Annotated in this window: 43 protein-coding genes; 27 read left to right on the plus strand and 16 right to left on the minus strand. The window is 66.4% G+C overall.

The genetic code is table 11. The annotated features are described in order from the left end of the window. Window positions 1-108: 108 nt before the first annotated feature. From ACTRWG_RS13635 to ACTRWG_RS13660, 6 genes are all read left to right on the plus strand, one after another. On the plus strand, window positions 109-816 hold the full coding sequence (locus tag ACTRWG_RS13635; protein ID WP_027236717.1) for a DUF484 family protein: 708 nt from the start codon (window positions 109-111) through the stop codon (window positions 814-816). After that, window positions 813-1,733: a tyrosine recombinase XerC gene (locus tag ACTRWG_RS13640; protein WP_027236716.1), complete on the plus strand. Its 921-nt coding sequence runs from the start codon at window positions 813-815 to the stop codon at window positions 1,731-1,733. The genes ACTRWG_RS13635 and ACTRWG_RS13640 overlap by 4 nt, the downstream gene beginning before the upstream one ends. A 62-nt stretch (window positions 1,734-1,795) precedes the next feature. Then, on the plus strand, window positions 1,796-2,011 hold the full coding sequence (locus tag ACTRWG_RS13645) for a GDCCVxC domain-containing (seleno)protein (protein ID WP_084299646.1): 216 nt from the start codon (window positions 1,796-1,798) through the stop codon (window positions 2,009-2,011). 150 nt (window positions 2,012-2,161) lie between these two features. Further along, window positions 2,162-2,374, plus strand: coding sequence for a hypothetical protein (locus ACTRWG_RS13650; protein ID WP_027236715.1), 213 nt, complete (start codon window positions 2,162-2,164; stop codon window positions 2,372-2,374). A gap of 39 nt (window positions 2,375-2,413) precedes the next feature. Further along, a complete protein-coding gene (locus ACTRWG_RS13655) occupies window positions 2,414-3,124 on the plus strand; it encodes a CDP-alcohol phosphatidyltransferase family protein (protein ID WP_027236714.1) in 711 nt (236 codons plus the stop codon). A 193-nt stretch (window positions 3,125-3,317) separates the two neighbouring features. Next, window positions 3,318-3,686 carry a hypothetical protein gene (locus ACTRWG_RS13660; RefSeq protein ID WP_027236713.1) on the plus strand — a complete coding sequence of 123 codons (369 nt, stop codon included), beginning with the start codon at window positions 3,318-3,320 and terminating at the stop codon, window positions 3,684-3,686. Between the two features lie 133 nt (window positions 3,687-3,819). On the opposite strand, the gene ACTRWG_RS13665 is transcribed toward ACTRWG_RS13660, so the two are convergent. Continuing rightward, window positions 3,820-4,272, minus strand: coding sequence for a methylated-DNA--[protein]-cysteine S-methyltransferase (locus tag ACTRWG_RS13665; RefSeq protein ID WP_462829450.1), 453 nt, complete (start codon window positions 4,270-4,272; stop codon window positions 3,820-3,822). A gap of 182 nt (window positions 4,273-4,454) precedes the next feature. On the opposite strand from ACTRWG_RS13665, the gene ACTRWG_RS13670 reads away from it, so the two are divergent. Continuing rightward, window positions 4,455-4,850: a hypothetical protein gene (locus ACTRWG_RS13670; RefSeq protein WP_027236711.1), complete on the plus strand. Its 396-nt coding sequence runs from the start codon at window positions 4,455-4,457 to the stop codon at window positions 4,848-4,850. A 115-nt stretch (window positions 4,851-4,965) separates the two neighbouring features. Continuing rightward, window positions 4,966-5,322, plus strand: coding sequence for a hypothetical protein (locus ACTRWG_RS13675; protein ID WP_154667790.1), 357 nt, complete (start codon window positions 4,966-4,968; stop codon window positions 5,320-5,322). A 12-nt stretch (window positions 5,323-5,334) separates the two neighbouring features. Here the strand turns inward: ACTRWG_RS13675 and ACTRWG_RS13680 are convergent, their stop codons facing one another. The 6 genes from ACTRWG_RS13680 to ACTRWG_RS13705 form a co-directional block, all read right to left on the minus strand. Continuing rightward, window positions 5,335-6,357, minus strand: a complete 1,023-nt coding sequence (locus ACTRWG_RS13680) for a transporter substrate-binding domain-containing protein (protein WP_027236709.1) — start codon at window positions 6,355-6,357, stop codon at window positions 5,335-5,337. 13 nt (window positions 6,358-6,370) lie between these two features. After that, entirely contained in the window at window positions 6,371-7,450 is a 1,080-nt protein-coding gene (locus tag ACTRWG_RS13685; protein ID WP_027236708.1) for a LysM peptidoglycan-binding domain-containing protein, read from the minus strand. A gap of 149 nt (window positions 7,451-7,599) precedes the next feature. Further along, on the minus strand, window positions 7,600-8,415 hold the full coding sequence (locus ACTRWG_RS13690) for a hypothetical protein (RefSeq protein ID WP_027236707.1): 816 nt from the start codon (window positions 8,413-8,415) through the stop codon (window positions 7,600-7,602). Between the two features lie 236 nt (window positions 8,416-8,651). Further along, window positions 8,652-11,654 carry an isoleucine--tRNA ligase gene (gene ileS / locus ACTRWG_RS13695; RefSeq protein ID WP_027236706.1) on the minus strand — a complete coding sequence of 1,001 codons (3,003 nt, stop codon included), beginning with the start codon at window positions 11,652-11,654 and terminating at the stop codon, window positions 8,652-8,654. A gap of 295 nt (window positions 11,655-11,949) precedes the next feature. Then, window positions 11,950-12,438, minus strand: coding sequence for a DUF2269 family protein (locus ACTRWG_RS13700; RefSeq protein ID WP_027236705.1), 489 nt, complete (start codon window positions 12,436-12,438; stop codon window positions 11,950-11,952). 1 nt (window position 12,439) lies between these two features. Next, entirely contained in the window at window positions 12,440-13,747 is a 1,308-nt protein-coding gene (locus ACTRWG_RS13705; protein WP_462829451.1) for an SDR family oxidoreductase, read from the minus strand. Between the two features lie 156 nt (window positions 13,748-13,903). Here ACTRWG_RS13705 and ACTRWG_RS13710 point away from each other — a divergent pair, with 156 nt between their 5' ends. Beyond that, complete coding sequence (locus tag ACTRWG_RS13710; protein ID WP_027236703.1) at window positions 13,904-14,326, plus strand: group III truncated hemoglobin; 423 nt, start codon at window positions 13,904-13,906, stop codon at window positions 14,324-14,326. Window positions 14,327-14,432: 106 nt separating this feature from the next. Here ACTRWG_RS13710 and ACTRWG_RS13715 read toward each other — a convergent pair whose 3' ends face one another. The 3 genes from ACTRWG_RS13715 to ACTRWG_RS13725 are packed head-to-tail and all read right to left on the minus strand — an operon-like array spanning window position 14,433 to window position 17,289. Further along, window positions 14,433-15,425: a YcjF family protein gene (locus tag ACTRWG_RS13715; RefSeq protein WP_027236702.1), complete on the minus strand. Its 993-nt coding sequence runs from the start codon at window positions 15,423-15,425 to the stop codon at window positions 14,433-14,435. Beyond that, window positions 15,422-15,877 (minus strand): GNAT family N-acetyltransferase, encoded by a 456-nt coding sequence (locus tag ACTRWG_RS13720; protein WP_027236701.1) that lies wholly within the window; start codon window positions 15,875-15,877, stop codon window positions 15,422-15,424. The genes ACTRWG_RS13715 and ACTRWG_RS13720 overlap by 4 nt, the downstream gene beginning before the upstream one ends. Beyond that, window positions 15,874-17,289, minus strand: a complete 1,416-nt coding sequence (locus ACTRWG_RS13725; RefSeq protein ID WP_260028079.1) for a YcjX family GTP-binding protein — start codon at window positions 17,287-17,289, stop codon at window positions 15,874-15,876. Before ACTRWG_RS13725 ends, ACTRWG_RS13720 begins: the two co-directional genes overlap by 4 nt. 112 nt (window positions 17,290-17,401) lie before the next feature. On the opposite strand from ACTRWG_RS13725, the gene truA reads away from it, so the two are divergent. The 3 genes from truA (at window position 17,402) to ACTRWG_RS13740 (ending at window position 20,176) form a co-directional block, all read left to right on the plus strand. Next, window positions 17,402-18,169, plus strand: coding sequence for a tRNA pseudouridine(38-40) synthase TruA (gene truA, locus ACTRWG_RS13730; RefSeq protein ID WP_027236699.1), 768 nt, complete (start codon window positions 17,402-17,404; stop codon window positions 18,167-18,169). A 231-nt stretch (window positions 18,170-18,400) separates the two neighbouring features. Further along, window positions 18,401-19,138 carry an NYN domain-containing protein gene (locus ACTRWG_RS13735; protein ID WP_027236698.1) on the plus strand — a complete coding sequence of 246 codons (738 nt, stop codon included), beginning with the start codon at window positions 18,401-18,403 and terminating at the stop codon, window positions 19,136-19,138. Between the two features lie 102 nt (window positions 19,139-19,240). Next, window positions 19,241-20,176: a 2-hydroxyacid dehydrogenase gene (locus ACTRWG_RS13740; protein ID WP_462829453.1), complete on the plus strand. Its 936-nt coding sequence runs from the start codon at window positions 19,241-19,243 to the stop codon at window positions 20,174-20,176. Window positions 20,177-20,185: 9 nt separating this feature from the next. Here ACTRWG_RS13740 and ACTRWG_RS13745 read toward each other — a convergent pair whose 3' ends face one another. The 3 genes from ACTRWG_RS13745 to ACTRWG_RS13755 form a co-directional block, all read right to left on the minus strand. Next, window positions 20,186-20,902 carry a flavodoxin family protein gene (locus ACTRWG_RS13745; RefSeq protein WP_259970700.1) on the minus strand — a complete coding sequence of 239 codons (717 nt, stop codon included), beginning with the start codon at window positions 20,900-20,902 and terminating at the stop codon, window positions 20,186-20,188. A gap of 138 nt (window positions 20,903-21,040) precedes the next feature. Further along, on the minus strand, window positions 21,041-21,400 hold the full coding sequence (gene gcvH / locus ACTRWG_RS13750; RefSeq protein WP_027236694.1) for a glycine cleavage system protein GcvH: 360 nt from the start codon (window positions 21,398-21,400) through the stop codon (window positions 21,041-21,043). Window positions 21,401-21,597: 197 nt separating this feature from the next. Further along, complete coding sequence (locus ACTRWG_RS13755) at window positions 21,598-23,046, minus strand: glutamine synthetase family protein (RefSeq protein ID WP_462829454.1); 1,449 nt, start codon at window positions 23,044-23,046, stop codon at window positions 21,598-21,600. Between the two features lie 215 nt (window positions 23,047-23,261). On the opposite strand from ACTRWG_RS13755, the gene ACTRWG_RS13760 reads away from it, so the two are divergent. The 3 genes from ACTRWG_RS13760 (at window position 23,262) to ACTRWG_RS13770 (ending at window position 25,525) form a co-directional block, all read left to right on the plus strand. Further along, entirely contained in the window at window positions 23,262-24,038 is a 777-nt protein-coding gene (locus tag ACTRWG_RS13760; RefSeq protein WP_027236692.1) for an IclR family transcriptional regulator domain-containing protein, read from the plus strand. A gap of 70 nt (window positions 24,039-24,108) precedes the next feature. Then, window positions 24,109-24,420, plus strand: coding sequence for a hypothetical protein (locus tag ACTRWG_RS13765; RefSeq protein ID WP_435661241.1), 312 nt, complete (start codon window positions 24,109-24,111; stop codon window positions 24,418-24,420). A 121-nt stretch (window positions 24,421-24,541) separates the two neighbouring features. Further along, window positions 24,542-25,525 carry a type I glyceraldehyde-3-phosphate dehydrogenase gene (locus tag ACTRWG_RS13770; protein WP_462829455.1) on the plus strand — a complete coding sequence of 328 codons (984 nt, stop codon included), beginning with the start codon at window positions 24,542-24,544 and terminating at the stop codon, window positions 25,523-25,525. Between the two features lie 27 nt (window positions 25,526-25,552). Here ACTRWG_RS13770 and ACTRWG_RS13775 read toward each other — a convergent pair whose 3' ends face one another. Both ACTRWG_RS13775 and ACTRWG_RS13780 read right to left on the minus strand, forming a co-directional pair. Further along, a complete protein-coding gene (locus ACTRWG_RS13775) occupies window positions 25,553-26,161 on the minus strand; it encodes a hypothetical protein (protein ID WP_027236689.1) in 609 nt (202 codons plus the stop codon). Window positions 26,162-26,225: 64 nt separating this feature from the next. Further along, window positions 26,226-26,492 carry a hypothetical protein gene (locus ACTRWG_RS13780; protein WP_245597383.1) on the minus strand — a complete coding sequence of 89 codons (267 nt, stop codon included), beginning with the start codon at window positions 26,490-26,492 and terminating at the stop codon, window positions 26,226-26,228. A 553-nt stretch (window positions 26,493-27,045) separates the two neighbouring features. Here ACTRWG_RS13780 and ACTRWG_RS13785 point away from each other — a divergent pair. The 4 genes from ACTRWG_RS13785 to ACTRWG_RS13800 all read left to right on the plus strand — a co-directional run bounded on the left by ACTRWG_RS13785 (window position 27,046) and on the right by ACTRWG_RS13800 (window position 34,683). Continuing rightward, complete coding sequence (locus ACTRWG_RS13785) at window positions 27,046-28,848, plus strand: autotransporter assembly complex protein TamA (protein ID WP_462829456.1); 1,803 nt, start codon at window positions 27,046-27,048, stop codon at window positions 28,846-28,848. Beyond that, window positions 28,845-32,474, plus strand: coding sequence for a translocation/assembly module TamB domain-containing protein (locus ACTRWG_RS13790; RefSeq protein WP_027236686.1), 3,630 nt, complete (start codon window positions 28,845-28,847; stop codon window positions 32,472-32,474). The genes ACTRWG_RS13785 and ACTRWG_RS13790 overlap by 4 nt, the downstream gene beginning before the upstream one ends. 212 nt (window positions 32,475-32,686) lie before the next feature. After that, window positions 32,687-33,736, plus strand: a complete 1,050-nt coding sequence (locus ACTRWG_RS13795) for a glycosyltransferase family 2 protein (protein ID WP_462829457.1) — start codon at window positions 32,687-32,689, stop codon at window positions 33,734-33,736. Beyond that, a complete protein-coding gene (locus ACTRWG_RS13800; RefSeq protein ID WP_462829458.1) occupies window positions 33,733-34,683 on the plus strand; it encodes a glycosyltransferase family 2 protein in 951 nt (316 codons plus the stop codon). The genes ACTRWG_RS13795 and ACTRWG_RS13800 overlap by 4 nt, the downstream gene beginning before the upstream one ends. 162 nt (window positions 34,684-34,845) lie before the next feature. On the opposite strand, the gene ACTRWG_RS13805 is transcribed toward ACTRWG_RS13800, so the two are convergent. Next, window positions 34,846-35,598 carry a WecB/TagA/CpsF family glycosyltransferase gene (locus ACTRWG_RS13805; protein WP_462829459.1) on the minus strand — a complete coding sequence of 251 codons (753 nt, stop codon included), beginning with the start codon at window positions 35,596-35,598 and terminating at the stop codon, window positions 34,846-34,848. A gap of 193 nt (window positions 35,599-35,791) precedes the next feature. Between ACTRWG_RS13805 and ACTRWG_RS13810 the strand changes: the two genes are divergently transcribed. The 8 genes from ACTRWG_RS13810 (at window position 35,792) to ACTRWG_RS13845 (ending at window position 54,499) form a co-directional block, all read left to right on the plus strand. Then, window positions 35,792-37,255, plus strand: coding sequence for a hypothetical protein (locus tag ACTRWG_RS13810; RefSeq protein ID WP_462829460.1), 1,464 nt, complete (start codon window positions 35,792-35,794; stop codon window positions 37,253-37,255). Window positions 37,256-37,516: 261 nt separating this feature from the next. Continuing rightward, complete coding sequence (locus tag ACTRWG_RS13815) at window positions 37,517-43,960, plus strand: type I polyketide synthase (protein ID WP_462829465.1); 6,444 nt, start codon at window positions 37,517-37,519, stop codon at window positions 43,958-43,960. A gap of 5 nt (window positions 43,961-43,965) precedes the next feature. Beyond that, complete coding sequence (locus tag ACTRWG_RS13820) at window positions 43,966-44,982, plus strand: glycosyltransferase family 2 protein (protein ID WP_027236680.1); 1,017 nt, start codon at window positions 43,966-43,968, stop codon at window positions 44,980-44,982. After that, on the plus strand, window positions 44,979-49,544 hold the full coding sequence (locus ACTRWG_RS13825) for a MupA/Atu3671 family FMN-dependent luciferase-like monooxygenase (RefSeq protein ID WP_462829461.1): 4,566 nt from the start codon (window positions 44,979-44,981) through the stop codon (window positions 49,542-49,544). The genes ACTRWG_RS13820 and ACTRWG_RS13825 overlap by 4 nt, the downstream gene beginning before the upstream one ends. Next, window positions 49,541-50,230 (plus strand): 4'-phosphopantetheinyl transferase family protein, encoded by a 690-nt coding sequence (locus ACTRWG_RS13830; RefSeq protein ID WP_462829462.1) that lies wholly within the window; start codon window positions 49,541-49,543, stop codon window positions 50,228-50,230. The genes ACTRWG_RS13825 and ACTRWG_RS13830 overlap by 4 nt, the downstream gene beginning before the upstream one ends. After that, a complete protein-coding gene (locus ACTRWG_RS13835; RefSeq protein WP_462829467.1) occupies window positions 50,230-51,165 on the plus strand; it encodes a hypothetical protein in 936 nt (311 codons plus the stop codon). The genes ACTRWG_RS13830 and ACTRWG_RS13835 overlap by 1 nt, the downstream gene beginning before the upstream one ends. Further along, entirely contained in the window at window positions 51,162-53,666 is a 2,505-nt protein-coding gene (locus ACTRWG_RS13840) for a hypothetical protein (protein ID WP_462829463.1), read from the plus strand. Before ACTRWG_RS13835 ends, ACTRWG_RS13840 begins: the two co-directional genes overlap by 4 nt. Then, window positions 53,663-54,499 (plus strand): glycosyltransferase family 2 protein, encoded by an 837-nt coding sequence (locus tag ACTRWG_RS13845; protein ID WP_462829464.1) that lies wholly within the window; start codon window positions 53,663-53,665, stop codon window positions 54,497-54,499. Before ACTRWG_RS13840 ends, ACTRWG_RS13845 begins: the two co-directional genes overlap by 4 nt. Window positions 54,500-54,525: the final 26 nt, after the last annotated feature.

Here is a 54,525-nt window from a genome sequence, read left to right on the forward strand (position 1 = left end):
CGCGCGGCAATTTCCTCCGCCCCCGCATTTTTCCGCAGCATTGCGCAAAACCCGTGTTATACACGGGACCAAACCCGTCAGAGGTCCGGAGCCGTAAGAGTTTCACGCATGAGCAGTACAAGCCCTTCAATCAGCCTGGAAGACCAGCTGCGCGAGGCGATCCTCGCCAAACCCGATGCGGTGCTGGAGGACCAGCACCTGATGAATGCCCTAGTTGCCGCCAATGAGCGGGCGATGGGTTCCAATGTCGTTGACCTGCGCGGCATCGCAATGGAGCGGATGGCGGCAAGGCTCGACCGGCTGGAGGACACCCACCGCTCCGTCATTGCCGCGGCTTACGACAACCTGGCCGGCACCAACCTGATCCACCGGGCGGTGCTGCGTCTGCTGGAGCCGCAGGACTTTACCGCCTTCCTCGCTTGTCTGGAGCAGGACATGCCGGAGATCCTGCGGGTCGACGCCCTGGCGCTGGTGCTGGAAACCTCACAGCCCGGCGGCGACGAGGTAGAACGCAAGTCCGGTTCGCTGAAACTGGCAGGCCCGGGCTTTACCGAAAGCTATGTCGGCCAGCCCGGCAGTCAGCGCAGCGTGACCCTGCGCCAGACTCAAAGCGCCAGCCCCCGGGTCTATGGCCAGAAGGCCGAATGGATCCGCTCGGAGGCCTGCCTGATGCTGGACCTGGGCGAGGGCCGCCTGCCCGGAATGCTGGTGATGGGCTCAGAAGACCCGCATCAGTTTTCCCCCATGCAGGGCAGCGATCTCCTGGCCTTTTTCGGCGGCGTTTTTGAACGCTCGATGCGCTACTGGCTGTCATGACCCTGATTTCCCCCGCCTGCCGCGATGCGCTGCAGTTTTGGCTGGAGCGGCTGGGCGGGCTGGAAGATGCCTCGGACAACACGCTGACGGCTTACCGCGGCGATGTGACCGCGTTTCTTGCCTTCATGACGCAGCATTCCGGCGGCCCGCAGGGGCTGGGCGCGCTGGCGCGGATCACCACCGCAGACATGCGCGCCTGGATGGCCTCGGAGCGCAGCTCCGGCACCGGCGCGCGGTCGCTGGCGCGCAAGCTGTCGGCGGTCAAGACGTTCTACCGCTGGCTGGCGGAGCGCGAGGGGTTTGAACCGGCCGCGGTGCTGTCCGCCCGCGCACCCAAATTTCAAAAGAAGCTGCCCCGCCCGCTGGCCCCGGAAGCTGCCAAAGCGGTGCTGGAAACGGTGGAGCTGCAATCGGACAAGGACTGGGTCGCCGCCCGCGATGTGGCGGTGGTCACGCTGCTTTACGGCTGCGGCCTGCGGATTTCAGAAGCGCTGGGGCTGAAGGGCAGCGACGCACCGCTGCCGCCGGTGCTGCGCATCCTGGGCAAGGGCAAGAAAGAACGGGTGGTGCCGGTTCTGCCCGCCGCCCGCGATGCCGTTGGCCGCTACTTGGAGCTGTGCCCGCACCCGCAGGAGGCGGCAGCGCCGCTGTTCCGGGGCGTGCGCGGCGGCGCGCTGAACCCGCGACAGATCCAGGGGGTGATGGCCAAGACCCGCGCCCAGCTGGGGCTGCCAGCCACCGCGACCCCGCATGCGCTGCGCCACAGCTTTGCCACCCATCTGCTGGAAGCGGGCGGCGACCTGCGCGCCATTCAGGAGCTGCTCGGCCATGCCTCACTGTCGACCACACAGGCCTATACGGCAGTGGACACCACCCATCTGATGGACGTCTACATGCGCGCCCACCCCAAGGCATGACTTGACCCGGCGCGGTTTCCGGCCTCTGCTGGGGACAGGGAGGCCTGCCCATGTCCGGCACAATGCCTGAAGACCCCGTCCTGACCAGCACTCTCACCTGTCCGTCCTGCGGCCATCAGGCCACGGAAACGATGCCGCAGGACGCCTGCCAGTGGTTCCACGAATGCCCGGGCTGCCGCACCCTGCTGCGGCCCCGTCCCGGCGACTGCTGCGTGTTCTGCTCCTACGGCACGGTTCCCTGCCCGCCGGTGCAAAGGGGGACCAGCTGCTGCGGCTGAGCCCGCTTGAACCGGATATCCTGACCTGAGCCGGATCCGCTGATCCGGGCCGGATTAGCTAAAATGCACTATATTATTTCAGCCCCCGGCAAGCCGGTGTTAAGGCCGCTCCGGCTTTATGGCGGAAACCGATCCAGAAAGGATTCCGCTATGACCATGACCGGTTCTGCCGCCCTGTTTGCCGATGGTGCCCCTGCCGCCCCTGCCCCGCCGCCCGGCGGCCAGCCGTGGGAGCGGATGGGCGATATGCCCTCCAGGGCGCCGTTCTCCTCCCCTGATATCACCGACCCCGCCCCCTTTGGCCGCCGCATGGCCCGAATCCAGTTTGCTGCGGGCACGGAATTCCGCCCAAATCTGCACTGAACGGTTGCGGGCCCGGGGCAAATTCGCCATCAGGGACCCATGACACCTCAGATCCGCGCCCTTTCCGTACACCTGCTCACTGCAACTGGCGCCGTCTTCGCCATGCTGGCCATGCTGGCAGCAGCGGACGGCAAGTGGAGCCTGATGTTCGTCTGGCTGGTGGTGGCCTTTGCCGTGGACGGCGTCGACGGCCCGCTGGCCAGGCATTACCACGTCAAGCGCTACTCGCCGGAATTCGACGGGGTGCTGCTGGACCTGATCATCGACTACCTGACCTATGTCTTCATCCCGGCCTTTGCGCTGTTCCAGTCCGGGCTGATGGCGGGCTGGACCGGCTGGTTCGCGATCATCGTTATCACCTTCGGCAGCGCGATGTATTACGCCGACACGCGGATGAAGACCAAGGACAATTCCTTTTCCGGCTATCCCGGCGTGTGGAACATGCCGGTGCTGGTGATCTTTGCGCTGGAACCCAGCCATTGGACCATTCTGGTGCTGGTGACGCTGTTGTCCATTGCCATGTTCCTGCCGTTGAAATTCATCCATCCGGTGCGCACGGCCCGCTGGCGCAAGGTCTCGCTGCCGGTGGCGCTGGCCTGGACGTTCTTTGCCGGCTGGGCCGCCTGGGTCGATTTCCATCCGGCCAGCTGGGCCCATTGGGGGCTGGTGGTCACCTCGGTCTACCTGCTGTTTGTCGGCATTGCCCAGCAGATCATTCCCGAACGCCGCCGCGCGCCGTCGCATCCCTGAGCCTGCGGCGGACCGCACGCGCTGCCCTGCTCCGGCAGCGCTTTTCGTATGCGCTAAGGGGCTTTGGCAAATCGCCGAAAGTTTGAATGGAGTTTGCCCTAGAAAGCGGCCCTGCCGGTAAGCCCGATTTAACGGGCCAATGCGGACACTGATGCGGAACTTGCCCTTGCGGCAGCGATCACAGGAGACCGCCATGCAACCCGTATCCGCCCCTGCCCTGCCCCCAAACGGGCTGAGCAATGCCCTGAACGCAGTGACCGGCAGCAAGCAGCCCGGGCCGCCCGACCACGCCAAGGCCTGGGGCTGGCGCGCCAAGCAGGCCGAGGCTGCAGAGGCTGCCCAGCCGCCGGCAGGAGACACCTCCGGCACCGCAGCCACCGGCGGGGCAGCCGCGGCGGAGAGCCCGGACAGCATTTCAGAAACCGCCGCGGCACCCGCCCCCGAGGCACCGTCCGAAGCCGATATGGAATCGGTCATCCTGGCGCTGATCAGCGATTTTTCCGAAAGCTCCGGCACGGACACCGCACCCCTCTATGACCAGGTGAAGGCGCTGTTTGCCTGACCCCGCCCGTGCCGCCCCGCGGCCCGGATATTCACCAGAGGGACGCTGCTCCTCCGCCCCTTGCTGACGCATGGCCCGGGGCCATGTTCAGCCGTAAGGTAGCATTCCTGAACACCGCGGCCCGCCTGCCGGATCAGATCAGCAGGCTGGCGGCGCCTTCGTGTTTCAGAAGAGCAACCTTGGTTTCCACCCCGCCTTGTCCGGAAAATCCGCCCAGGCCTGTTGCGCTCAGCACCCGGTGGCACGGGATGATCACAGGGATCGGATTGCCGCCGCAGGCATTGCCCACCGGCTGCGGCGGGGCGCCGAGCCCTTTGGCAATGTCCCCATAGGTGCGGGTTTCGCCAAAGGGGATCGCTTGCATCGTCTCGCATACCGCCCTCTGGAAATCAGAGCCATCCACATGCAGCGGCAAATCGAATGCCGTCAGCTCGCCGGCGAAATAGGCGCGCAGCTGGTCCAGCGCCCGGTCAAGCAAGGCTGACTGCCCTGTTGCCGCCGCAGACCAGGCCAGCCGCACGATTGCGCCGTCCCGCTCTGTCACGCTGAGCGCACCGACAGGCGTTTCAAGGCTGGCTGAAATCATCCCGCACCCCCGGCTCTGCCAAAGCCCGCATCATCCCTGGGAATTGTCCCGCTGGCAAGGCGGCCCGCGCCTGGCTTGCGCCGGTACGGTTAACAGCGCGTTAACCAATGCTAAGGTTTCCTCACCAGATTACGTCAAATTATCATAAAGTGAGTCTCAAGAACGGAGTGAAAGGTATTCAAATGCTGTCTGCAGTGTCCAGCACCGCCAGTCTGTACAACGGCATGAAGCAGCTTCAGGCCGCGTACCGGAGGCAGCCCGCAATCGCACAAGCAGGCGGCCAGCCGGTGGATGCACCCCTGATCGACGGCACCTCCCGGGGCTTGGCCCGCAGCGTGCAGCGGGAGGAAGCGCTGAGCGGCGCCCGCCCCGACGCCTTGACCACGCAGTACATCGGCCCGGCCCGCTCCGCGGCCCGCACTGACGCGCTGAACCTGAAGCAGGTGAACGGCACCGACATGGCCACGTTCTACCAGGATCTGATGAATGGCTGCCAGGCGGGCCCCAAACCGGTCAGCGCGCTTCAAGCGGAAGCCAGCTATGCCAAGGCCCGGCTCATTACTGGCCAACCAGGCTGAGCTTCAAGCAGCGATCCGGCGGCAGCGCCTCCCAAAGCGCATTAACCTGATGTTAAGCGCTTTGCATTAACCTTCGCTTTAGACCGGTTCACAGCCACCGCGAAGGACCCGCTCTATGTTTTTGCCAGTTTCAGGAAGGGTAGATCCTGTCAAACCGAACCGCGGCCATCTGACCGCCCGTCCGGTTGTGCGCTCTGACGACCCGGACCGCAGCGAATCCGCAAACACCAGCCCGCGGGAGCAGGAACCCGACGCCCCCCCCCTGGAGCCGTCCGATCCGAATGACCGCCGCAGGCATCCGGCCGCCCCCGGCGGGCACGGCGCTGAGGCCGAAACCGGCTTGCCTCCGGAAAACCCGGTTCTGGCGGAGCACCTGCTGCTGCAGCGCGCCGAGCATCAGACCCCGGACAGCGAGACGGAATGCGAGGCGGCCTGCCACGGCTATGAGGCGGCCAAAACCCTGTCGGCCTGATGCAGCCGCGCCTTATTGCAGCTGCGCCCAGAACAGCTCCAGGTGGCGTGACATGATCTCTTCGAACCGGCCGCTGCCCCGCAGCTTCTGCAGGCCCGCATTGATCCGGTAGAGATGGGTGGTGCCGCGCCAGTGGCGCTTGGAAATCACCACATGCAGGCCCTCTTCCGAAAGCGGTTTTTCAAGCGGCACAACTGTGTCGCGCAGCCCTTCCCGGACGATTGTGCTGGCGCCCAGGAACAGGTTGACCGCGACCGCATCCACCTTGCCCTCTGCCACCATACGGAAACAGTCAGCAGGGGTTTTCGGCTGCACCAGCGTGATCTTGTCCTCGTCCAGCCAGCGGCGCCCGGTGCGGTTCAGATCATGGGTGAAATAGCCGGCCGGGCGGCACAGGGTTTTGCCCTCAACGTCCGCATCCTCGCGGTACTCAAAGCCGCTGCCCGCGCGCGCAAACAGCATGACCGGAAGGGTCATCACCGGTTCGGAGAAATGGAAGTTAGCGCAGCGCTCATTGTCCGGCTCAGCCGCGCAGTCGGGCTTGAGCCAGGGAAAGCCCATGTCGAATTCCTTCTGGTCCAGCATCGGAAACAGGTGCTTGGACCAGTCGTCCTCCCAGCTGACCGAATAGCTGACCGGCGCGGGCGCCAGTTCCAGCGCGGCGTTGACCAGCTCGGTCACCATCCCCTGACCCGGCAGGCCGCGGCCGGTAAAGGGCGCATAGCCGCCGCCGGTCAGCAGTGTCAGCTCTGCCTTGTCCTTGCGCAGCGGTGTGGCATCCGGCGCGGTCGCCCCGGTGATGCAGGGAATGAACAGCTTGCGGCCCGGCAGCACTGTCGCGCCCGCCAGCAGTTTCTGGTTGCGGTAGTATACCAGCGTCCAGCGCTCGCGTTCGCCATAATGGGTCTCGGCGATGGAGAACAGCGTGTCGCCGGGCTGGGCCACATAATCGACATCGCAGATTGCCCAGGCCGCGGCCGGCGCAAAACTGAACACCGCGGCCAGCTGAAGAAGGCGGGAGAACAACCGTTTCATGATGGCATCCTCCTCAGAAACCGGCCCAGATCCGGGCCATATGGTCCTCGACGATCGCTTGATAGCTGCCGTCCTCCTGGATGCTGCGCAGGCCGGTGTTAATCATCGACAGCATCTCCTCCGCGCGCGGGTGGGTCTTGTGGACCACCACATAGATGCCCAGCACCGACAGCGGCTGCGGCAGGATGGTGAACTGACCCTCCAGCCCGTGCTCTTTCATCACGCTGCGGCCGGTGAATTCGTTGATCGCCACCGCATCGGCCTCCCCCGCGGCCACCATGTCAAAGCAGTCCTTCACCTTGTGCGGCTGCTTCAGGGTGATTTTCTTCTCCGCAATCCAGTTGCGGCCGCGCTCATCCAGGTCAAAGGTCAGATACCCCGCGGGGCGGCACAGGGTCTTGCCCTCGATGTCGCTGTCCTGCTCAAAGGCGAAGGGCCGGCCGCTGTCGGCAAACAGCAGCATCAGGGTTTCGAACATCGGCTCCGAGAAATGAAAGTTCTGGCAGCGGTAGCTGTCCGGCATGGTTTCGCAGTCGGGCTTGTACCAGGGGAAGCCCAGGTCCAGCAGCGCGTTGGACAGCAGCGGGTCGAAATGCGAGGACCAGTCGTTCACCCAGTGGATGGCATAGCCTTCGGCCGGCGCTGCCTTGGCCATGGCGGCGTTCACCACCTCGGTGATCAGCCCGCCGTTGTGCGCAGCCTTGGAGGTGAAAGGCGCGTAATCGTCGCCGGTCAGCAGGTTGATCTTCTTGCGCACCGCGGCGTTGCCGGGTGCCACCTTGACCGGCACCGCAGCGGCGGGAACGGCGGCGGAGATTTCCTTGCCGCCCGGCAGCCCCAGCGGCAGCCCCTCGAGACAGGCCAGCGACAGTTTCATGCCGACCCGGATCGCGTTCGGCTTGGGGCCGATCTTGTCGATGTTGCGGTTGTGGATGGCGCTCCACTTGCCCGCGTCCTTGTACATTTTGTCGGCAATCACCGACAGGCTGTCGCCGGACTGCACAGTGTAAACCCCGCCGCAGGTCTCGGCGGCTGCGGAGTTGGCGGCAAGGGCAAACAGCCCCATGGCTGCGGCAGCGAAAAACGTCTTCATGGTCCCCCCGGAAGTCTTATCCACCGCGCCCGTTTGCGGGCTGCGGCGCGTGTCTGTGTTGTTTTTGTTTTGAAAAGCCGCCGGTCCAGCAGGGCCAAAGCCTGTGCGGATGCCCGGTGGCAGCTCCGGCGCGGCCGCCGGAGCAAAGATCAATTGCCGACGAACAGAGCCAGCAGCGTGGCCGTGTCGACCCGCCCGTCGGCGCGGATCAAACTGGCGGGCACGGTGATTTCCTGGCGTGCATAGGCGCCGTTCACCATCTGGTCGATGTAGGCCTCGGACTGGCCCTGGGCGGCGGCTGTCATCACCATTTTGAACAGCGCAGTGCCTTCCGCGGGCGCTGTCGCGGCAGCGGCCGGAACTGCCGTGGCGGCCTCAGCCTGTTTGCTGCGCAGGGCGGCCAGCGTGCCTGCAGTGATGCGGGCAACCAAAGCGTCCTCGCTGCTGCTTGCGCCCTCTGCCAGGCCCGCAGCCGAAGCCGCCCCAGCGGGAAGACCGGCGTCCTGCGCCAGGCTGGCCTGCTCTGTTTTTGCAGGCGCGGCGGCACCACCGAACTGGAAATAGAGCAGCATGGCAGAGGCCACCGCCAGCCCGGCCGCAGCGAGGCCCAGTTTCGGCAGCGGGCTTCCGGTTTCAGCAGCCGCAACAGGCTGCCGGGCTGCCTGCGCACGACGGGCGGCTAGGGCCGCTCTGACAGCTTGCGCCGCCTTCACAAGTTTCAGGGTTCGCGCAGGCGCCTGCTGTGCGGCGGGCGGAGAAATCTGCGCCGCCTGTGCTGCGTTTGCGACTGCGGGTTCGGGCATCTTGACCGGGGCCGGAGCCGCGCTTGCCATTTGGTCCGCACCGCCAGACACCAGCCCGATTTTCATGTTTTTCGGCGCAGAGATCCCGTCAATCCGGACCGCCATCTTGCGCGGCGCGCCAAGCTCGTCCGCCGGTTGCGCGTCCGCCTTCAGCTTCAGCATTGAAAACTGCCCCCCTGCCCCATGCCATGTTTTGAAATAACGGCTGAAAATCTTCGTGGAATTAACGAATTCTTAACCAGTTGTGGAAAACCGGTCAACATCTAGAGGAATCCAAAATGCCGCGACACAAGGCGGCACACGGGAAAAGTGCGGGAAATACCGCAACAGCAGCGTAAAAATGACAACGCCCGGCCATCGGGCCGGGCGTTGAATTCTACCCTGAGGTGAGCGGCGGGTCAGCTCAGCGCGCTGTCGCAGCGTCCGCAGACGCCAGCATGGCTGTGGCGGCCCACATCCGGCAGGATCTTCCAGCAGCGCTGGCATTTGCCGCCGTCGGCCTTCTCAAACACCACCGAAACACCATCGACTTCCGGCATCCGGAACGCTTCGGCCGGAGCCGGATCATTGGTCAGCATGATGTCCGAAGTGATGCAGATATCGGCGAAATTCACCGATTTCAGCGCCGCCAGCGCCTCCGTGTCGCGCACATGCACCACCGGAGCGGCCTCCAGCGAAGCACCAATCACCTTGTCGGTGCGCTGCACCTCCAGCGCTGCGGTCACCACCCGGCGGGCCTGGCGGATCTTGGACCACTTGGCGGCCAGCGGCTCGTTCAGCCAATCGCCCGGGGTTTCCGGGATGTCCTGCAGATGCACCGAGCTGTCCCCGCCCGGGTATTTCTCCAGCCAGACCTCTTCCATGGTGAAGACCAGGATCGGCGCCAGCCAGGTGGTCAGGCGGTGGAACAGGATGTCCAGCACGGTGCGCGCGGCGCGGGCATTCAGGGTGTCGCCGTCGCAATAGAGCGCATCCTTGCGGATGTCGAAGTAGAAGGCTGACAGGTCCACAGTGGCAAAGTTGAAGACTGCCGAGAACACGCCCTGGAAGTCGAAGGACTGGTAGCCGGTGCGCACCTTGTGGTCGAGCTCAGCCAGCCGGTGCAGAACCCACTGCTCCAGCTCCGGCATATCCTCCGGCGCCACCCGCTGATCTTCGCGGAAGTCGCCAAGTGAGCCCAACAAGAAGCGCATGGTGTTGCGCAGGCGGCGGTAGCTGTCGGCGGCGCCCTTCAGGATCTCCGGCCCGATGCGCTGGTCGGCGGTGTAGTCGGTCTGGGCCACCCACAGGCGCAGGATGTCGGCGCCGTACTGCTTGACGACCTCTTCCGGCACGATGGTGTTGCCAAGCGACTTGGACATTTTCATGCCCTTCTCGTCCAGCGTGAAGCCGTGGGTCACCACATTGCGGTACGGCGCGCGGCCCTTGGTGCCGCAGGCCTGCAGCAGCGAAGAATGGAACCAGCCGCGGTGCTGGTCGGTGCCTTCCATGTAGACGTCAGCGATGCCGTCCTCGGTGCCGTCTTCGCGGTCGCGCAGCACAAAGGCATGGGTCGAGCCGGAGTCGAACCACACGTCCAGCACGTCGAACACCTGGTCGTAATCGTCGGGATCCACGCTGTTCCCCAAAACCCGCGCTTTGAAGCCGTCCTCGTACCAGACGTCGGCGCCGTGCTCCTCAAACTCCGCAACGATGCGCCTGTTGACGTCCTCATTGCGCAGCAGGAAGTCCGCATCGGTCGGCAGCGCGCCCTTTTTGGTGAAGCAGGTGAGCGGCACGCCCCAGGCGCGCTGGCGGCTCAGCACCCAGTCGGGGCGGCTTTCGATCATCGAATGCAGGCGGTTGCGCCCGGTCTGCGGCCACCATTTCACCAGCTCGTCGATGGAGCGCAGGGCGCGTTCGCGGATGCTGTCGCCCATCTCATTCATGCCGTCGTCCAGCTTGCGGTCGACGGAGGCAAACCACTGCGGCGTGTTGCGGTAGATGATCGGCGCCTTGGAGCGCCAGGAATGCGGGTAGCTGTGCTTGATCTTGCCGCGTGCCAGCAGGCCGCCAACCTCAACCAGCTTGTCGATGATGGTCTTGTTGGCATCACCCTCGCCGCCCTTGCGGCTGAGGATGTAGGTGCCGCCAAAGAACGGCAGATCGGCACGGAAAGAACCGTCGTCCATGACGTTGTAGGTGATGACCTGCTCCAGCATGCCCAGATCACGGTAGAGCTCGAATTCCTCCATGCCGTGGCTGGGTGCGCAATGGACAAAGCCGGTGCCTTCGGTGTCGGTCACGAAATCCGCCGCGCGGAAGTCGCGGATAGCATCCCATTCGCCGTTTGCGCCCTCGGCACCTGCAAGGGGGTGCTTCAGCGAAAGGCTGGACAGTTCCTCAGCTGAGACCCCGCGCAGGCGCTTGTACTGGTCTTCACCCAGGCGGGCGCGCTTGAACACATCGGCAGCCAGGTTGTCGGCCAGGATGAACCTGTCACCCACAGCGGCCCAGCATTCCTCGGGCGTGCCGGTCACCTCATAAAGGCCATAGGCGATCTCAGCCCCGTACACCACCGCCTTGTTCGAGGGGATGGTCCAGGGGGTGGTTGTCCAGATCACCACATGGGCGCCTTCCAGATCCTGCGCCACGATCGCCGAGTCGGCACCTGCGAAATCCGCATCCTCGCCGTCAGCGGCCACAAAGCCGCCCGCCTCGGCCACCTTGAACTTCACCCAGATGGTGAAGCTTTCCTTGTCATGATATTCGACCTCGGCCTCGGCCAGCGCGGTCTTTTCGACCGGTGACCACATCACCGGCTTGGAGCCCTGATAGAGGGTGCCGTTCATCAGGAACTTCATGAACTCATCCGCGATCACCGCTTCGGCGTGGTAGTTCATGGTCAGATACGGATCATCCCAGTTGCCGGTGATGCCCAGCCGTTTGAATTCCTCGCGCTGGATATCGACCCAGCTGTCGGCAAAGGCGCGGCATTCCTGGCGGAACTCCACCACCGGGACGGCATCCTTGTTCTTGCCCTTCTTGCGGTACTGCTCCTCGATCTTCCATTCGATCGGCAGGCCGTGGCAGTCCCAGCCCGGCACATAGCGCGCATCAAAGCCCATCATCTGATGGGAGCGCACGATCATGTCCTTGATGGTCTTGTTCAGCGCGTGGCCGATGTGCAGGTGGCCGTTGGCATAAGGGGGGCCGTCGTGCAGGGTGAAGGGCTTGCGTTCCGCGTCCGTGCCCTTGGCCGCGGCAGCCTTCTCGCGGAGTTTGTCGTAAACGCCCATCTGCGCCCAGCGCTCCAGCCAGCCGGGCTCGCGTTTGGGCAGGCCTGCACGCATCGGGAAATCGGTTTTCGGCAGGTTCAGGGTGTCTTTGTAGTCAGGCGTCTGGGGCGTGTCGGCGCACATCGGGGGCGTCCTTTGGATGATCAAGGTCGGAAATTGGGATATTCGGTTCGGCGCGATGGCTCAAGCGCCTTTGCCCGGCGGCTCATTGGTTTCAGAGCGCCGGGGACATAATTCGAATAATGATGGCCGCGAATAGGGACATGGGAGGCCTTATAGGCCGCAGCAGCGGAGGCGTAAAGCGGCAGATGTGCCGCATCACGCCTAGGGCAGCGCCCTGCCCTGGGTGGGCGCCAAGCGCCCTCCCGTGGGGAGGGTCGGGCGCTGCCCGGCCTTGCGGCCGGTCGGAAGATATCAATCAGCGCACCAGCCACACACCCAGGTCCGGCCGCGCCAGCATCAGCCAGATGATCGCCAGCACCGAGACAAAGGCAGGGAAGCCGCAGGCAAACCAGATCGCAAACAGCTGATGATAGCGCGCAGGCAGCGCCTCGCCTGCCTCGGCCGCGGCCCGTGCCAAATCGCGCAGCCGCAGCTGGATCCAGACCACCGGCAGCCAGAAGGCCCCGGTCAGCACATATAGCCCCAGCGACAGCGCCAGCCAGCCCTCGCTCAGCGGCCAGCCCAGCCGCCAGGCCAGCAGACCGCCGGTGACGGGCTGCACGATCACCGCCGTAGCGGTAAACAGGAGGTCTGCCAGCACCACAACACCCGCAGTATGGGCAACCAGATGCGCGTTGCGGGTGCGATGCGCCATTAGCATGAAAAAGGCAATGCCTGCCCCGGTTCCCAGCAAGACACAGGCGCCGATCACATGCATCCAGCGCAGGGTCAGCTCAGGGTCCATTTTAACGCTCCTGCAGCAATTGATGCGTGATCAGCGCCAGCAGCAGGCCAGGCAGCACCTTGACCAGCGGTCCCAACGGGTCCGCCCACATCTCCGGCGTCACCACCGTGGCCGCCAGCAGATAGACAAGCGACACCGCAGCCATCCCCAGGCAGGCCCGCTCCGCCCAGGGCCGCCACAGGATAGCCAGCCCCAAGGCAATATCCGCGAGCAACCAGAAAATCACGCTCGAGCCGGCCAGGTTAGTGCTCCATCCCTTGGCCCGCAGCACTTGGGCCGCGGAGTCCAGCTGCCACAAGCCGACCAGCCCCGAGGCCAGCCAGAACAGGCTCAGCACTGCAACCGCGACCGGCATCAGCAACGCCATTCGAGCATCCAGACGCTGCGCACGGCTTGCTGGCAGCGATTGGCAGATCGCTTCCAGGGGCGCGAGCCCCTGCCCGATGGCTGCGCGGTACGGTTCCGGGTCCCCGCGCACGCCGCTGCGGATTTCCGCAATTGCTGTGCTGCGCAAGGGCGAGCGCCAGCCAAGTCGCCCCAGCGCATCGGCGCAGGCCGCGACCGGCGGCAGCAGCCAGTCCGGGAACCGCAGCACCATCCGGGCGGGCGCAAAACCCAGCCAGTTGCGGGTCTCTGCCAGTACCGCCTCGAGCGTGTGCGGCTGATCTTCCACCAGATCGTAGGTGCCGGGCGGCAGCACTCCGGTCAGCGCGGCCGCCACCGCCGCGGCCAGGTCCGGCATCCCCACGCATTGCACCGAAGCACCGGCCAGCGCCACCGGCTGCACCAAAGGCACCGCCGCCAGCATCCGCAAGAGCCTTGTGCCGCCATAAGCCCCCTGCCCGATCACCAGCCCGGGTTTCAGGATCCAAGCTGCAGCACCTGAGGCGCGCAAAGCTTCATCACCCCGCCCCTTGCTGCGCATGAACTCTGTCGCGGCTTTTGTCCCCGCCCCGGCAGCGGAGACCTGCACCACCTTGATACCGCGCTCAGCGCAGGCTGCCGCCAGGGCCGAAATGGCGGTGTGATGCACGGCCTCCAGCTCTCCCGGCGCCATGTCCTGCAGCACGCCCGCACAATTCACCACTGCGTCCACTCCCTGCAGCAGCGGCCCCCAGTCTTCGCGCTGCAATAGCTGACGCAGATCACCCGCAGCGAAGGGCACCCCCGGCAGCACCCGTGCCGCCTGCTCAGCGCTGCGGCCAAGGCCCGTCACGGAGACCCCATCGGCCCGCAAGGCCCGGACCACCTCAGCGCCGATAAATCCGTAAGCGCCCAGAACCAGAACCCGCTTGGTGCTCTCCGCCATAAATCAATACCTTCGGCCAAATACGCGTCCAGCATAGCGGCAGAGGCCCTGGGCGCCAGTGGTGCCGCGCCTCCGCGCCGCGGCAGATGCGCCTGCCCCCTTCCGCCGGCCCCGCCGCCGCACTATCTAGCGGGCGACAACAGACTGGAGCATCCTATGAGCGATACAGACACCGCAAACCCGCTGGCGCGGTTTGAGATCACCGCAGAGGAGATCTCCCGCGTGGTCGCGGTCTTCTATGCGCGCGTCAGAGCGCACCCGGTATTGGGGCCGGTCTTTGCCGCGCATGTCTCCGACTGGCCGGAGCATGAGGAGAAGATTGCGGGGTTCTGGCGCAATGCGATCCTGCGGGAGCGCAGCTACAGCGGTAATCCGATGCGGGTGCATGTCTCGCGGCCTGACGTGAAGGCGGAGCATTTCCCGATGTGGCTGGGCCTGTTCCACGAGGTGCTGCGGGCCGAACTGCCAGCGCAGACCGCGCTGCAATGGGGCGCGCTGGCCGACCGCATCGGCGAAGGATTCCGCACCGGCGTCGTGGCGATGCGCCAGCCCAAGGACCAGCCGCCGAACCTGTTCTGAAACAGGCCGGCGGAAGCGCTCCCGCGCCCGCCGGCAGTCTGGCTGCGCCAGAACACCTTAGCAGCCTTGGGCGCGGCTCATGCTTCGCATGAGCCTGGGCCGCGCGCTATTTCTCCTTGGAAAAAAGCCCCGTCAGCGCCCGCTGCACCACCTTGCGGGTGCTGGGCTTGCGCTTTTGCGAGAACGGCATCGGGCGGCAGACCTCCATCGCGGCGATGCCGACGCGGGCGGACAGCGCGCCGTTGACCAGGCCCTCGCCAAACCGGCGGGAGAGCTTGGACAGGACCGAGCCGCCCAGCACCGGCTCCAAGAGGTCATCGCCTGCGGCAACCGCGCCGGTGGCGGCCAGATGCGCCAGCACCGCACGGGTCAGCCGCCAGGAGCTGAACAAACCGGGGCGGCCGCCATAGATCCCGGCCACCCGGCGGATCATCCGCAGGGAGGAGACCAGCGCCGTCAGGATATCCGCCAGCGCCATCGGCACGATTGCCGTCACCGTGGCCACCTGCCGGGCGGCGGCCTCCACCTCCCGCAGGGCCAGGGCGTCGAGCGGCACCAGCAGTTCCTCCTCCGCCAGCAGCAAAAGGGCATCGCCGTCCAGAACCTCAGCCTGGCGCTCTGCCAGCCGGGCCTGGTGCCAGGTAAGATCCTCGCGCCCCTTGTAAAAACCTTCCAGCCGGTTGGTGAAGGCACGGGCCGCCGCCAGGTCTGCAACCTCTGCCGCCTGGTGCCGCAGGGTATCAACCCGCCGCAGCCGCGACAGCGCCGCCAGCTCGCGCAAGCCCATCGCCAGGGCCAGCAGCAGCAAAAGGGCCAGCCCGGCGCTGACCGCCCAGCCCAGCACCGGCACCCGGGCGATCAGGCCGGTCGCGAAATCCCAGGCCGCGACCGAGGCCATTGCGCCAACCACCGCAACCAGCAGCGCCCAGAACCAGCGTGCCAGGCGCGACGGCTTGCGGGCGGCAATCCGGGCCGCCTGCTCCATCGCTGACGGCGGCAGCGGCTCCGGCACCGCGGGTTCGGGTACCGGCGGGGCTTCCGCAACCGGAGGCGCCCCGGCGTCTTCATCGAGCTCGAACAGGACGGGCTTCTTGCTCATGCCGCCGCCTCCTGCTTGGCACGCCATTCATAGGCGATATCGGGCAGACCTTCTTCGTTACCCGTGCCATCGCCGCGGCCGGTTTCGGCAAAGCCCTCGCGCTGGTAGAACTTCTGCGCGCGGATGTTGGCGGCGAAGGTCCGCAAGGTGAGCCGCGGTGCGGACGATTTGGCCGCGTCCAGCAACGCCTTGCCCGCCCCCTGCCCGCACGCCCCCGGCGCGAGGTAGAGCGAGCAGACCTCCAGGCCGTCCTGGGCCAGGAACCCCGCTATGCTGCCGTCCCGCTCCGCCACGGTGACCCAGCCGCGGTCGATCATCAGGCCGCAGAAGGAAATCACCTCCGCCGAAGTGTAGAGCTTGGGCATCCACTCCGTGTCCTGCTGGAAACGGTAGAGGATGTCCCCCACGGCACCGGCATCCAAGGGAACGGCAGGGCGCAAGGAGAGGGTCACAGGGCATCTCCGATCAGGAATTCGGCGGCGCGGTCGAGGCGGATATGCGGCGGACCGCTGCCGTGTTTCAGGGTCAGCGGCGCGGGCGCAAAGGCCATCGCCTGATAGTCGCCCTCCAGCCAGCGCTCGGCCCCTTGGCGGGCGGGCGTGAGCAGCTGCGAGGGATCCTCAGGCAGCGCGCCGGGATAAAACGCCGCCTGCTTGCCGGTCTCCAGCAGGGTGCCGCGGACGCAAGGAAGCTCAGTGCCGTTGTGGGCGCGCATCTCCTCGGTGGTGGTGCGCAGGGAAGCCATGGCCAGCGCCGCGGTCTCCGCCCCGGCAAAGCGGGCGCGGTCCTGCGCCTCGCGGGTCAGTGCCTCGATGATGGCGGTCATCCGGCCGTGCTGAGCGTGGTGCAGATGGTCGGCCTTAGTGGCGGCGAACAGGATCTTTTCCACCCGTTTGCCGCCCAAGAGCCGGGTCAGGAAATGATTGCGGCCCGGTTTGAAGGCGCTGAGAATATCTGTCATCGCGTGGCGCAGATCCTCCACTGCCTGCGGGCCGGAGTGGATCGCCGACAGCGCATCCACCAGCACCACCTGGCGGTCGATGCGGGCAAAGTGGTCGCGGAAGAAGGGTTTGACGACCTTGGATTTATAGGCCTCATAGCGCCGCTCCATCTCGCGCCACAGGCTGCCGCGCGGGGCGCCCGCCTCCGGCGGCAGCGGCGCAAAGGTCAGCACTGGCGACCCCTCCAGGTCTCCGGGCAGCAGGAAGCGGCCAGGGGTGCAGTCGTAGAACCCGGCGGCGCGGGCGGCGCCCAGGTAGCCGGTGAAAGCGGCGGCAAGGGCCTGGGCCTGCGGCTCGTCATGCGTGCCTGCCGGGGCAGCCTTGGATTTTTCCGTCAGAAACCCCTGCGCCTGCGGCCGGCTGGCGATACGCGACAGCACATCCGAGGACCATTCCGCATAGCTCTTGTCCAAGAGCGCCAGGTCCAGCAGCCACTCGCCCGGGTAATCCACGATATCGAGATGCAGCGTGCGCAGCCCCTGCAGCCCGGACAGAAGGCCGGCGGGCCGCACCTTCAGGCTGAGACGCAGCTCTGAGACCGCCCTGGTGCTGTCCGGCCAGTGGGGTGACGGCCCGGTCAGCGCCGCGAGGTGGCTCTCATAGTCGAACCGCGGCACGGTATCGTCGGGCTGGGGCTGCAAAAAGGCCGCCTCGATCCGCCCTTCGCGCGCGGCGTTCAGCTGCAGCATCCGGCCCCGGTCCATCAGATTGGCAACCAGCGAGGTTATGAACACCGTCTTGCCGGAGCGCGCCAGCCCGGTGACGCCCAGCCGCAAGGGCCGGTCGAACAGCGCAGAAGAGAGGCCGCTGGTAACGCTCTCCACCCCGCTTATCACCCCGTCTGCAAGGGAAGTTATCACCAAGGCCCTGATCCTGCTCTGTTCTTGCCCGCACAAAGATAGGCAACCGGCCGGCGGCTTACCAGAGTGCAGACGGGACTTGCCCCGGCCCTGTTGCATTGCTACTTGCCCGCCCATGCCGCGTTTTGCTTTGAAAGTCGAATACCACGGGAAGCCTTTTGCCGGCTGGCAGAGGCAGAAGGAGCTGCCGTCCGTGCAGGGCGCGATCGAAGCTGCGCTGGCGCGGCTGGAACCCGGGGAACACACCATCGCCGCCGCCGGGCGCACCGACGCGGGCGTGCATGCGCTGGGACAGGTCGCCCATTGCGACCTAGCCAAGGAGTGGGATCCGTTCCGCCTTTCGGAGGCGCTGAATTACCATCTCAAGCCCGATCCGGTCGCCATTGTGGACTGCGCCCGGGTTGAGGATGACTGGCACGCGCGGTTTTCAGCGGTGGAGCGGCAGTATCTGTTCCGCATCCTGATCCGCCGCGCGCCTGCCACCCATGACGCAGGCCAGGTCTGGCAGCTGAGCCATGACCTGGACACGGACGCCATGCAGGACGCCGCCGGCCACTTGATTGGCAATCATGATTTCACCACCTTCCGCTCCTCGATCTGCCAGGCGGCCAGCCCCGTCAAGACGCTGGATGAGCTGACGGTGGAGCGGGTTCAGGGCTTTTCAGGGCCGGAGATCCGTTTCCATGTGCGTGCCCGCAGCTTCCTGCACAACCAGGTCCGCAGCTTTGTCGGCACGCTAGAGCGGGTCGGCGCCGGCGCCTGGGAGCCTGCGGATGTGAAGGCCGCGCTGGAGGCCCGCGACCGTGCGGCCTGCGGACCGGTTTGCCCCGGTCACGGGCTGTATCTGGCGCGGGTGGGCTATCCGGAAGATCCCTTCGCCTGAGCCGCCGCTGAGCGGAAGCCGGCGGCACCCCCTGTACACCACCCGTGCACCCCTTGTGCACCCCCTCCCCTACGCACCGGCCGGCAGCTGCAGGCGGTTTCCGCACAGCAAGCCGCCCTTGCATCTTGGCGGGCGCTGCACATACTCAACCCAACCTATCCCGCAGGGGCTGATGGCAGGCAACCGTGCCGCCACCCTGCCGGGCACACTCAAATGAGGCACAACTCCGCCATGGCAAACACAACAAAACCGCCGCTTCTGGCTGTCCTGATCGACGCTGACAATATCTCGGCCAAATATGCGGAGGCGATGTTCGAGGAAATCGCCTCCTTCGGCGAGGCCAGCATCCGCCGCATTTACGGCGATTTTGCGGGCGGCAGCCCGCAGGGCTGGAACAAGGAGAAACTGGCGGCGCTGGCTATTGTCCCGCACCAGCAGTTTGCCAACACCACCGGCAAGAATGCCTCTGACATCGCGCTGGTGATCGACGCGATGGACATCCTGCATTCGGGCCGCTTTGACGGCTTTGTGCTGATCTCCTCGGACAGCGATTTTACCCGGCTGGCCAGTCGCATCCGCGAACAGGGGCTGGATGTTTACGGCATGGGGATGCGCAAGACCCCCGCCGCCTTTGTCAAAGCCTGCAAGCGGTTCATCTATGTTGAAAACCTGCTGGAGGACCCGGGCAAGGGCAAGCCCAAAGCCAAAAAACCGGAGGTCGCCAACGATGACGCACCGGCGGAGCTGGCAGACCCGACCAAGCTGGTGATCCGGGCAATGGACGCCATCGACCAGGACGACGAGTGGTTCACCCTGGGCCAGATCGGCCAGTACATCACCGCCGCCTCGCCGGATTTCGACACCCGCAGCTATGGCAAGCGCAAGCTGAGCGACCTTATTGCCTCGCTCAGGCTGTTCGAGACCAAGCGCGGCGAGGGCAACCAGATCCTGGTCCGGCGCCTGGACTGACACGGCAGGGGATGGCAGCGGCGGGCGGAAAGCTGCTGTCGCTCTGCCCCGGACCGTGGCTTAGTCCGGCGCAAGGACGCGTATAGCAAGCAGGTGAGCCCCATGGCAGTGCTGATCAGCATCGGACACGACGGCTGGTACACGGAAGAACAACTCGCGGATGAACTGCGGTCGCTGGACCCCGGCGCCGATATCCGTCCCCTCTCCGCGCCCGGCAAGCTGGAAGAGATCACGGTGCTGGCGGTCTCGGCGCTGAAGGGGGATCTGCCTGCCCGGCTGCCGAACCTGCAGCTGGTGCAGAAGCTTGGCGCCGGGGTGGAGACCATTGTGGCGCATCCCAGCCTGGCGCCGCATGTGCGGGTTGCCCGGCTGAAGCCGCAGGAACCCGCGCATGAGATTGCCGAATACTGCCTCGCCTATGTGCTGCGCGGCCAGCGCAACATGGCGGCGCATGTGGCCTCGCAGGCCCGCAGTGCCTGGGAGCCGCTGGCACCGCGGCGGCCGCAGGAAACCTCCGTGGGGGTGCTGGGCCTGGGCCATATCGGCGGCAGGACCGCGCGGCTGATGCGGGACATGCGGTTCCGGGTGCTGGGCTGGAGCCGCTCGCCCAATGCAATCGAGGGTGTGGACTGCCGCCACGGCGACGCGGCGCTGCCGCAGATGCTGGGCGAATGCGATTACGTTTGTTCGATCCTGCCCTCCACGCCCGCCACCCGCGGGCTGATCAATGCGGACACACTGGCGGCGATGAAGCCCGGCGCCACGCTGATCAATGCGGGCCGCGGCGATCTGGTGGATGAGGCCGCTTTGCTGGCGGCGCTCGTCAACGGCACCCCCGGCCACGCGGTGCTGGATGTGCTGAGCCGGGAGCCGCTGCCCGCAAACAGCCCCTTGTGGGCGCATCCGAAGGTCACCATCACCCCGCATGTTTCGGGCTGGCATCTGGGCGATGCGCTGAAGGACGTGGTGGAGAACCTGCAGCGGCTGGAGGCGGGCGAAGACCTGCTGCACGAAGTGGACCGCGAACGGGGCTACTGAACCCTGGCCCTAGGACCGGTAATCCGGGTTTTCATAGTCGAACCGGCAGCCCGCCGACCAGGCGTTGCGGTCGTTGCCCTCGTTCGGGTAGCCGCCCGCATCGCGCAGCATGGCCGCCAGGTGCATCAGGTTCCAGGTCATGATGGTGGTGTTGCGCTGGGTGAACTCGTTCTCAAAACCTGCGGGCTTGCCCTCCACCTCATCGCCATAGGATGGCCCCGGCCCGGCCTCGCCGATCCAGCCGCAATCGGCCTGCGGCGGGATGGTGAAGCCCAGGTGACTGAGCGCGTAACAGATCGTCATCGCAGTGTGCTTGATACCATCCTCGTTGCCGGTGATGACGGTTCCGCCGGTTTTTCCGTAGAAGATCGACTGGCCCTTGTCGTTCAACTCGCCGCTCATCCCGTACAGCCGTTCGATCAGAACGCGGCAGACAGAGCTTTCCTCGCCCAGCCAGAGCGGAGTGCCGATCACAAGTATCTGCGCCGCCTTCACCTTCTCCCAGATCCTGGGCCAGTCGTCGCGGTCCCAGCCCTGTTCGGTCATGTCCGGATAGACGCCGGGCGGCACCTGGTGGTCGAGCATGTGCAGATGCTCCACCGCGACACCGTTTTTTTCCATGATCGACGACGACGCGTCCATCAGCAGGCGGGTGTGGCTTTTGCTGCCATCCTTTTTCAGCGATGTGTTGATGAAAAGGGCCTTGAGCCCTGAAAATCCGGTCATGGCGCACCTCCTGCCGGGAATGGGTCTGTTGGCGATGACCGGATAGTAGCCCGCAACCGGCGGGTGCATAGGGGGCTGTCGGGATCGTGATCGCCGCAGCGCGCTGCCTGCCGCAAGGCCTGCGGCAGGCGGGAAGTATCAGGAGATGAAGTCCTTGTAGCCGGCTTCATCCATGTAATCGTCCATCGGCGACAGGTCGGAGGGCTTGATCTTGAAGAACCAGGCGCCGCCTTCCGGATCCTCGTTCACCTTGCCGGGATCATCGGCCAGCGCCTCGTTCACCTCGACGATCTCACCGTCTAGCGGCGCCAGGATGTCGGAGGCGGCCTTGACCGATTCAATTACCACGATCTCGTCGTCCTTGGAGACTTCGGTACCCGGCTCCGGCAGTTCGACATAGACCACTTCGCCCAGCTGTTCGGCGGCGTGGGCGGTGATGCCGACGGTGATCAGATCGTCCTCGGGCAGCAGCCACTCGTGTTCCTCGGTGTATTTCATGGGGGTATTTTCCTTCGAAGAGGCGTGGGTTTTGAATAGGTTGAGGCCGCCGGAAATGGGCCGCGGATGGCAGGAGGCCGGCGGGGGCAGGTCCTGCATACGCGGGTGTACGCTATCAATGGGCGGGGCTGGCGATCAAGACGGCAATCCCGGAATGGATAGATTTTTTGCGCATCCCACGACGACCCCGTGGCTGCTCAGAACAGGTTGAAATACTCGGCCTGCTCCCATTCGCTGACGGTGTCGAGGTAGCGCTCCCATTCAAACTGCTTGAGCTGCAGGAGGTAGTCCACGGTATCCTCCCCCGGCGCCTCGCGGCAAAGGGTAGATCCTGCAAATCCTTCCAGCGCCTGGCCCAGCGAACGCGGCAACCGCTCCGCGTCCTCACTGTAGGGCGACAAGGTGGGTTTCGGGGCCTCCAGCCCTTCGCTGATACCCGCCGCGCCTGCAATGATCTGGGCGGCCAGCGCGTAATAGGGATTGGCGGAGCTGTCCGGTGCACGGTTTTCGATCCGGCTGGCGGGGTCATGGGGCTGCATCAGCGCGCGCAGCATGGCGCCGCGGTTGTCCACGCCCCAGCCGATCCGGCTGGGGGCCAGCTGGAACGGCAGGTAGCGCTTGTAGCTGTTCACCGTCGGCGCAATCAGCAGCGAAGTTTCAGAGGCGTATTTCAGCAAACCAGCCATCCAGGCGCTGGCGGGCGGAGTCAGCATCCCGGCGGTTTCCGGCATGAACAGGTTGCGCCCTGTCGCCAGGTCCTGCAGCGACTGGTGCACGTGCCAGCCATTGGCCATGGCATTGTCCAGCCGCGGCTTGGCCATGAAGCTGGCGTGCAGGCCATTGCGGGCGCAGACCTCCTTGACCATGGTGCGGAACATGACCATTGCGTCCGCCTGGGCCATGGCGCTGTCGGGGGCAAAGGTGTACTCCACTTGGCTGGGGCCCATCTCGATCTCCACGGAGCGCACCGGCAGGCCCAGTTTCTGGGCGTTGCGGCGCAACAGGTCCAGCACGCCCTCCACCTCGCCATAACGGGTTTCGGTGAGGTACTGATAGCCCTGTGTCAGGTTGCGGGTCTGAACCGGCACGCCGGGGCGGCCTGCCTGTTCGTGGGCGGCGGATTTGTCCGCCAGCTCGAAGATATGGAATTCCACCTCCAGCCCGAAGGTGGCCGCCACCCCCTGCCCCGCCAGCTGGTCCACCGCCCGCTGCAGCACGGCACTGGAGGCAAAGGGGATCCGCTGGCCGTCCGGGAAGACCGGCTCGCAGAAGATCCAAGCCGAATGGCCGGACCAGGGCAGCGCGCGGAAGGTGTCCGGGCGCGGCACCAGCAGCACGTCGCCTGCGCCCTGCATCGGCCCGGCCAGGCCGGTGCCGCCCTCCCACACCGGAAAGGCGTTGCGGTGGGAGGTGTCCTTGAGCAGCAGGGTTGCAGGCGCATTCAAGCCGCGCTCAAAGACGCTGGCAAATGCCTCCGCCATGACCGTCTTGCCGCGCAGCAGACCGTGCTGGTCCGGGAACAGCACCCGCACCGTCTCGATCCCGTCGAACTGCGCGCGGGCGGTGATCTCCGCCGCCTTGCGGCAGTCCTCTGCGCTGAGCAGCCCCAGACGGGCCAGTTTGCCGGATGTGAAGTCTTGTGCCATGGGCGGCCTCTTGATGCAGAGCGGGTTGAAATTGCACCGGAATTACCCCCAGCGTCCAGCCCGCGGCCCAATTCCCCGGTAACCCGTTGCGTAATCCGGATATTACGGAGGTTTCACGGCTTGACAGCGTTCGCAAAGTGAACAATGTGTGCATTATTCGTACAAAAGCCGCCGGATCGGGCGGCAGCATTTCGAGAAAAGGTTTGGCGGCGCAGATGACAGCGGTGGAACAGGACAGGAATATTTCGTCGAGCTTTGCCAAAGGGCTGGCGGTTCTGGCGGTGTTTGATGCGGCCACGCCCAGCTTGACCCTGGCCGAAATCGCCCGGCGCACCGGCCAGGACCGCGCGACCGCCCGGCGCGGGGCGCTCACGCTGGTGCAGGCGGGCTATCTGCGCCAGGACGGGCGGATGCTGTCGCTGACGCCCCGGGTGCTGGCGCTGGCGGGCGGTTTCCTGCAGGCCAACCAGTTCGGCCGCCGGGTGCAGCCGGTTTTGAACCGCCACGCCCGGGAAATGGAGATCGAGGTGACACTGGCGATGCTGGACCAGGGCCGGGTGCTGCTGCTGGCGCAATCAACCGTCGATCACGGCCATATCACCTATGGCTTCACTGCCGGCTCGCACATTCCGCTGGCCCATACCAGCCTGGGGCGGATGCTGCTGGCCGGCCTGCCAGAGGAGGATGCGGCGGCGGTACTGGCAGAAACAGATATCCCGCACCACACCAGCCAGTCGCTGGCCGACCCTGCTGCCATCCTGGACCGCGTCGCCCAAGCGCGCGAACAGGGCTATTGCCTGACCGACAGCGAGTTTGAGGCCGGGATTACCGGCTATGCGGTGCCAGTGTCGCGCCCAGGCCAGACGCCGATCGTGGCGGGCTGCTCTGCCCCGCACGGGCGGCAGCCGCAGGCAGATGCCGAGCGGCTTTTGCGAGGGCTGCAGCTTTGCGCCGCGGAACTGCGCCAGGCAGAGGCGGTGGACCACCTGTAAGGCGCGTCTTGCTTTGTGCCGGGGCTGCGCTAGGCTGAGCGCAGCCATTTCCCGCAGGAGCATTTCGATGATGAAACAGACTGCACTGGCCGCGGCCCTGTGTGCCGCGCTTGCGCCAGCCGTGTCCGCAAAAGGCGTGGAAGGCATCAAGGTCAGCGTTCTAGGCCGTGACTGGCTGGTGGTGCCGGTCGAGGGCACAACGCGCCGTTACAGCGCCACGCGGATGAACCTGGAACATCTGGCCTTCCGCCCGCCCGCGGTGCTGACGGCCCGGCAGGCGGTGCGGGCCATACGGGCGGCCACCGGCTGCAGCGTCAATCTCGATACAATGGTGCGCACGATCACCGGCACCTATTACGCGCAAGTCATTTGCCGCAAATAACGCCGCGTCTGACGGTTGTGCGGTTTTGCCGCCTTTTTCTGAAACATCCTCTTGGGAAATGTGATCATTTTCCCGGGGAGCATGGATTGAGCGGTCCAAGCGCGCCTGCCATAGATTGCGCATGAAACTTGCTATCAACGGATTCGGCCGCATCGGCCGCGCCATCCTGCGCCAGATTCTGACCACTTCGCGCGGAGACGGCATCGAGGTGGTGCGGATCAATGATATCGCGCCCTTGGATATGTGCGCCTATCTGTTCCAGTACGACAGCACGTTCGGCCCCTTTGCCCATCCGGTGGAGCACGGCGGCGATGCGCTGCAGGTGATGGGCCGCAGCATCCCGGTCAGCCATGAGCCCGACCTGACCAAGGTGGATCTGAGCGGCGTCGACCTGGTGCTGGAATGCACCGGCATCGCCCGGACATCCGATGTGGCGGAGCGCGGGCTGAAGGCGGGCGCCGCCAAGGTGCTGATCTCCGGCCCCTCCCCCGCGGCTGAGCTGACCATGGTGCTGGGTGCCAACGAGGAGGCGTTGGGGGATACCCGCATTGTTTCCAATGCCTCCTGCACCACCAACGCGCTGACGCCGCTGGTCAAGCTGCTGGATCAGATTGCCAGCATTGATACCGCGCATATGACCACGATCCATTGCTACACCAACTCGCAGCCGATGGTGGACGCGCCGCGTGGCGATTTCGCGCGCTCGCGCGGCGGCGCGCAGTCGATGGTGCCGACGACAACCTCAGCCATGCATCTGATTGATGAGGTGCTGCCGCATTTGAAGGGTCGGGTGAGCGGCGCCGCGGTGCGGGTGCCGACGGCCAGCGTGTCGGCGGTGGATCTGGTGGCGCAGCTCAAGACACCGATGAGCGAGGCAGAGTTCACCGCCGCCCTGCGCGAAGGGGTGGCGGCCTCCAAGGTAATGGGCTGGACCGATATGCCGCTGGTGTCTTCCGACCTGCGCGCGCGGACCGAGTCGCTGGTGATTGCCGGGCCGGAAACCCGCATGGCAGGGGCTGCCCAGGTGCGGGTGTTCGGCTGGTATGACAATGAATGGGGCTTTTCCGCCCGGATGCTGGATGTGGCCCGGCTGATGGCAGGCTAAGAACCATCCGCCGGCAGCGCGGGCAGGCTATCCCTGCGGGCTTTGCCCCTGTCCTGCCAGCCGCAGCCAGCGGAAAATCAGCATCAAGGCAAACATGCAGATCGCTAGGCCGATCAGGTCGCCGGCTGCGTAAACCGCCATCACCGGCAGCTGATCGTCGGGAAAAATCAGGCCCGAGAACACCACCGTCTGCCCCAGCGAGTTGATGACCGACGCCAGCCCTCCGATGGCCAGCAGCCCGGTCCAGGCAATCCGCCGCGACTGACCGGCATACAGATCCCAGCCGAACAGCCAAGCGATCTCAAAGGCCGCATACACTGAGAACGCCCCGACGCCGATGGATTGCAACAGCACCGGCTCCATCAGCTCCCGCACGCCGGCCGCGGTGAACATCAGCTCCGACAAAAGCGCGCCTGCGGCGAGCGGCAGAACGGCTTTCCAGCCGAACAGCCAGACGCACAGCACCCGCACCCCGTGCGGCAGGTAGGCCAGACTGGCAAAGACGGTGATTTCCGGCAGAAACAGGTTCTGAACCGGCGTGACCACCCAAGCGGTCAGGCCGTGGCAGATGACATAGACAGCGGTGATCACCGCAAACCCCTGCACCGGGGACAGCAACTGGTAAAATCGACTCATGCCGCCCGTTTATCCAGACGGCGCAGAACCTGCAATCATATGCAGCGCCGCAGGCGGCAAACAGTCACTCGGCAGCGGGATCGAAGCGCACCACATAATGCTTGGCCCGGCTGCCGCCAGCCCGCTCCAGCAGCCCCATGTTCAGCAGCGATTTCAGCGTGCGGTGATAGGTGGCCTGGGCAATCCCCTGCACCAGCCGGTGGCTGCGGATCTGGTCGGATTGCACCGGCGCTCCCGGCGCGCTGGTCAGCGCATGAGCCGCCAGCAGAACGTCCCGCTCCGCCGGGCTGAGCCGGTCAAGCCCGATATCGCGCTCCATCTGGAACAGCATGTCGCGCAATTCAAAAATTGATTTTAAAGCATCCAAAACTGTTACCCCTTGAAAACTCAACCTTCTGGTTCAGCACCGGCGCTGCCATGGCCGGGCGGAATGATACCACATGAAATTATCAGACTGACAATTATATGGACAGCAATAATCCACGTGGTATCATTTCCAGCAGGCCTGGCTGCATGTGAGTGGTGGCTGTGCCTGCGTTACCTGATGTAGTTCTTGTTAATGAGTGCCAGCTCCGGCAGGTCCACCTGCCGGAGCTGAACCGAATAGTACAGTTAATAATTCACTTTCCAATCTCGTTTACGGTCATTTTTCCGGTGTTCACGCCAAAGCGGCAAAAAGTTGCTCTTGCCGGACGCGCTCTCCGCGGCTGCTGGTGCTGCTGCGGCCCGGATGCGCGGCAATCCGCCGCCCCCGGAGGCAGGCGGAATGCCGCCGCTTTGCAGGTTCCCTCCCGCAATTTCCCCGTGCTAGTCTCAGCGCTGACGCCTGCTGCCCTGCCGGGCTGCTTGGCCCGATATTTTTACGCCCGCCGCCGGGAGCAGACATGAATTTTCCATTCCGCCCGCGCATGACTGCGCGCGCCCTTGCCTTCAGCTTATTGCCCTTGCTGCCGCCGGCCGCCTATGGCGCAGACGCCACGCTGCAGGCCCCCGGGGCCGATGCCGGTCTAGCGGACCGGCTGCGCGGCGCCTCGGCCTCCGTTGCGGCCAGCGGCGAAACCAACGTCCAGGAGCTTCTGGCGGCGGCGCTGTCGGATTACCGGACGCTGGTGCAGGTGCTGTATGACGCCGGCCATTTTGCGCCGGTGGTCAATATCCGCCTGGACGGGCGCGAGGCGGCGCTGATCCAGCCGCTGAACCCGCCGCAGAACGTCAGCAAAGTAGAAATCACCGTGCAGCCGGGCCCGCGGTTTTCCTTCGGCAAGGCGGAGCTTTCGCCGCTGCCCCGCCAGAGCGACGTTGAGTTCCCCGAAGAATTCGCCCCCGGCCAGCCTGCCAGCACCAGTGCGATCCGCGATGCGGCGGTTGCGGGGGTGCGGGCCTGGCGGCGCAGCGGCCACGCCAAAGCCACAGTGGCAGAGCAACGGATCACCGCCAATCACCTGCAGGCTCGCCTGGACGCCCAGCTGCGGCTGGCCCCCGGCCCGCGCCTGCGCTTTGGCCGGATGGCCGTGACCGGCGACACAAGGGTGCGCGAGGAGGCCATCCGCAAGATCGCGGGCTTCCCGGCGGGGGAGGAGTTTCACCCCGACCTGATTGCCAAGTCCGCCACCCGGCTGCGCCGCACCGGCACGTTTTCCAGCGTGGTGCTGCGCGAGGCAGAGCAGCCGAACCTGGACGGCACCCTGGATTTCACCGCAGTGGTCGAGGACCTGCCGCCGCGCCGCCTGACCTTCGGGGCCGAGATCAGTTCCTCCGACGGGGTGGAGCTGTCAGGCAGCTGGATGCACCGCAACTTGTTCGGCGCCGCCGAGAAGCTGCGGATCGAGGCGCGGCTCAGCGGCATCGGCAGCAGCAACGACATCGACGGGCGTGTGGCGGTGCGGCTGGACCGGCCCGCGGCACTGGGGCCGGATGACCTGATCTTCTACCTCATCGAGGCTGAACAGCTGGACGAGGAGCATTACAAGGCCACCCAGGTTTTCGGCGCAGCCGGGGTGCGGCGCACCTTTTCCGACACATTCTTTGCCGAGGCCGCGCTGGGGGTGTCCTCGACCTTGGCCGAGGACGTGTTCGGCCAGCGGCGGTTCAAATATATCGCTGGCCGCCTGCGGGCGGAGTACGACGGGCGTGACAGCCGGGTGAACCCGGCCAGCGGGTATTATCTGCAGGGTACCGCGACGCCCTTCGTCGGTTTTGGCGGCAGTAAGTCCGGGCTGCAGATCGAGGCGGACGGGCGGGCCTATTTGGGCTTGGGCGCGGACGACCGGATCGTGCTGGCCGGGCGGCTGCAGCTGGGCTCTGTCGCCGGTCCGTCCCTAAGCGAGATCTCCCCTACCCTGCTGTTCTTCTCCGGCGGTGCGGGAACGGTGCGCGGCCATGAATACCAGTCGCTGGGCGTCCCGGTTGGCGGCGGCACCGCCGGCGGGCGCAGCTTTGCGGCGCTGTCGGGCGAGGTGCGGGGCAAGGTCACCGACACGATCTCGCTGGTGGGCTTTTACGACATCGGTTTCGTCGATGCGGACAGTTTTGTGTCTGGCTCGTCCGCCCGCCATGCCGGCGCCGGCATCGGGCTGCGCTACGATGTGGCGGGGATCGGGCCGATCCGGCTTGACCTCGCCTATCCGGTCGATGGCGGGTCCGAGGACGGTCTGCAATTTTATATCGGGATTGGACAGGCGTTTTGAGACAGTTACTTGCCTATAGCCTGGCCCTGGGCCTAACCGCAGTGCCGCTGACGGCGCAGGACACAACGGAAGAGGATGCCGGCGGGCTGCTGGTCGATTTCCTGGAGGATACGCTGTCCGGTGACAGCCGCTATATCAGCGTCAGCGGGCTGCAGGGGGCGTTTTCCTCCGAGGCCACGATCAGCAAGATCACGGTGGCGGACGAGCAAGGCATCTGGCTGACAATCGAAGGCGCGGCGCTGGACTGGAACCGCCTGGCGCTTTTGCGCGGACGGTTCTCGGTCAATGAACTGTCGGCAGAGCGCATCGCGGTGGAGCGCGCGCCCGAGCCGCTGCCGCCGGACCCGGAGCTGCCGGAGGCGGCGGCCACACCCTTCACGCTGCCGGAGCTGCCGGTGGCGATTGAGTTGGGCCAGATTAAAGCGGAGCGGATCGAGCTGGGCGAAGCGCTGGCGGGCACCGCCGCCAGCCTCAGGGTCGAGGGGTCGCTGCAACTGGCGGACGGCGCGCTGGACACCAAGCTGGAGGCGGTGCGGCTGGACAAGCCCGGCGACCATCTGCGGCTGGAGGCGGGCTATGCCAACGACACCCAGCAGATCACTCTGGACCTGACCGCGGACGAGGCCGCGGGCGGGCTGATCTCGCGCAGCCTGGACCTGCCGGGCAACCCGGATTTGCAGCTGACCGCCAAGGGCAGCGGCCCGGTCACGGACTTCACCGCCGATATCAGCTTCAGCGCCAACGGGGCGGAGCGGCTGGCAGGCGAGGTGGTGCTGGCGGCCCAGCCCTTGCCTGCCGATGCGGCGCCGGAGAGCCCGCGCGACATCCGTTTTTCCGCCAGCCTGGGCGGCAATATCGACGTGCTGCTGCCGCCGGTGCACCGGCCGTTCTTCGGTCCCGGCCTGCGGTTGAACGTGAAGGGCACGCGCGACGGCAGCGGCGCGGTTGCGCTGGACACGCTTGTCCTGCGCACCCGGGCGCTGCAGGTGAGCGGCGCCGCGGCGCTGGCGGCGGGCGGGCGGCTGGACACCGCCAACCTGAAGGCCGCGATCACACCGCCGCCGGGCCAGGCCGCAGTCACGCTGCCGGTTGGCGGCGGACAGACCACGCTGGCGGCGGCGGATCTGCAGCTGCGCAAGCGGTCGGACGGCAACTGGACCCTGGACGGAGTCCTGAACCAGTTGAGCCATCCGGGCGCACTGGTCGATCAGGCCGAAGTTACCGGCCGCGGCACGCTGGACCAAAGCAGCGGCTTTGCGCTGGAGGGGCGGCTGTCGGCCGCGCTCAGCGGGTTCCAGCCGCGCGACCCGGCGCTGGCCAAGGCCACCGGCAACGATATCCGCTTTGACGGCACGCTCAGCACCCAAGGCCCCGGCGCGCTGCGGATCACGGATATGGAACTGCGCGGCACCGATTACCAGGCGGCGGGCGATGTTACTCTGGATGGGCTGGAAGAGGGGCTGAAGATCACCGCGGACCTGACCGCGGAGGCATCGGAACTGGCGCGCTTCTCGGACCTGGCCGGGCGGCCCCTCGGCGGCACGGTGCGCGCGGACGTGCAGGGCTCCTTCACGCCGCTGTCCGGTGCGTTTGACACCGATCTGGATCTCACCGCCGAGAATCTATCTGCCGGGATTGCCAAGGCGGATGAGCTGCTGGCGGGCACCACCACGCTGGCGCTCAAGGCGTCGCGGGACGAGGTCGGCATTACTGTGGACACGTTCGAACTGGACGGCAGCGCGCTGGAAGCCTCCGCAGCCGGCACGCTGAACAACCAGTCCGGCCAGATGGAGATCACCGCCCGGCTGACCAAGGTGGAGGTGCTGCTGCCGCAAGCGCCCGGGACACTAGAGCTGGCCACCACCCTCACCCGCACTGGCAGGCGGTTTGATGGCGTGGCGGAGCTCACCGGCCCGCATTCCTCCAGCGCCCGGCTGGACGGGTCGGTCACGCTGGAAGGCGATGCCGATTTCGACTTTGAAGCCGCCTTTAACGAGCTGGAGCGGTTCGTGCCGGAACTGGCGGGCCGTCTCACGGCGGAAGGCACCGCGGAGCGGCGCAACGGCGAGTGGCAGATCGCCGCCAGGGCGGATGGTCCGGCGGACCTGGCGGTAAAGACCGAAGGACGCTTTGCCGAGAGCAACGGCGACACCGATCTGCGGTTTGACGGCGCCATCGGCCGGCTGCAGCAGCTGGTGCCGGATCTGGCCGGCCGGCTGGCCGCCAAGGGCACCGCCGCCCGCCGCAACGGCACCTGGACGGTGGACAGCACCGCCAGCGGCCCCGCAGGCATAGACAGCCGCATCGCGGGCAGCTGGAACGAGGCTGAGGGCACCGCGGATGTGACCGCCAAAGGCACCCTGCGGCTGGAGGGGATGAACCCGTTCATCTCTCCCAACCTTTTGCAGGGGCCTGCGAATTTCGATTTGGCCCTGCGTGGGGAACCGGCGCTGGACTCCCTGAGCGGCACCGTGTCGGTCCCCGGCGCCTCGCTGGCGATCCCGGCTGCGGCGCAGCGGCTGGATGACATCAATGCCACGGTCTCCTTTGCCCGCTCCAGCGCGCAGGTGCAGGCCTCGGCCCGCGGCCGCGACGGCGGCACCCTGCGGATCAGCGGCCCGGTGGCGATGCGCCCGCCCTTCAGCAGCAACCTGCAGATTGCCATCGGCGATCTGGTGGTGACCGACAACCTGTCTTACGAGACGCTGCTGAACGGCAGCCTGGCTCTGTCAGGCGCAATGGCGGGCGACAAGCGGATTGAAGGGCAGATCAATGTGGGCGAGACCAATATCAACCTCAACACCGCCGGCGGCTCGGTCTCGGCAGCGCCAATCCCGCCGATCCGCCATGTGAACGCGCCGCGCGACGTGCGCCGGACCCTGGCGCGGGCCGGGCTGACCGGCAACAACGGCGGCAGCGGGGGCGGCTCGGCCAGAACCGAACTGGACATCCTGATCAGCGCCCCCTCCCGGGTGTTTGCCCGCGGCCGCGGCCTGCGGGCGGAGCTGGGCGGCGACATCCGCCTGCGCGGCACCACTGCGCGGCTGTCGCCCTCGGGCCAGATCAGCCTGATCCGCGGCACCTTTGACATCCTGGGCCGGCGGCTGGAGCTGGATGAGGGGCGGATCACGCTCCTGGGCGATCTGAAACCCTACCTGGAGTTCAAATCCACTGCCGCCACCGAAGAAGGCACCGCCACGCTGGAGATTTCCGGCCGGGTCGATGCACCGGAGATCAAGGTGACATCCGAACCGCCGCGCCCCTCCGAGGAGGCGCTGGCGCTGCTGCTGTTCGGCGACAATATCGAGGACATCTCGCCGCTGGCGCTGGCCCGGCTGGCCGGTTCGGCGCTGACGCTCAGCGGGCGCGGCGGCGGTGCACAGAGCAAGGTGCGTCAGGCCACCGGCGCAGACACGGTCGACATTGGCGCCGACAATCTGGGCGCAGGCCAACTGGGGCTGGGCGGCTATGTGGCAGAGAACGTCTATACCGATTTCAACGTCAACACCCGCGGCGACAGCGAGCTGAGCATCAATCTGGATGTGACCAAAAGCCTGACGGTTCAAGGCACTGTGGACAGCGAAGGCGAGACCGGGTTCGGGCTGTTCTTCAAGCGCGACTACTGACGGTGAAGCGGCTGCACTCGGACAGCCGGCCGTCGGCCGGAAAAGCCGGCTCAGCCGCCATCTGCTGAGGTCTGTTCCGGTCATGCACCGGCGCAGCAAGTGCAGCAATCCAGCCGCATTTGCAACTGAGCGCGCAGGCAGCGCTTGCAGCGGCCGGCGGAACCTTGCAGGTTGACTGCGATATTCCCGGCAGGCGCAAGACGGAGCCCCGCGTGCACAGATCATTCGGCCACAGGCTGGCGGCCCGCGCCGGGCGGATGGCGCAAGACGCCCTGCACCAGGCAAGGCTGCACCGGTCGCTGCGCCATCTGCATGGGCCCGCCCAGCGCTTTGCCGCTCCGCAGGAGGTGGTGCTGATCGCGCTGGTGCGGGACGGCGGCTATTATCTCGATGTGTTTTTTGAGCATTACCGGCGGCTTGGCGTCTCCTGTTTTGTGTTTGTCGACAATGGCTCTGCCGACGGCACGGTGGACCGCATCCGGCAGGAGCCGGGCACCGCAGTTCTGCGCTCTGCCCTGCCCTGGCTGGAGTTCGAAAACAGCCTGCGCGCCTATGCCGCCAACCGGTATGGCCGCGACCGCTGGTGCCTGTTTGCCGATATGGACGAGCTGCTGGATTTCGAGGGCAGCGGCACGGCGGGACTTCAAGGTCTGACCGGCTATTTGGCGCAGCAGGGCTGCACCGCGCTGCAGGCGCAGATGCTGGAGATGTTCCCGAAGGGCCCGCTGGCAGCGGCCTGCGGGCTGAGCTATGCAGAAGCGGTCAAGGCTTTCCGCTATTGCGACGTCAGCACGGTGCAGGCGCTGGACTATGGCACCGAGGACACCGGGCTTGCCTATTACCTGCGCCAGAACGCTCTGCCGCCGGGCGGTGCGAGGATGCTGTTCGGCGGGGTGCGCGGCAAGGTCTTCGGCGAGCGCTGCTGCCTCAGCAAGCACCCGCTGGTATTCAACGGTCCCGCCGTGCAGGCGGCAGTGCATCCGCATGTCTCTGCCGGGGTGGCGGTGGCGGAGGTTGAAGGGCTGATCCGCCACTACAAGTTTGCCGGCGACAGCCTGGCGCGCGATTTGCAGACCCGGACCGAGGCCGTCTCGCAACATGGCGAAGACAGGCTGCGCAGCGATGCGATGCAAGCGCAGCCGGAGCTGAGCCTGTGGTCCGAAGCGGCGCTGGCGGACGCCAGCATCGCCGATTTGCAGCGCCTTGGCTTCCTGCGCCGCGCACCGGGTTACAGCGCCCATCTGGCCGGAGCCCGCGCATGAGCGCCCCGGCCATCGCCGCGGTGGTGATCGGCCGCAACGAAGGCGAACGCCTGATCCGCTGCCTGCGCTCCCTGCAAGGCCAAGTGCAGCAGCTGATATATGTGGACAGCGGCTCAACCGATGGCTCGGCTGCGGCGGCACGGGACCTGGGGGCTGAGGTCGTGGACCTGGACCTGAGCCGCCCCTTCACCGCGGCGCGCGCCCGCAACGCCGGGCTGGCGGCCCTCAGCAGCGGAATTGAGCTGGTGCAGTTTGCGGATGGCGATTGCGAGCTGGACCCCGGCTGGATCGGCGCCGCGGCGGACTTTATGCAGACGCATCCCCGCGCTGCGGCAATTTGCGGACGGCGGCGGGAGCGGTTTCCGGAGGCATCAGTCTATAACCGGCTGTGCGACGCTGAGTGGAACACACCTGTCGGCGAGGCCACAGCCTGCGGCGGTGACGCAATGATGCGGGTAGCCGCGGTTTATACCGCGGGCGGCTACCGCGAGAGTTTGATTGCCGGCGAGGAGCCGGAACTGTGCCTGCGGCTGCGGCGGGCAGGCTGGCAGGTCTGGCGGCTTGATGCGGAAATGACGCTGCACGACGCGCAGATGCTGCGCTTTAGCCAGTGGTGGAACCGCAGCCGCCGTGCAGGTCACGCCTTTGCCGAAGGTGCGGCGCTGCATGGCGCGGGGCCGGAGCGCCACTGGGTGGCCGAGACCCGACGCGCGCTGGCTTGGGGCGCGGTGCTGCCCGCAGCCATTGCAGCCGCCGGGCTGGCCAGCCCGTACCTGCTGCTGGCAGCGCTGATCTACCCGGCCCAGGTTCTGCGCCTTTCCCGCCGCATGGGAACAGAACAGGCGCTGTTTTCAGTGCTTGGGAAATTCGCCGAGGCCACCGGTGCGCTGGAGTTTTACTGGCGCCGCTGGCGCGGCACGGCCCGCGGGATCCTCGAGTACAAGTAGCGCCTTCAGGGGCTTTGCCCCTCTTGGCCTGCGGGCCAATTCACCCCAGGATATTTTCAGCCAGATGAAGACCGGATCCTTTATTCATCTGGCCGGAAATGTCCCGGAGCGCGAGGTAGAGCCTCGCAAAATGCCGCCCTCCGGCCACGGGTCCAGCTGGTCTCAGCGCACGCGGATCCGCCACGCCTTCAGGATCTGACCGGGCAGGACCGCCAGGCATTTGGCATAGCGCGGCAGCAGCCGGGACGGGCTGGACAGCGCCCGCCACAGCCACTCCATCGCGATTGCCCGCACCCAGGCGGGGGCGCGCTTCTGATGGCCGCCAAGGAAATCCAGCCCGGCGCCGATGGAGGCAAACCCGGTGCCCGGCGCCAGGCGGCGGCCGCGCTGCGCCAGGCGCTCCTGCTTGGGCGCGCCCAGCGCCAGAAAGCACAACCCGATGCCGGTCTCATCCAGCCGGTGCAGGATCCGGTCCGCCTCCTCGCCCTCCGGATCGAACCGGCCCGAAGGCGCGTGGCACCAGGCAATGTCCAGGCCCGGCACTTCGGCAGTCAGCGCTGCCGCGGCGTCCGCCAGCGCTTCTTCCGTGCTGCCCGCCAGCGCCACCGGAACCCCAGCCTCCGCCGCCAGGCGGCACAAAGGCAGCACCAGGTCCGAGCCCGGCATCAGCTCCACCGGGCGGCCCGCGATCCGGGACAGCCAGACAAGCGGGCGCCCGTCCGCCACCACCAGGTCCTGCGCCTGATAGGCGGCCAGGAACGCAGGCGACTGCGCCAGCTTGACCAGGTGGTCCAGATTGACCGTGGCCAGCGCAAAGCCCTGGCGGGCCTTGAACCTGGCGCGGATCTCCGCCTCCAGCAGCGCCCGGCCGGGCATATTCACCGCCACCCGGCGGCCATTGAATTCGAAATACAAAGCACACCCCCGGTTTCTGCCCGGATCCCTGATACATCCGCCGTCCGTCTCAGGCCAGCGCAGGACGGACCGCCCGCCAACCAGCGTGGCATCGCTGCACACCGTTTACCGGTTCTTGCAAATCCGCGGGACAGCGCCTGCGGCAACCGTTAAACTTTGACACAACAACCGGGGAACGAGGGGAAACTGGCCTGTGCCCAATGCCTTGGCCTATCTGATGCTGCTGACCTGGCCGCTGGCCAGCCTGGTGCTGTTCCGGCGTCTGCCGCTGGAGCGGGCAGTTCTGTGGTGCATCATCGCGGGCTACCTGCTGCTGCCGCCGCTGGCCGAGTTCGACCTGCCGCTGGTGCCGGATATGGACAAGTTCGCCATCCCCTCGGTGATGGCCTTCCTCCTGTGCGTCTTCCTGCTGCGCAAGCCGGTACCGCTGTTGCCGCGGCATCCGGCGGTGCGGCTGCTGGCGCTTCTGTTCGTGTTCGGGGTCATCCCCACGGTGCTGACCAATGGCGAACCGATCCTTTTCCGCAAGATTGCCAATTCCGATCCGATCATCTTCCTGACCGACCAGCTGCCGGGGCTGCGCTGGCGCGACCTGGGCTCGGTGATCATCAATCAGGTGATCGTGCTGATCCCCTTCCTGCTGGCGCGCCGGTATCTGTCCACGCCCGAGGCCCAGCGCGAGCTGCTGCTGGCGCTGATGATCGGCGCGCTGGCCTATACCATCCCGTCGCTGGTCGAGATCCGGTTCAGCCCGCAGATCAACGTCTGGATCTACGGCTTCTTCCAGCATGATTTCAGCCAGATGATGCGCCAGGGCGGCTTCCGGCCCATCGTTTTCCTGCCGCATGCGCTGTGGCTGGCATTTTTCATGCTGTCAGCGCTGCTGGCGGCCACCGCCCTGGCCCGCACCGCCAAGGGCCGGGACCGCATCCGCCTGGCGTTGGCGGCCGCCTATTTGTTTGCAGTTCTGGTGCTGTGCAAGAGCCTGGCGTCGCTCGCCTATGCGCTGGCCTTTACCCCGGTGGTGGCGCTGGCGCCCTTGCGCTGGCAGCTGCGGGCGGCCTTGGTGCTGGCGCTGATCGCGGTGGTCTACCCGATGCTGCGCAACGCAGGGCTGGTGCCGACCGAAGAGCTTGTCGCCCAGGCCGAACTGATCAGCGCCGAGCGGGCGCATTCGCTGAACTACCGGTTTGAAAACGAAGCGCAGCTGCTGGCCCGGGCCGCGGAAAAGCCGTGGTTCGGCTGGGGCGGCTGGGGCCGCAACCTGGTGCGGCATGAGGAGACCGGGCAGATCCTGTCGATCCCGGACGGGCGCTGGATCATCGTTTTCGGCACCTTCGGCTGGCTGGGCTACATCGCCGAGATGGGGCTGCTGGCCGCGCCGCTGGTGCTGCTGGCCAAGGCCGCGCGGCAGGTGCCTGCGGGCAGCGTCTCGCCCTATGCCGCGCCGATAGCGCTGATCCTGGCGGCCACCATGGTCGACATGCTGCTGAATGCCACGCTGATTCCGATCACCTGGATGTGCGCCGGGTCGGTGCTTGGCTACGCTGAGCGGCTGCTCTACCCGGGCTTATTCCGGCCGAAACCCGCCCTGTTTGGCGGTGCGCAGGCAATGCTGCCTGACACCACCGGGCCGCAAGGGCGCAGCATCCTGTGATGCCGCAATCTTTCCGCTTTTCCGGCCGAAATTGACACAATGCGTCCTTAGGACAGCCGCATGGATTGACGAAGATAAACGAGAGTTCTTCCGGCCCCGCGGAGCAGATGGGGATCTAAGCCGCAGGGCCGGGCCAGCCGCCGGGGAGAACCCCGGCATCAGATAAACAACCCGTCCGGCGGGCCCTGCCATCTTCGCAACGCGGACTGGCTGCGGCGTGCCGGGCTGTTTGCGAAGGGCCAGTGGGGTCAGGTATTGACGATGCACGATGGGATTTCCGCAGCGGCGGGCGCTGCCGAACAGAAAAAGCCCGGTGATATTGCCATAGTCGGGCTGTCGGTGACGGTGCCGGGCGCGGGCTCTGCCGGGGCGTTCTGGCAGAACCTGCGCGCAGGGATCGAATCGATTGAGGTTCTGGACCGCGAGACGCTGCTGGCGCATGGCGAACGCGCCTCGGCCCTGACCGATCCCAACTATGTGCCCGCCGCGGCCCGGCTGCAGGGCTTTGACGAGTTTGATGCCGAGTTCTTCGGCTTCAGCCCAAAAGAGGCCGCCATCCTCGACCCGCAGCACCGCAAGTTTCTGGAAGTCGCTTGGGGCGCGATGGAAAACGCGGGCCATCCGCCGGAAAGCATCAACGGTCCCATCGGCGTTTACGCAGGCTGCGGCATGGGCAGCTATTTCTATTTCAACATCTGCTCCAACCCCGCCCTGGTCGATGACGTGGGCATGTTCCTGCTGCGCCATACCGGCAATGACAAGGACTTCCTGTCGACCCGCGTCAGCCATGTGTTTGACCTGAAGGGGCCGTCTGTGAACGTGCAGACCGCCTGCTCGACCTCGCTGGTGGCGGTGCATTACGCCTGCAAGGCCCTGCGCGAGGGCGAGTGCGATATGGCGCTGGCGGGGGGTGTCACCATCGAGCTGCCGCAGGGGCGCGGCTATCTCTATAAGGAAAACGAGATCCTGTCGCCCGATGGGCATTGCCACGCCTTTGACCACCGGGCGCAAGGCACCGTCTTCGGCTCCGGCGCCGGTGCGGTGGCGCTGCGGCGGCTGGAGGATGCGATTGCCGATGGCGACCACATCTGGGCCGTCATCAAGGGCTCCGCCATCAACAACGACGGCGCGGACAAGGCGGGCTATCTGGCGCCTTCCGTCGCCGGCCAGTCGGCAGCGGTGCAAAAGGCGCTGGCAGCGGCAGGCACCCCGGCAGAGACCATTGATTATGTCGAATGCCACGGCACCGGCACCTATCTGGGCGACCCGATCGAGGTGTCCGCCCTGACCGATGCTTACCGCGCCAGCACGCAGGACACAGGCTACTGCCGGATCGGATCGGTCAAGACCAACATCGGCCATCTGGACACGGCGGCGGGCGTCGCCAGCCTGACCAAGACCGCTCTGGCGCTGCACCACAGGGAAATCCCGCCCTCGCTGGGGTATGAGGCGCCGAACCCGGCCATTGAATTCGACACTTCGCCGTTCAAGGTGAACTCCGCCCTCACCCCCTGGACGCCTCACAAGGGCCCGCGGCGGGCAGGCGTCAACTCGCTGGGCGTCGGCGGCACCAATGCCCATGTGATCCTGGAGGAAGCACCGGAGCGTGCAGCCTCGGAAGAAAGCGATTTCCCGTTCCAGATCCTCTGCGTGTCCGGCCAGTCCAAGGCCGCGCTGGATGCCAATACCCAGGCACTGGCGGAGTACCTGAAGGCCAACCCGGAGGCCGATCTGGCCGACGTCGCCTACACCCTCAAGGAAGGCCGCCGCGGCTTTGCCAAACGGCGGGTGCTGGTGGCGGAAACCGCGGCGGAGGCCATTGAGCTGCTGCAGGAAAACGACCCGCGCAAGATCTTCACCCACGACCGCTTGGGCGATGCGCCGGAGGTGGTGTTCATGTTCCCCGGCGGCGGCGCGCAATATGCCGGAATGGCGCGCGACCTGTATGAGACCGAGCCGGTTTTTGCAGACTGGATGGACCGCGGGCTGGAGCATTTGCAAAAAAGCCTCGACTACGACATCCGCGCCCTCTGGCTGCCGGACGACGGCGAGGAGGACACGGCCAATGCGCGCCTGCAGCAACCCTCGGTGCAGCTGCCGCTGATCATGATCGTGGAATATGCGCTGGCGCAGCTGTGGATCAGCTGGGGCGTGCGGCCTGCCGCATTGGTCGGCCATTCCATGGGCGAAAACACCGCCGCCTGCCTGGCCGGTGTTATGTCCTTTGAGGATTGTATCGACCTTGTCCTCCTGCGCGGCCGGCTGTTTGATACCGTGCCTGCGGGCGGGATGCTGTCGATTGCGCTCCCGCTGGCGGAGGTCAAGGCCATCATCGGCGATGATCTGGACATTGCCAGCGTCAACGCCCCCTCGCTCACCGCAGTCTCCGGCCCGCAGGACGCGCTTGATCGGCTGGCCGCCGAATTGACTGCGCGCGAGGTGGAGCATCAGCGCATCCAGATCGACATTGCCGCCCATTCGCGGATGCTGGACGGCATCTTGCAGGAGTATGGCGATTTCATCCGCTCCCTGCCCCTGTCCGCGCCGAACCTGCCGGTGATCTCCAACCGCAGCGGCACGGCCCTGACGGCGGAACAGGCCACCAGCGCCGAGTATTGGGTGGGCCAGCTGCGCAACACAGTGCGCTATGCCGATTGCGTCGAGACCCTCGCCAAGACCCCCGGCCGCGTGTTCCTGGAGGTCGGCCCCGGCAAGGCGCTTAGCGCGCTGGCGCAGATGTCGCCGGCAGTGAAACAGGGCCAGGTGCTCAGCTCCCTGCGCCACCAGGATCAGCAGGTGATGGACGACAGCTACTTCTTCGGCGTCATCGGCCGGCTCTGGGCCTGCGGGGTCGAGGCCGACTGGCCGCAGATCTGGGGCGAAGCGCGCCGCAACCGCCTGCCGCTGCCCGGCTACGCCTTCCAGCGCAGCCGCTATTTCATCGAACCGGGCAAACCGGCGCTTGAGGAAGACCCCGCGCCAGCCCGCCACAGCGACCTTAAGGACTGGGGCTACCGCCCCGCCTGGCGCCCGCGTCTGGCCGATTGCGCGCTGGATGTGCAGCAGGAGCTGGGCCAGGAGCCGCACAACTGGCTGATTTTCGAGGACGAGACCGGCCATGCTGCCCGCGCCGCAGACCGGCTGGAGGCCGCAGGCCATGCCGTCGCCCGGGTGCGCGCAGGCGACACCTATGCGCAGCTGTCGCCGACCACCTATATCCTGCCGCCCGAACAGGGCCGCGCCGCCTATGGCGCCCTGCTGGGGGATCTGGCAGAGGCCGGGCTGCTGCCGGACCGCATCGCCCATTTCTGGCTGGTGACAGAAGGGGAAACCTTCCGCCCCGGCTCCTCCTTTTTTGACCGCAATCTGGAGATGGGCTTCCACGCTTTGACCGCCCTGGCGCAGGAGCTGGGTAACGCCGATCTGCCCGGACCGGTGCATCTGTCAGTCTTCACGACCGGCGCCGCGCAGGTCCGGGACGAGGCCCTGCCCTACCCGGAAAAGGCCATGATCGCTGGCCCCCTGGGCGTGATCCCGCGCGAACTGCCGGGGCTGACCTGCACCACCGTGGACATCGAACTGCCGCAGGCGCCGCGGGGCCTGCTTGCCCGAAAACCGGCGGACAACGACATCACTCCCCGCCTGCTGGAAGAGCTGCTGTCGGAGCCGGCAAACCTTTCCGCCGCCTGGCGCGGGGACAAGCGGTTCGAACTCGCCTGGCGCCCGCAGCCCCTGCCGGCACCGGAAACACCGCCTTTCAAACAGGGCGGCCATTACCTGATCACCGGCGGCTATGGCGGCATCGGCCTGGCGATTGCCGGTCATCTGATGCGGGACTGCGGGGCCAAGATCACGCTGATCTCGCGCGAGGGCCTGCCGCCGCGCGACAGCTGGGACCGGTATCTCAGCAGCCACAGCCCGGCCAACCGCACCGCCCGGCGCATCCGCGCGGTCAAAGCGCTGGAGGAAACCGGCAGCGGCACCGTGCTGCCGCTGGCCGCCGACGTCTGCCACGCGGGCGAGCTGCGCACCGCAAGGGAGCAGGCCGAAGCCGCGAACGGCCCGGTCACCGGGGTGATCCACGGGGCCGGCGTCATCGACGACGGCCCGCTGCTGGCCAAGGACGAGGACCGGATCGCCCGCGTTCTGGCCCCCAAAGTCAGCGGCTTGCGCGCCCTGGACACGGTGTTTCCCGACGGCAGCCTGGAGCTGCTGGTGCTGTTCTCCTCTTCCTCCGCCGTAACGCGGCCAGCCGGCCAGGTGGACTACATTGCTGCCAACGAATACCTCAACGCCTGGGCCAAACAGCGCGCAGGCGGGCAGACCCGCGTCGTGGCTGTGGACTGGGGCGTCTGGGCAGACACAGGCATGGCCGCCGATGCCATGAGTGCCCGAAACAGCGGCGCGGCCGCCAGCACGCCAGAGCCCTGCCCGCAGCCGCTGCTGCAGCAGCAGGGATTTGACGCCGCTGGCAACCGCATCTTCATGCCCTGCTTCAGCACCGCCGACTGGCTGCTGGATGAGCACCGCACCGCAGACGGCACCGCCCTGGTTCCCGGCACCGGCTATATCGAAATGGCAGCCGAGGCACTGGCGGCAGCGGGTACCCAAGGGCCATTCGAAATCCGCGATCTCTACTTTATGCGCCCTATGGTTGTATTGGAAGGCGATCCCAAGAAACTTCTGGTTAAGCTAGAAGCTAAAGAAAATGGTTATGAACTGTTTGTTTACTCGGCGTGTACAAATGGTTACTCTTTACATTGTCAGGCAATGCTGGCCTCCGCGGCGGCGGCAGAATGCCCCGCCGCACTCAACCTCCAGAAGTTTTTCACCCGATGCCCGGAGGAGCAGGCGCCAGCAGGCGGGCGCCTGCAGTCTCCGCAAGAGGCTCACCTGCGCTTTGGCCCGCGCTGGCATGTTCTGGAGCGCGCTGCCCTTGGGGACGGCGAAGGGATCGCCGCACTCTCCCTGCCAGAGGCTGCGGCGCAGGACGGCACTCTGCTGCATCCCGGCCTGATGGACCTGGCCACCGGCTGGGCGATGCAGCTGATCCCGGGGTATCAGGCAGATGCCCTCTGGGTGCCGGTCTCATACCGCACCATCCGCGTCTTCGCGCCGCTTACCGCGAATATCTTCAGCCACGTGCGGCTGGCCGTGGCGCCGGACAGCGCCTCCGCGATGTTTGACGTAACGCTGACCGACACGGACGGCAATGTGCTGGCCCGGATCGAAGGCTTCCGGATGCAGCGGCTGGCCTCTGGCTTTGACACCGCTGCCGCAGCGGCTGAGGCCGACGCCAGTGCGGCGGAACTGGGGCTGGAGCCTGCCAGCAGCGCGCAGCCGCTGTCGCCGGAGGAACGCCGCCTGCAACTGAACATCTCCAATGGAATCAAAGCGGAGGAAGGCGGCGACGCCCTGGCCCGCGCGCTCGCCACCGGTCTGCCGCAGGTGGTGGTCTCCTCGCTGGATCTGCCCGCGCTGATTGCTCAGGCGGCACAGGCTGCTGCGCCTGCCGCGGGTGAGGCGCAGACCTTTGAGCGCCCGCAGCTCGACACCGATTACATCGCTCCGCGCAACCCGGTTGAGGAGGAACTGGCCAAGCTCTTCGCCGCGCTTCTGGGCGTGTCGCAGGTGGGGATTGAGGACAGTTTCTTTGACCTCGGCGGTCACTCGCTGATTGCGGTGCGGCTGTTTGCGCAGGTGAAACGCGGCTTTGGCGTGGAATTCCCTCTGTCGGTGCTGTTTGAGGCGCCCAGCGTCGCTGCGCTGGCAGAGCGGATCATCGCCCGCACCGGCGGCGGGGTTGCGGCGGAACCGGGGGACACCCCCCAAACCGCGGAGGAGCCGCCGCAATACACCCATCTGGTGCAGCTGCATCCCGGCGACGGCACCGGGCGGCGGCCCTTCTTTCTGGTGGCGGGCATGTTCGGCAATGTGCTGAACCTGCGCCACCTGGCGCTGCAGGTCGGCAAGGACCGCCCGGTCTATGGCCTGCAGGCCAAGGGGCTGGTCGGCGACGCCGCCCCGCACAGCCGGATTGAGGATGCCGCCCGCAGCTGCCTGTCCGAAATCCGCCAGATCCAGCCCCAGGGGCCCTATTTGCTGGGCGGCTTCTCCGGCGGCGGCATCACCGCCTACGAGATGGCGCAGCAGCTGAAGGACCAGGGCCAGGAGACCGCCGCGCTGGTCCTGCTGGACACGCCGCTGCCGGTGCGTCCGGCCCTCAGCCGCCCCGACAAGGCACTGATCAAGCTGGCGGAACTGCGCCGCAAGGGTGTGGGGTATCTGGCCGAATGGGCCCGGAACCGCATCGCCTGGGAGTTTGAGAAACGCCGCGCCAGCCCGGCGGAGACCGGCGTCCGGCCGGAGTTCAACAACCGCAAGATCGAACTGGCCTTCCGCGCCGCGGTCGCGGCTTATGACCTCCGGCCCTGGCATGGCCCGCTTACCCTGTTCCGGCCGCCGCTGGACCGCAAATGGCAGGTCTCCGGCGGAAATTGGGTCAGCGGCGAGCGCGAGTATGTGTTTGACGACAACAACTGGACCCGCTGGGCCCCGGCCACCGAAGTGGCCGAGGTGCCGGGCGATCACGACAGCATGGTGCTGGTGCCGAACGTCAGCGTGCTGGCGGCAGGCGTGAAGGCCCGCCTGGACGCCGCCGATGCCGCTGCCGGGCGGTCCCGCTATGCCCAGGCCGCGGAGTGACTGTCATGAGCCAGCAGCGCATCCTCACCATCCTCTTGAACTACCGCACGCCGGAGATGACCTTGCAGGCGGCAGAAGCGGCGCTGCACGAGATGGAAGAGCTGCCGGGCGAGCTGCTGATCATCGACAACGGCTCCGGCGACGGCTCCTTTGACCAGATCCGCGCCGGGGCAGAGGCCCGCGGCTGGCTGGACAGCGGGCGGCTGCGGCTGCTGGCCTCGCCGGTCAACGGCGGCTTTGGCGCAGGGATGAACATCGGCATCCAGGCGGGCCTCGCGGACGGCAGCGCGCCGGAGTTCTATTACCTGCTGAACTCCGACGCCTTTGTGCAGGGAGAAACCATCCGCACCCTGCGCGACTTCCTGCTGGAGCATCCCGGCGCAGGGCTTGCCGGGTCCTACGTGCGCGGCACCGATGGCGAACCGCACCGCACCGCCTTCCGCTTCCCCTCCATCGCCGGGGAATTCGAGGCCAGCGTGCGCACGGGCGTCTTTACCCGCCTCCTGAGGCCCTGGGTCGTGGCGATGGAGATGCCGCAGGGCGAGGTGCAGGTCGACTGGACCGCCGGCGCCAGCCTGATGATCCGCCGCGAGGTGATCGAGGCCGTGGGCGGCTTTGACGAGACCTTTTTCCTCTACTTCGAGGAAACCGACCTCTGCCGCCGGGCCGCCCGCGAGGGCTGGCGCACCCACTATGTGCCGGCCAGCGAAGTGGCGCACATCGGCTCTGCCTCCACCGGCATGAAGGGCTGGCGGCGCACGCCGCACTACTGGTTCGACTCGCGCCTGCACTACTTTGTCAAAAACCACGGCCGCGCCTATGCCGCCGCCGCCACGCTGGCCCGCATCAGCGGCAGCCTGATCTATGGCCTGCGCCGCCTGATCCAGAAAAAGCCGCAGGCGGATCCGCCGCAGTTCCTGCGCGATCTCTGCCTGCACAGCCTGCGTGCGCTCTTTGCGCCGCGCCGCACACCATCTTCGGAAACGCGCACCCCTTCTCCGTTTGCAAAGGAGCAGAAATGACCGCATTCACCTGTGCCCTGATCGGCAATGAATCCCTTCTGATCGGCTGCGCCGATGCGCTGCTGGCCCGCGGCCACCAGATCCGGGCGGTGGTCTCTCAGGACGCCGATATCCGTGCCTGGGCCGCGGACAAGGGGCTGACGCTGCTGGAAAAACCCGCAGACCTGACTGGTGGCTTTGACTGGCTGCTGTCGATTGCCAACCTCACCGTGATCCCCGATGAGGTCTTGGCCCTGGCCGCCAAGGGCGCGGTCAATTTCCACGACGGCCCCCTGCCCCACTACGCGGGCCTCAATACCCCGAACTGGGCGCTGATCAACGGCGAGGCGCAGCACGGCATCACTTGGCACCTTATCGAGGGCGGCGTGGACGAGGGCGATATTCTGGCCCAGCGGATGTTTGATGTGGCGGGGGATGAGACCGCCTTCAGCCTTAACTCTAAATGCTACGCGGCGGCGATGGACAGCTTTGGCGAGGTTGTCACCCAGCTGGAAACCGGGGAATTGAACCGGCAGAAACAAGACTTGAGCCAGCGCCGCCTGTTCCGGAAATCCGACCGACCGGCAGCCGGCGGGATGCTCGATCTCAACCGCCCTGCGGCTGAACTCGCCCGGCTGGTGCGGGCGCTGGACACCGGCGGCTACTGGAACCCGATGTGCGCCGCCAAGCTGCGGATCGGCGGGGCCGTTGTGCTGGCCGGCGGTGCGGAGATTGCGGAGGGCAGCGGCGAGCCGGGCACCGTGCTCGAGCGCAGTAAAGCTAGCATTAAAGTTGCAACCGCCGACGGCGCCCTCACGCTCTCGCGCTTGACCGCACCCTCGGGCCGGCCGCTGGACGTGTCCAAACTGGCCGCAGCCGGTTACAAGGTTCCCTCCCTGACCGCAGCAGAGGCCGGGGCGCTCACCACCCGCCTCGCCGCGGTCCAAGGAGTTGAAGACCATTGGCGCCAGCGGCTTGCAGCGATGCAGCCGGTGCGGATGCCGCTGGCGTCTGATGCGGGCGGCAGCGGCTTCAGCCGCCGGGACGTCGCCCTGCCTGCGGGTCTCAGCGAAGAGCAAGCCGCCGCTGCCGCGCTTGCCTTTGCCCTGCTCAGCAGCGGCGCGGAAACCGGCGATGTGGCGCTGTCTGTGGAGGGGATGGAGGCGCTGCCGGGGTTGATCTCATCTTGGGTGCCCTTGCAGGTCCGGCGGCGGGACAGCGTCGCGGCCACTGTCGAGCGTGCCGCGCAAGAGATTGGCAGAGCGCGGAAATCCGGCGGCTTTGCCGAAGATCTGGTGGCCCGCGCACCGGAGATTTCGGCGCTGGAGGTTCCCGGCCTCGGCCTGATGCTGGGCCGCGACGCCGCGGTTGAGGGCTGCGCTGCCACTGTTTCCCTGACCGGTGGCATCATGGCGCTGCACTGCGATAAAGCCGCCCTGACACCCGGCGCCGCAGCGCTGCTCGCCGCCCGGCTGGAACTGGTGCTGAGCACCATTGCAGAGGACGGCAGCCGCCCTGTGGCAGAGCTGCCAAGTCTGCCGGATGCAGAACGCAAGCTGCTGCTGGAGGATTGGAACCAAACCGCAACGGACTTCCCTGCGGATCTGACCATCCACGCCGCATTTGAGGCACAGGCCGCAAAAACCCCGGACGCCACCGCGCTGGTGTTCGAGGACCAAAGCTACACATATTCAGACGTCAACGCCCGCGCCAATGCCGTGGCCCGCCGCTTGCGTGAAATGAACGTAAAACCCGGTGTGCATGTCGGTATCCACATCCGCCGCGCGCCGGAACTGGTGGTTGCCGCGCTGGGGGTGATGAAGGCCGGCGGCGCCTATGTGCCGCTGGATCCCGCCTACCCCGCCGAGCGGATTGCGCATTACATCAAGGACAGCCAGGCAAAGTTGATCGTGACGCAAAGTTCGCTGGCGGACAGTTTGCCAGCCTCGGACGCGCCGGTGCTGGAAATCGAAACTGTCTCTGCCGGGACAGATACAGAGAACGTTGACGGCGGCGCCACCGGCAGCGATCTGGCTTACCTGATCTATACCTCCGGCTCCACCGGACTGCCCAAGGGGGTGATGGTCACCCACGCCAACGTTTCGAACTTTTTCACCGGCATGGACACCCGCATCCCGTTTCAGGAAGGCGATGCCTGGCTGGCGGTCACCAGCCTCAGCTTTGACATCTCGGTGCTGGAGCTGTTCTGGACGCTCTCGCGCGGGCTGAAGCTGGTGCTGTCGAGTGACGAAAGCCGGCTGGAGCTGTCGAAGGGGCCGGTGGCGCTCAGCGGCCGCAAGATGGATTTCAACCTGTTCTATTGGGGCAATGACGACGGGCCCGGACCGCAGAAATATCATCTGCTGCTGGAAGGCGCCAAATTCGCAGACCAGCACGGGTTCAACGCAGTCTGGACGCCGGAGCGGCACTTCCATGCCTTTGGCGGCCCCTACCCGAACCCTTCTGTGACCGGCGCCGCAGTTGCAGCGGTGACGCAGAACATCGGCGTGCGGTCCGGCTCCTGCGTGGCGCCGCTGCACCATCCGGCGCGGATTGCAGAGGAATGGGCGGTGATCGACAACCTGACCGCAGGGCGCGCCGGGATCGGCTTTGCTTCCGGCTGGCAGCCGGACGATTTCATCCTGCGGCCAGAAAACACGCCGCCCGCGAACAAGCCCGCAATGTTTGACGCCATTGAAACCGTGCGCAAGCTGTGGCGCGGCGAGGAGGTTGCCTTTCCGCGCAAGGACGGCGGCGAGCACAGTGTCCTGACCCAGCCCCGCCCGGTCTCCAAGGAGCTGCCGGTCTGGGTTACCACCGCAGGCAACCCGGAAACCTGGCGCGAGGCGGGTTCGATCGGGGCAAACGTGCTGACTCACCTGCTGGGCCAGAGCATCGAGGAGGTCGCGGGCAAGATCCGCATCTACCACGACGCCCTGCGCGAGGCGGGCCATGACCCCGCGGATTTCAAAGTCACGCTGATGCTGCACAGCTATCTGGCCGGCACCCGCGAGGAAGCCCGCCGGGTGGCGCGGGAGCCGATGAAGGACTACCTGCGCTCTGCCGCCGGGCTGATCAAGCAATACGCCTGGGCCTTCCCCGCCTTCAAGAAACCGGAGGGTGTGAACAACCCCTTCGAGATGGATCTGGGGATGCTGTCGGAGGAGGAGCTGGAGGCGATCCTCGACTTCGCCTTTGAGCGCTATTTCGAGGACTCCGGGTTGTTCGGCACCATCGGGGACGCTTGCCAGCGGGTCGAACAGCTGAAGCGTATCGGCGTGGATGAGGTTGCCTGCCTGATCGATTACGGCATCGCCCCGGAGGTGGTTCTGGAGGGGCTGAAACCCTTGGCCGAGGTGCTGCGCCTGTCGAATGCGCCGCGAGAGCTGGCGTCGGACGACTTCTCCCTGGCGGCGCAAATCGTGCGGCACCGGGTCAGCCATATGCAGTGCACACCGTCGATGGCGCGGATGATTGCCGCGGACGCTGACGCCAGCGCCTGCCTTGCGCAGCTGCAGCACCTGCTGGTGGGCGGCGAGGCGCTGCCGGGCGATCTGGTGCAGGCGCTGCGCGAAGCCACGCGGGCCAGTATCCACAACATGTACGGTCCGACCGAAACGACGATCTGGTCGGCGGTGGAGACAATCAGCGGTGTCCCCGCAGGGACAGCCGGGATCGGCACGCCGATTTCCAACACGCAGGTCTACGTGCTGGACGAAAAGCAATCGCCCGTCCCCGCGGGAGCGCCCGGTGAATTGTATATTGGCGGTGCGGGTGTCACCGCGGGCTACTGGCAGCGGCCGGAGCTGACGTCTGAACGCTTCGTTAACGCCGCGTTCGCAGCAACGCCCCTTTACCGCACCGGCGATCTGGTTCGCTGGACGGAGGATGGCAGCCTGATGTTCCTGGGCCGCACCGACCATCAGGTGAAGATCCGCGGCCAGAGGATCGAGCTGGGTGAGATCGAAGCCGCGCTGGCGTCGCAACCCGGTGTGACCGGCGCCGTGGTGGTGCCGCGCGGCGCGGCAGGGGCGGAGCAACTGACGGGCTACATCACTGCCTCAGCCCTGGTGCGGGAAGAAGCCCTGAAGAAGGCACTGGCGGACCGGCTGGCCGGAGTCATGGTGCCTGCGCATATCGTCACACTGGAGGCTTTCCCGCTGACGCCGAACAAGAAAATCGACCGCAAGGCGCTGCCGAACCCGCAGCCTGCGCACGCTGCAGCCGCCCCGGCGGTGCCGCTCGATGCAGGCGCACAGGCCAGGATCGCTACGGTCTGGAGCCGCATCCTGGGCGTCAGCGGCATCGGCGCGCAGGACAACTTCTTTGCTCTTGGCGGCCATTCTCTGCTGGCGGTGCAGGCGCACCGGGAGCTGCGCGCGGAACTGGGCACGGCGGCGCTGTCGATCACCGATATCTTCCGCTTCCCGACGCTGGCGGGGCTCGCGGCGCATATCGAAGGGCTTGCAGGCACCCCGGCAAATACGGAAAAACAGCCGCAGGAAACCGCAGGTCCGGACCGCGCCGACACCATGTCGAAACGGCGGGCCATGCGGGCAAACCGCAGGGCAAGGGCTGGATGACAGAGACCAACAGCAAACTGGCAGAGCGGCTGGCCCTGGTCCGGCCGCTTTTTGCCGCCGATGTGGCGCTGGCCGGGGCGGATCCGCTGGGCGCGCCCCCCGCGCCCCTGGCGGCCGAAGCCGCGGGGCTGTCGACCAATGCGGTCGAGAAGCGGCGCAACGAGTTCGCCGCCGGGCGGTCCGCGGTGCATCAGGCGATGCGGCAGCTGCAGATGCCCCCTGCCCCGGTGCAGGTCGGCAGCGACCGGGCGCCGGTCTGGCCTGTTGGTGTGGTCGGCTCGATCACCCACACGAAAAGCTGCGCCATGGCGGTGCTGGCGCACGAGGGCGAAATACGGGCCTTGGGCATCGACGTGGAGGAAGACACGCCGCTGAAGGACGAGCTGCTGCCCGCAATCTGCTCCGGCCGGGAGCAGGCTTGGCTGAACGGCCAGGACAATCCGGGGCAAATGGCCAAGGTAATCTTCTCAGCCAAGGAAGCCGCCTATAAGGCCCAGTACACGCTGAGCCGGGCGTTCTACGGTTTTGACGGGATGGAGCTGGAATTCGATCTGGCGGCGGGCGCGTATCTGGCGTTTTTCACCGCCGACCGGCCGCCGTTTGCACGCGGCGACGCGGTTGGCGGGCGGTTCGCGATCGGGGCCGGGCTGATCATGACCACAGCGGAAATCCGGGGGCGCGGATGATGGGGCGGCGCGGATTTCTGGCTTTGGGAGCCGCAGCCGCCACGCTGGGGCTGATGGTATTTGCGACCCGCAGCCGCAGCGTGCCGGTGCCGCCGCCGCTGACCCCGCCGGAGGGGCCGCTGAAGGTGTTTCACCTGGGTCATTCGCTGGTCGGGCCGGACATGCCGCATATGCTGGCACAGATCGCACCACAGGGGCATGACTACAACAGCCAGCTGGGGTCCGGCACCTCTCTCCGCGCGCATTGGGAGCCGGAGGAAGACATCCTCGATTTCAAAACGGCCAACCGCGCGCCTGCCTTCCGCGATGCGAAGGAGGCCATCGGGTCGGGCGACTACGGCGCTGTGGTACTGACCGAAATGGTCGAGCTGCGCGACGCAATCAAGTATTTCGACGCGGCCAAGTACCTTGAAAAATGGGCGGATCTGGCGCGGGAGGCTGTTCCGCACTCCCGCCTTTACATTTATGAGACCTGGCACCGGCTGGATGATCCCGATGGCTGGCTGGAGCGGATTGACGGTGATCTGGAGGCGCTTTGGGTCGGCAAGCTGCTGGGGCCGGACAGCCGCCGCAACCCGCAACAGCCATTTTATCTGATCCCCGGCGGTCAGGTGCTGGCAGCGGTGGCGCGGGCGGCGGAGGCAGGGGAGATCCCGGGCCTGGCTTCACGTGAATCGCTGTTTGCCCGCACTGCTGACGGGCAACTGGACACAATCCATATCAACGACCTGGGCGCCTATGTGGTGGCGCTGACCCATTTTGCGGTTCTGTACCAGCGCTCGCCCGTTGGGCTGCCGCATGAGCTGACCCGTGCCGATGGCAGCCCGGCAGAGGCCTTTAGCGCTGAGGCCGCGGCCAAGGTGCAGCAGATCGTCTGGCAGGTTGTGCTCAACCTGCCCCGTACCGGTCTGGCCGCGGAGAGAGCAGCGGCATGAACTTGGACGCGCTGATCACCTCTGTTGTGATGGTCGGCCATTCGCTGTTCGGGCCGGACAATCCGCAGATGCTGGAGCAGCTGCTGGATACCCGCGCAGAGACGACGGTGGAGGCGCAGATCATCAATGGCGCGCCGCTCAGCTACAACTGGCAGCACAGTGCCACCGCGGAGGGCGTTGATTCACGTGAAAGGCTGCGGCAGCCTGCGGACGCGGTGATCGTGACCGAAGCCATACCCCTGGCCAATCATTTGAAGTGGAGTGATACCAAAGGCGCCGTGACGCGGTTTTATGAACTGGCGCACGCGGCGAACCCGGATGTGGACTTCTACCTGCAGGAAACCTGGCACAGCCTGAACAGCGGCACCGGCGCCGAGGTGCCCTTTGACGACGGGGCGGATGTGCCGTGGCGGGTGCGGCTGGAACAGGATCTGCCGCGCTGGCAGGCGGTGGTGGATGAGGTCAATGCTGCAACCGGCGGCGATGTGAAGCTGCTGCCCGCGGGCCAGGCGATGGCGCGGCTGGACGAGGCGATCAAGGCAGGCACGATGCCGGGGCTTGCCAGCATCCGCGATGTCTTTGCCGATGACATTCACCCCAACGCCACCGGTTTTTACTATTTGGCGCTGCTGCAATACGCGGTGCTGACCGGGGAACGCCCCGCGGGCCTGCCGCACCGGCTCCAGGACCGCTGGGGCAAACCCTATCCCGCGCCGCCGCCAGAGCTGGCAGCACGGCTGCAGGATATTGCCTGGGCCGCGGCCCAAGGGGGCGGTGTGCGCACGGCTGCCCTGCCCGCGGACCCGGCAGCATTGCCGCAGGATCCGGTGTTGCCCGTACTTAATACGGACTTGCTGGAAGACGTGCCGGAACTGACAGGTAAACACGCGCGCCAGCCCGTTGCCATCAACCTGGCGGGCATTGCCGACTGGAGCACCCAGGCGCCCTTCCTGGACCATTTCAAGACCGCACGCCCCTGGATCGGCCATCTGCCCGGGCGCTGGGGCGGCGCGGATCATGGCGACCTGCAGGCCGCAGGCTATCTGGACCCGGACGGTTGGCCCACTGCGATCCCGCCGGAGCTGGGCTCCATCGGCACGGTGATCCTGACCGACCTGCCGGAGGAGGCGGTATCCTTGAAGGGGCGTTATGTGCTGCGGTTTGAGGGCGAGGGCATCATCGAAGTCACAGGCCGCGCGGAAAATGTCCGCTATGGCAAGGACGAGGTCCGGTTTGATTACACGCCCGGCCCTGGCCCGGTTGAGATCCGCATCCAGCGCATGGGCCGGGATGGCGGCTATGTGCGCAATATCACCGTGGTGAAGGAAGAGCATCTGTCTGCCTTTGAAAGCGGCGCCCTGTTCAATCCGCTGTGGCTGGAGCGGCTGGAGGGCTTCGCCGCGCTGCGGTTCATGGACTGGATGGCGACCAACGACTCAACCCAGACCGGCTGGGAGGACCGCCCCCTGCCGCAGGACTACACCTGGGCTCTGAAGGGCGTGCCCGTTGAAGTGATGCTGGCGCTGGCCAGCACGCTGGGTGCCGATCCCTGGTTCAACATGCCCCACATGGCCGATGACACCTATGTCCGGCAGTTTGCCCGGCTGGTGGAACAGGGCCTGGACGAGGATCTGCGCGCCTATGTCGAATATTCCAACGAGGTCTGGAACTGGCAGTTCCAGCAGGCCGCCTGGGCCGATGCGCAGGCACAGGCGCGCTGGGGCGGGGAGGGCCTGTGGATGCAGTTCTACGGCGGCCGCGCCGCGGAAGTTGCTCAGATCTGGACAGAGGTTTTCGGGGCGGACAGCGGGCGGCTGGTGCGGGTGATCTCCTCGCAGACCGGCTGGCTGGGGCTGGAGGAGCAAGTGCTGACCGCACCGCTGTGGAAGGCAGAGCGGGCGGACCGGATGGCGCCAGCGGCCTATTTCGATGCATATGCGGTAACCGGCTATTTCGGCGGCATCCTGGGGCTTGAGGACCGGGCCGGGCAGGTCCGCGCCTGGATTGACGCCAGCCGGGATCAGGCCCGGGCCGTTGCGGCGGAGCGCGGGTTGAACGGTGCCGCCGCGGAGGGTTTCATCGAGGGCCACCAATATGATGCGGCCTCAGCCCAGGCCGGAGCGGAGCTGCGCGACGGGCTGATCTCGGGCAACAGCGCCGACACGCTGGCGGATCTCCTGGGCCGGGTGCTGCCGTATCACGCAGATGTTGCGCAAAAGCACGGTTTGGAACTAATCATGTATGAGGGCGGCAGCCATGTGGTCGGGATCGGGCCGATGGTGGAGGATGGCGCGCTGACCGGCTTTTTCACCCACTTCAATTACACGCCCGAAATGGGCGCCCTCTACGCCGAGCTGCTGGCGGGCTGGCGTGCGCTTGGGGGCGCGCTGTTCACTGCCTACGCCGATGTGGGCGCGCCCGGCAAATGGGGCAGCTGGGGGGCGTTGCGCACTCTTAGCGACGATAACCCGCGCTGGGACGCGCTGGAGGCGGTGAAATGAGCCCGCGGGTGTCGGTGCTGATCCCGGCCCATAACGAGGCAGGCTATATCGGGGCGTGCCTGGAGGCGGTGTTCGCCTCCAAGCCGCTGCCTGCGGGCATGACGGGCGAAGTGCTGGTGCTGGCCAACGGCTGCACTGACGAGACTGCGGCGCTGGCCCGGGCGTTTGCGCCTCCGCCGGGCTGGACGCTTGCGGTGATGGAGTTGCCGGAAGGTGGCAAGTTGCGCGCATTGACCGCCGGCGATGCGGCGGCGCACGGGGATATCCTGATCTATCTCGACGCCGACGTAGTGGTCTCGCCCGCGCTGATCGCGCAGCTGGCTGAGGCCCTGGCGGACGGCGCGCCGCGCTATGCCAGCGGCCGCCCGCAGGTGGCCCCTGCCCGCAGCGCGGTGACCCGGGCCTATGCGCGGCTGTGGGTGCGGCTGCCGTTCTTCACCCGCGGGGTGCCGGGGTTCGGCGTGTTTGCCATGACCCGCGCCGGGCGGGCGCGCTGGGGCGATTGGCCGGATATCATCGCCGACGACATCTTTGCCCGGCTGAGTTTTGCCCCGGCGGAACAGGTGCAGGTGGCGGCAGGCTACAGCTGGCCAATGGTGGAAGGGTTCCGCAACCTGGTGCGGGTGCGGCGGCGGCAGAACGCCGGGGTCACGGAAGTGGCCGCCCGGTTTCCGCAGCTGCTGCGCAATGACGACAAGCAGCCGCCGGGCCGCGGGGCGGTTCTAAAGCTGCTGGCAGCGGATCCGGGCGGGTTTTTGATCTATGGTTTGGTAGCATTGGCGGTCAAATCGCCGCTGTTTGAATCCCAGTCCCGCTGGACACGCGGCCGCTGACCGCGTTGGCCAAAACGAGGTCCTCC

It is taken from the genome of Leisingera sp. G5_S3_59_S7 (assembly GCF_054968485.1).

Excerpts from the sequence above, each read along its gene's own strand:
- ACTRWG_RS13660 (WP_027236713.1), top strand. The coding sequence starts at position 3,318 with ATGCAACCCGTATCCGCCCCTGCCCTGCCCCCAAACGGGCTGAGCAAT.
- ACTRWG_RS13715 (WP_027236702.1), bottom strand. The coding sequence starts at position 15,425 with ATGAGCAAGAAGCCCGTCCTGTTCGAGCTCGATGAAGACGCCGGGGCG.
- ACTRWG_RS13710 (WP_027236703.1), top strand. The coding sequence starts at position 13,904 with ATGAGCGATACAGACACCGCAAACCCGCTGGCGCGGTTTGAGATCACC.
- ACTRWG_RS13775 (WP_027236689.1), bottom strand. The coding sequence starts at position 26,161 with ATGAGTCGATTTTACCAGTTGCTGTCCCCGGTGCAGGGGTTTGCGGTG.
- ACTRWG_RS13780 (WP_245597383.1), bottom strand. The coding sequence starts at position 26,492 with ATGCTGTTCCAGATGGAGCGCGATATCGGGCTTGACCGGCTCAGCCCG.
- ileS (WP_027236706.1), bottom strand. The coding sequence starts at position 11,654 with ATGTGCGCCGACACGCCCCAGACGCCTGACTACAAAGACACCCTGAAC.
- ACTRWG_RS13820 (WP_027236680.1), top strand. The coding sequence starts at position 43,966 with ATGAGCCAGCAGCGCATCCTCACCATCCTCTTGAACTACCGCACGCCG.
- ACTRWG_RS13680 (WP_027236709.1), bottom strand. The coding sequence starts at position 6,357 with ATGAAACGGTTGTTCTCCCGCCTTCTTCAGCTGGCCGCGGTGTTCAGT.
- ACTRWG_RS13670 (WP_027236711.1), top strand. The coding sequence starts at position 4,455 with ATGCTGTCTGCAGTGTCCAGCACCGCCAGTCTGTACAACGGCATGAAG.
- ACTRWG_RS13835 (WP_462829467.1), top strand. The coding sequence starts at position 50,230 with ATGGGGCGGCGCGGATTTCTGGCTTTGGGAGCCGCAGCCGCCACGCTG.
- ACTRWG_RS13640 (WP_027236716.1), top strand. The coding sequence starts at position 813 with ATGACCCTGATTTCCCCCGCCTGCCGCGATGCGCTGCAGTTTTGGCTG.
- ACTRWG_RS13705 (WP_462829451.1), bottom strand. The coding sequence starts at position 13,747 with ATGGCGGAGAGCACCAAGCGGGTTCTGGTTCTGGGCGCTTACGGATTT.
- ACTRWG_RS13665 (WP_462829450.1), bottom strand. The coding sequence starts at position 4,272 with ATGATTTCAGCCAGCCTTGAAACGCCTGTCGGTGCGCTCAGCGTGACA.
- gcvH (WP_027236694.1), bottom strand. The coding sequence starts at position 21,400 with ATGAAATACACCGAGGAACACGAGTGGCTGCTGCCCGAGGACGATCTG.
- ACTRWG_RS13845 (WP_462829464.1), top strand. The coding sequence starts at position 53,663 with ATGAGCCCGCGGGTGTCGGTGCTGATCCCGGCCCATAACGAGGCAGGC.
- ACTRWG_RS13760 (WP_027236692.1), top strand. The coding sequence starts at position 23,262 with ATGACAGCGGTGGAACAGGACAGGAATATTTCGTCGAGCTTTGCCAAA.
- ACTRWG_RS13815 (WP_462829465.1), top strand. The coding sequence starts at position 37,517 with ATGCACGATGGGATTTCCGCAGCGGCGGGCGCTGCCGAACAGAAAAAG.
- ACTRWG_RS13685 (WP_027236708.1), bottom strand. The coding sequence starts at position 7,450 with ATGAAGACGTTTTTCGCTGCCGCAGCCATGGGGCTGTTTGCCCTTGCC.
- ACTRWG_RS13735 (WP_027236698.1), top strand. The coding sequence starts at position 18,401 with ATGGCAAACACAACAAAACCGCCGCTTCTGGCTGTCCTGATCGACGCT.
- ACTRWG_RS13800 (WP_462829458.1), top strand. The coding sequence starts at position 33,733 with ATGAGCGCCCCGGCCATCGCCGCGGTGGTGATCGGCCGCAACGAAGGC.
- ACTRWG_RS13755 (WP_462829454.1), bottom strand. The coding sequence starts at position 23,046 with ATGGCACAAGACTTCACATCCGGCAAACTGGCCCGTCTGGGGCTGCTC.
- ACTRWG_RS13650 (WP_027236715.1), top strand. The coding sequence starts at position 2,162 with ATGACCATGACCGGTTCTGCCGCCCTGTTTGCCGATGGTGCCCCTGCC.
- ACTRWG_RS13830 (WP_462829462.1), top strand. The coding sequence starts at position 49,541 with ATGACAGAGACCAACAGCAAACTGGCAGAGCGGCTGGCCCTGGTCCGG.
- ACTRWG_RS13655 (WP_027236714.1), top strand. The coding sequence starts at position 2,414 with ATGACACCTCAGATCCGCGCCCTTTCCGTACACCTGCTCACTGCAACT.
- ACTRWG_RS13700 (WP_027236705.1), bottom strand. The coding sequence starts at position 12,438 with ATGGACCCTGAGCTGACCCTGCGCTGGATGCATGTGATCGGCGCCTGT.
- ACTRWG_RS13825 (WP_462829461.1), top strand. The coding sequence starts at position 44,979 with ATGACCGCATTCACCTGTGCCCTGATCGGCAATGAATCCCTTCTGATC.
- ACTRWG_RS13770 (WP_462829455.1), top strand. The coding sequence starts at position 24,542 with ATGAAACTTGCTATCAACGGATTCGGCCGCATCGGCCGCGCCATCCTG.
- truA (WP_027236699.1), top strand. The coding sequence starts at position 17,402 with ATGCCGCGTTTTGCTTTGAAAGTCGAATACCACGGGAAGCCTTTTGCC.
- ACTRWG_RS13785 (WP_462829456.1), top strand. The coding sequence starts at position 27,046 with ATGAATTTTCCATTCCGCCCGCGCATGACTGCGCGCGCCCTTGCCTTC.
- ACTRWG_RS13740 (WP_462829453.1), top strand. The coding sequence starts at position 19,241 with ATGGCAGTGCTGATCAGCATCGGACACGACGGCTGGTACACGGAAGAA.
- ACTRWG_RS13635 (WP_027236717.1), top strand. The coding sequence starts at position 109 with ATGAGCAGTACAAGCCCTTCAATCAGCCTGGAAGACCAGCTGCGCGAG.
- ACTRWG_RS13675 (WP_154667790.1), top strand. The coding sequence starts at position 4,966 with ATGTTTTTGCCAGTTTCAGGAAGGGTAGATCCTGTCAAACCGAACCGC.
- ACTRWG_RS13645 (WP_084299646.1), top strand. The coding sequence starts at position 1,796 with ATGCCTGAAGACCCCGTCCTGACCAGCACTCTCACCTGTCCGTCCTGC.
- ACTRWG_RS13745 (WP_259970700.1), bottom strand. The coding sequence starts at position 20,902 with ATGACCGGATTTTCAGGGCTCAAGGCCCTTTTCATCAACACATCGCTG.
- ACTRWG_RS13690 (WP_027236707.1), bottom strand. The coding sequence starts at position 8,415 with ATGCTGAAGCTGAAGGCGGACGCGCAACCGGCGGACGAGCTTGGCGCG.
- ACTRWG_RS13765 (WP_435661241.1), top strand. The coding sequence starts at position 24,109 with ATGAAACAGACTGCACTGGCCGCGGCCCTGTGTGCCGCGCTTGCGCCA.
- ACTRWG_RS13840 (WP_462829463.1), top strand. The coding sequence starts at position 51,162 with ATGAACTTGGACGCGCTGATCACCTCTGTTGTGATGGTCGGCCATTCG.